This window comes from Dorea sp. AM58-8 (assembly GCF_003464045.1).
In the GTDB taxonomy this organism is placed as follows: Bacteria; Bacillota; Clostridia; order Lachnospirales; family Lachnospiraceae; genus Claveliimonas; species Claveliimonas ammoniilytica.
In genome coordinates, this window is record NZ_QSDM01000009.1 from 1 (window position 1) to 57,671 (window position 57,671).

The 57,671-nt window shown below is 44.0% G+C and carries 46 protein-coding genes and 6 pseudogenes (1 of these 52 running past the window's edge); 46 read left to right on the top strand and 6 right to left on the bottom strand.

Annotation, left to right across the window (positions count from 1 at the left end):
- Together rseP and DXA18_RS08050 are read left to right on the top strand one after the other, a co-directional pair.
- Positions 1-885, top strand: a pseudogene (gene rseP / locus DXA18_RS08045) (RIP metalloprotease RseP); the annotation flags it as partial.
- A 291-nt stretch (positions 886-1,176) separates the two neighbouring features.
- Complete coding sequence (locus tag DXA18_RS08050) at positions 1,177-1,701, top strand: nuclear transport factor 2 family protein (RefSeq protein WP_118383467.1); 525 nt, start codon at positions 1,177-1,179, stop codon at positions 1,699-1,701.
- A gap of 67 nt (positions 1,702-1,768) precedes the next feature.
- Here DXA18_RS08050 and DXA18_RS08055 read toward each other — a convergent pair.
- Positions 1,769-3,048 (bottom strand): annotated as a pseudogene (locus tag DXA18_RS08055) (peptidoglycan-binding protein).
- A 205-nt stretch (positions 3,049-3,253) separates the two neighbouring features.
- On the opposite strand from DXA18_RS08055, the gene DXA18_RS08060 reads away from it, so the two are divergent.
- The 6 genes and pseudogenes from DXA18_RS08060 (at position 3,254) to DXA18_RS08085 (ending at position 10,897) form a co-directional block, all read left to right on the top strand.
- Positions 3,254-4,330 carry a carbamoyl phosphate synthase small subunit gene (locus DXA18_RS08060; RefSeq protein ID WP_118383468.1) on the top strand — a complete coding sequence of 359 codons (1,077 nt, stop codon included), beginning with the start codon at positions 3,254-3,256 and terminating at the stop codon, positions 4,328-4,330.
- Between the two features lies 1 nt (position 4,331).
- Positions 4,332-7,528: pseudogene (carB, locus tag DXA18_RS08065) on the top strand (carbamoyl-phosphate synthase large subunit).
- 179 nt (positions 7,529-7,707) lie between these two features.
- Complete coding sequence (locus DXA18_RS08070) at positions 7,708-8,283, top strand: cell wall hydrolase (protein ID WP_118383469.1); 576 nt, start codon at positions 7,708-7,710, stop codon at positions 8,281-8,283.
- 119 nt (positions 8,284-8,402) lie between these two features.
- Positions 8,403-8,762 carry a cupin domain-containing protein gene (locus DXA18_RS08075; protein WP_118383470.1) on the top strand — a complete coding sequence of 120 codons (360 nt, stop codon included), beginning with the start codon at positions 8,403-8,405 and terminating at the stop codon, positions 8,760-8,762.
- A gap of 91 nt (positions 8,763-8,853) precedes the next feature.
- The gene (locus DXA18_RS08080) at positions 8,854-10,236 is read left to right on the top strand and encodes a TrkH family potassium uptake protein (RefSeq protein WP_118383471.1); all 1,383 of its coding nucleotides are present in this window, start codon (positions 8,854-8,856) and stop codon (positions 10,234-10,236) included.
- Between the two features lie 16 nt (positions 10,237-10,252).
- The gene (locus tag DXA18_RS08085; RefSeq protein WP_118383472.1) at positions 10,253-10,897 is read left to right on the top strand and encodes a potassium channel family protein; all 645 of its coding nucleotides are present in this window, start codon (positions 10,253-10,255) and stop codon (positions 10,895-10,897) included.
- Positions 10,898-10,955: 58 nt separating this feature from the next.
- On the opposite strand, the gene DXA18_RS08090 is transcribed toward DXA18_RS08085, so the two are convergent.
- Positions 10,956-12,068 carry a pyridoxal phosphate-dependent aminotransferase gene (locus DXA18_RS08090; protein WP_118383473.1) on the bottom strand — a complete coding sequence of 371 codons (1,113 nt, stop codon included), beginning with the start codon at positions 12,066-12,068 and terminating at the stop codon, positions 10,956-10,958.
- Positions 12,069-12,253: 185 nt separating this feature from the next.
- Here DXA18_RS08090 and DXA18_RS08095 point away from each other — a divergent pair, with 185 nt between their 5' ends.
- The 11 genes and pseudogenes from DXA18_RS08095 to DXA18_RS08135 all read left to right on the top strand — a co-directional run bounded on the left by DXA18_RS08095 (position 12,254) and on the right by DXA18_RS08135 (position 25,681).
- Positions 12,254-15,205: a DUF5717 family protein gene (locus DXA18_RS08095; protein WP_334294375.1), complete on the top strand. Its 2,952-nt coding sequence runs from the start codon at positions 12,254-12,256 to the stop codon at positions 15,203-15,205.
- Complete coding sequence (locus DXA18_RS16345) at positions 15,205-15,480, top strand: DUF5717 family protein (RefSeq protein WP_278337067.1); 276 nt, start codon at positions 15,205-15,207, stop codon at positions 15,478-15,480. Before DXA18_RS08095 ends, DXA18_RS16345 begins: the two co-directional genes overlap by 1 nt.
- A gap of 3 nt (positions 15,481-15,483) precedes the next feature.
- Positions 15,484-16,766: pseudogene (locus tag DXA18_RS17400) on the top strand (DUF5716 family protein).
- The gene (locus DXA18_RS08105; RefSeq protein WP_330424483.1) at positions 16,741-17,289 is read left to right on the top strand and encodes a hypothetical protein; all 549 of its coding nucleotides are present in this window, start codon (positions 16,741-16,743) and stop codon (positions 17,287-17,289) included. The pseudogene DXA18_RS17400 and the gene DXA18_RS08105 overlap by 26 nt, the downstream one beginning before the upstream one ends.
- On the top strand, positions 17,265-17,507 hold the full coding sequence (locus DXA18_RS16860) for a hypothetical protein (protein WP_330424484.1): 243 nt from the start codon (positions 17,265-17,267) through the stop codon (positions 17,505-17,507). The genes DXA18_RS08105 and DXA18_RS16860 overlap by 25 nt, the downstream gene beginning before the upstream one ends.
- A gap of 92 nt (positions 17,508-17,599) precedes the next feature.
- On the top strand, positions 17,600-19,027 hold the full coding sequence (gene purF / locus DXA18_RS08110; protein WP_118383474.1) for an amidophosphoribosyltransferase: 1,428 nt from the start codon (positions 17,600-17,602) through the stop codon (positions 19,025-19,027).
- A gap of 15 nt (positions 19,028-19,042) precedes the next feature.
- Positions 19,043-20,476 carry an adenylosuccinate lyase gene (gene purB, locus DXA18_RS08115; protein ID WP_118383475.1) on the top strand — a complete coding sequence of 478 codons (1,434 nt, stop codon included), beginning with the start codon at positions 19,043-19,045 and terminating at the stop codon, positions 20,474-20,476.
- A gap of 22 nt (positions 20,477-20,498) precedes the next feature.
- A pseudogene (gene trxB, locus DXA18_RS08120) lies at positions 20,499-21,433 on the top strand (thioredoxin-disulfide reductase).
- Between the two features lie 118 nt (positions 21,434-21,551).
- Positions 21,552-22,292, top strand: a complete 741-nt coding sequence (locus tag DXA18_RS08125; protein WP_118383477.1) for a hypothetical protein — start codon at positions 21,552-21,554, stop codon at positions 22,290-22,292.
- Between the two features lie 83 nt (positions 22,293-22,375).
- Complete coding sequence (gltX, locus tag DXA18_RS08130; protein WP_118383478.1) at positions 22,376-23,836, top strand: glutamate--tRNA ligase; 1,461 nt, start codon at positions 22,376-22,378, stop codon at positions 23,834-23,836.
- A gap of 3 nt (positions 23,837-23,839) precedes the next feature.
- Entirely contained in the window at positions 23,840-25,681 is a 1,842-nt protein-coding gene (locus DXA18_RS08135; protein WP_118383479.1) for an ATP-dependent helicase, read from the top strand.
- On the opposite strand, the gene DXA18_RS08140 is transcribed toward DXA18_RS08135, so the two are convergent.
- Positions 25,664-25,969 (bottom strand): DUF1292 domain-containing protein, encoded by a 306-nt coding sequence (locus tag DXA18_RS08140; protein WP_118383480.1) that lies wholly within the window; start codon positions 25,967-25,969, stop codon positions 25,664-25,666. The genes DXA18_RS08135 and DXA18_RS08140 overlap by 18 nt on opposite strands.
- 197 nt (positions 25,970-26,166) lie before the next feature.
- On the opposite strand from DXA18_RS08140, the gene DXA18_RS08145 reads away from it, so the two are divergent.
- From DXA18_RS08145 to DXA18_RS08160, 4 genes are read left to right on the top strand one after another with little or no spacing between them, the layout of a single operon-like run.
- Entirely contained in the window at positions 26,167-27,192 is a 1,026-nt protein-coding gene (locus tag DXA18_RS08145) for a sugar ABC transporter substrate-binding protein (protein ID WP_118383481.1), read from the top strand.
- A 48-nt stretch (positions 27,193-27,240) separates the two neighbouring features.
- Positions 27,241-28,911, top strand: a complete 1,671-nt coding sequence (locus DXA18_RS08150; protein WP_118383482.1) for an alpha-amylase family glycosyl hydrolase — start codon at positions 27,241-27,243, stop codon at positions 28,909-28,911.
- 2 nt (positions 28,912-28,913) lie between these two features.
- Positions 28,914-29,615, top strand: a complete 702-nt coding sequence (locus DXA18_RS08155) for a TraX family protein (protein ID WP_118383483.1) — start codon at positions 28,914-28,916, stop codon at positions 29,613-29,615.
- A gap of 24 nt (positions 29,616-29,639) precedes the next feature.
- Complete coding sequence (locus tag DXA18_RS08160) at positions 29,640-30,230, top strand: DUF5662 family protein (protein ID WP_118383484.1); 591 nt, start codon at positions 29,640-29,642, stop codon at positions 30,228-30,230.
- A gap of 52 nt (positions 30,231-30,282) precedes the next feature.
- On the opposite strand, the gene DXA18_RS08165 is transcribed toward DXA18_RS08160, so the two are convergent.
- Entirely contained in the window at positions 30,283-30,762 is a 480-nt protein-coding gene (locus DXA18_RS08165; RefSeq protein ID WP_118383485.1) for an S-ribosylhomocysteine lyase, read from the bottom strand.
- A 123-nt stretch (positions 30,763-30,885) separates the two neighbouring features.
- Between DXA18_RS08165 and DXA18_RS08170 the strand changes: the two genes are divergently transcribed.
- Complete coding sequence (locus DXA18_RS08170) at positions 30,886-31,500, top strand: histidine phosphatase family protein (RefSeq protein ID WP_118383486.1); 615 nt, start codon at positions 30,886-30,888, stop codon at positions 31,498-31,500.
- Positions 31,501-31,525: 25 nt separating this feature from the next.
- On the opposite strand, the gene DXA18_RS08175 is transcribed toward DXA18_RS08170, so the two are convergent.
- Complete coding sequence (locus DXA18_RS08175) at positions 31,526-32,743, bottom strand: nucleotidyltransferase (RefSeq protein ID WP_330424486.1); 1,218 nt, start codon at positions 32,741-32,743, stop codon at positions 31,526-31,528.
- A 229-nt stretch (positions 32,744-32,972) separates the two neighbouring features.
- On the opposite strand from DXA18_RS08175, the pseudogene mgtE reads away from it, so the two are divergent.
- The 21 genes and pseudogenes from mgtE (at position 32,973) to DXA18_RS08280 (ending at position 56,432) form a co-directional block, all read left to right on the top strand.
- A pseudogene (mgtE, locus tag DXA18_RS08180) lies at positions 32,973-34,312 on the top strand (magnesium transporter).
- A 102-nt stretch (positions 34,313-34,414) separates the two neighbouring features.
- Positions 34,415-35,413 carry a phosphate acetyltransferase gene (pta, locus tag DXA18_RS08185; RefSeq protein WP_118383487.1) on the top strand — a complete coding sequence of 333 codons (999 nt, stop codon included), beginning with the start codon at positions 34,415-34,417 and terminating at the stop codon, positions 35,411-35,413.
- Positions 35,414-35,436: 23 nt separating this feature from the next.
- Entirely contained in the window at positions 35,437-36,624 is a 1,188-nt protein-coding gene (locus tag DXA18_RS08190) for an acetate/propionate family kinase (RefSeq protein WP_118383488.1), read from the top strand.
- A gap of 66 nt (positions 36,625-36,690) precedes the next feature.
- Complete coding sequence (locus DXA18_RS08195) at positions 36,691-37,218, top strand: YceD family protein (RefSeq protein WP_118383489.1); 528 nt, start codon at positions 36,691-36,693, stop codon at positions 37,216-37,218.
- Positions 37,219-37,221: 3 nt separating this feature from the next.
- Complete coding sequence (rpmF, locus tag DXA18_RS08200) at positions 37,222-37,401, top strand: 50S ribosomal protein L32 (RefSeq protein WP_118383490.1); 180 nt, start codon at positions 37,222-37,224, stop codon at positions 37,399-37,401.
- Between the two features lie 269 nt (positions 37,402-37,670).
- The gene (yqeC, locus tag DXA18_RS08205; protein WP_118383491.1) at positions 37,671-38,309 is read left to right on the top strand and encodes a selenium cofactor biosynthesis protein YqeC; all 639 of its coding nucleotides are present in this window, start codon (positions 37,671-37,673) and stop codon (positions 38,307-38,309) included.
- Positions 38,299-39,165 (top strand): selenium-dependent molybdenum cofactor biosynthesis protein YqeB, encoded by an 867-nt coding sequence (yqeB, locus tag DXA18_RS08210; protein WP_118383492.1) that lies wholly within the window; start codon positions 38,299-38,301, stop codon positions 39,163-39,165. Before yqeC ends, yqeB begins: the two co-directional genes overlap by 11 nt.
- Complete coding sequence (locus DXA18_RS08215; protein ID WP_118383493.1) at positions 39,155-39,739, top strand: nucleotidyltransferase family protein; 585 nt, start codon at positions 39,155-39,157, stop codon at positions 39,737-39,739. Before yqeB ends, DXA18_RS08215 begins: the two co-directional genes overlap by 11 nt.
- Before the next feature lie 109 nt (positions 39,740-39,848).
- A complete protein-coding gene (locus tag DXA18_RS08220; RefSeq protein ID WP_118383494.1) occupies positions 39,849-41,240 on the top strand; it encodes a uracil-xanthine permease family protein in 1,392 nt (463 codons plus the stop codon).
- A 139-nt stretch (positions 41,241-41,379) separates the two neighbouring features.
- Entirely contained in the window at positions 41,380-42,174 is a 795-nt protein-coding gene (locus tag DXA18_RS08225; RefSeq protein WP_118383495.1) for an FAD binding domain-containing protein, read from the top strand.
- Positions 42,174-42,635 carry a (2Fe-2S)-binding protein gene (locus DXA18_RS08230; protein ID WP_118383562.1) on the top strand — a complete coding sequence of 154 codons (462 nt, stop codon included), beginning with the start codon at positions 42,174-42,176 and terminating at the stop codon, positions 42,633-42,635. The genes DXA18_RS08225 and DXA18_RS08230 overlap by 1 nt, the downstream gene beginning before the upstream one ends.
- Position 42,636: 1 nt before the next feature.
- Positions 42,637-44,928, top strand: coding sequence for a xanthine dehydrogenase family protein molybdopterin-binding subunit (locus DXA18_RS08235; protein ID WP_118383496.1), 2,292 nt, complete (start codon positions 42,637-42,639; stop codon positions 44,926-44,928).
- Between the two features lie 52 nt (positions 44,929-44,980).
- Entirely contained in the window at positions 44,981-46,003 is a 1,023-nt protein-coding gene (gene plsX, locus DXA18_RS08240) for a phosphate acyltransferase PlsX (protein ID WP_118383497.1), read from the top strand.
- Positions 46,004-46,032: 29 nt separating this feature from the next.
- On the top strand, positions 46,033-46,263 hold the full coding sequence (gene acpP, locus DXA18_RS08245; RefSeq protein ID WP_118383498.1) for an acyl carrier protein: 231 nt from the start codon (positions 46,033-46,035) through the stop codon (positions 46,261-46,263).
- 51 nt (positions 46,264-46,314) lie between these two features.
- Positions 46,315-47,010: a ribonuclease III gene (rnc, locus tag DXA18_RS08250; RefSeq protein ID WP_118383499.1), complete on the top strand. Its 696-nt coding sequence runs from the start codon at positions 46,315-46,317 to the stop codon at positions 47,008-47,010.
- A 7-nt stretch (positions 47,011-47,017) separates the two neighbouring features.
- Complete coding sequence (smc, locus tag DXA18_RS08255) at positions 47,018-50,578, top strand: chromosome segregation protein SMC (RefSeq protein WP_118383500.1); 3,561 nt, start codon at positions 47,018-47,020, stop codon at positions 50,576-50,578.
- Between the two features lie 16 nt (positions 50,579-50,594).
- Entirely contained in the window at positions 50,595-51,542 is a 948-nt protein-coding gene (ftsY, locus tag DXA18_RS08260) for a signal recognition particle-docking protein FtsY (protein WP_118383501.1), read from the top strand.
- A gap of 62 nt (positions 51,543-51,604) precedes the next feature.
- Positions 51,605-52,816, top strand: coding sequence for a threonine ammonia-lyase (gene ilvA / locus DXA18_RS08265; protein WP_118383502.1), 1,212 nt, complete (start codon positions 51,605-51,607; stop codon positions 52,814-52,816).
- 327 nt (positions 52,817-53,143) lie between these two features.
- Positions 53,144-54,535: a 2-isopropylmalate synthase gene (locus tag DXA18_RS08270; RefSeq protein WP_118383503.1), complete on the top strand. Its 1,392-nt coding sequence runs from the start codon at positions 53,144-53,146 to the stop codon at positions 54,533-54,535.
- An 18-nt stretch (positions 54,536-54,553) separates the two neighbouring features.
- Positions 54,554-55,207 (top strand): GntR family transcriptional regulator, encoded by a 654-nt coding sequence (locus tag DXA18_RS08275; RefSeq protein ID WP_118383563.1) that lies wholly within the window; start codon positions 54,554-54,556, stop codon positions 55,205-55,207.
- 28 nt (positions 55,208-55,235) lie between these two features.
- Positions 55,236-56,432, top strand: coding sequence for an NADP-dependent isocitrate dehydrogenase (locus DXA18_RS08280; protein WP_118383504.1), 1,197 nt, complete (start codon positions 55,236-55,238; stop codon positions 56,430-56,432).
- 90 nt (positions 56,433-56,522) lie between these two features.
- Here the strand turns inward: DXA18_RS08280 and truA are convergent, their stop codons facing one another.
- Entirely contained in the window at positions 56,523-57,257 is a 735-nt protein-coding gene (gene truA, locus DXA18_RS08285; RefSeq protein WP_118383505.1) for a tRNA pseudouridine(38-40) synthase TruA, read from the bottom strand.
- 134 nt (positions 57,258-57,391) lie between these two features.
- On the opposite strand from truA, the gene DXA18_RS08290 reads away from it, so the two are divergent.
- Positions 57,392-57,671 carry the start of a dipeptidase gene (locus tag DXA18_RS08290; RefSeq protein ID WP_118383506.1) on the top strand. 683 nt of this gene lie beyond the right edge of the window, so 280 of the gene's 963 nt are visible here — the first part of the coding sequence; it begins with the start codon at positions 57,392-57,394; its stop codon lies beyond the right edge, outside the window.

Consider the following 57,671-nt stretch of genomic DNA (forward strand, 5'->3'; position numbering starts at 1 on the left):
GAACGAGATACTGCCTGAGACTGGCTGCCGATTGGCGGTGCCTGTATGATGGGTGAGGATGACGAGGCAACCGGTTCGGAAGGCAATTTCCACAGCAAATCCGTGTGGGCGAGAATCGCAGTGATTGCGGGAGGTCCGGTGTTTAATTTTATTCTGGCATTTATCTTGTCAGTGATTCTGATCGCTATGGTAGGTTATGACCAGCCGGTAGCAGAACAGGTGGAGAATGGCTATCCGGCTGCGGAAGCAGGAATCCAGCCTGGAGACAGGATTGTCAGGATCGGGAATAAGAAGATCAATATCTTTCGCGAGATTTCGACTTATAATCAGTTCCATCAGGGGGAGACGGTTGACGTCACCTATGAGCACGATGGAGAGAAGCATACGGTTACATTGACGCCAAAATATGATGAAGAGAATCAGTATTACCGTCTGGGAATTTCGAGAGGAGCGAATGAAAAAGCAGGATTTTTCAAGTCGCTTCAGTATGGTACGTATGAGGTGAAATACTGGATCTGTACTACAGTATCCAGTCTGAAGATGTTAATTATGAGACAGGTGGGCATAGATCAGATGTCAGGCCCTGTCGGAATCGTCGGTGTGGTGGATGAAACGTATCAGGCATCGTCTCAGTATGGCGTGTTGACTGTGATCGCCAGTATGCTGAACATTGCCATTCTGCTGTCGGCGAACTTGGGTGTAATGAATCTGCTTCCGATTCCGGCACTGGATGGAGGCCGCCTGGTATTTCTATTTGTAGAGGCAATCCGCAGAAAGAAGATACCGCCTGAGAAAGAAGGCTATGTGCATCTGATCGGATTTGCACTGCTGATGGCACTTATGGTAGTTGTAATGTTTAACGATATTCGAAAATTAATTATGTGATAAGGAGGATGTATCTGTGGCATGTCTGAAGAACATGCTGTGGATACATCTTTTTTGTATCGCGATGAGTTGAAGTTCTAGTTAAAGTGATATAGGCGAATAAGGGAATTAAATTTGCAGATTGAGCTTAAACTTGTGTGCGCAAAATATTTAAAAACTGAAAATGTTAATAAAACTTTAGAAAGTGTCTACCAAAAAACTGATAATAGCTACTAAAAAAATAACAAAGTGCTATACTGTAATCATATGATTTAAGTTCTGTAATAAATAATAAAAAAGGAGACAAAAGACATGGAGAACAAAGACATCGAAACATTATTAGCAAAAGAGGCAATTCGCGATCAGATCTATACATATTGCCGTGCTCTGGATCGAATCGACAATGAATTGGGTTACAGTGTGTTTGCTGAAGACAGTAAGGTAAACTATGGACCAACATTCCCGAAGGGAACCGGAAGACAGTTTATTGATAATATGTTGAACCAGCATCGCCACATGATATCTACCCATCATATGATGACAAATATTTTGATTAAGGTAGATGGCAATAAGGCAGCAAGTGAGACTTATATGTACGCTGCCTGCAAATTCCCGAAGAAGCAGAAAAATGGTAAGAAATCTACATTTACCGTAGAAGCAAGATGTCGTGATATTGATAAATGGGAATGCAGAGATGGTAAATGGTTGATTGTAGAAAGAGTAGTTGCCGGAGATAATACGATGATCGTTGTTCCTGGCCAGGATCTTGAGAATTACAATACAGAACGTAATAATAAGAAAGATCCATCTTACAAATTCTTTGCAGATTTTGAGTAATATATATAGTAAAAGAATGTATGATTTAACAGGGCTCCGGGCAAATATTCCCAGAGCCTTTTGCTTTTTAGGATAATTCTGCGATCCGTGATACGCCGACATAGATTTCTGAAATTTTATACCAGGTGGAGTAATCGGTCACACCGGTTTGCGGAAGCCCAAATACGGACTGGAATACGCGAACGGCTTCGGCTGTAGCAGGACCATAGATGCCGTCTGCGTTGATTTTTGGAATTGCCGGATAAGCACCGGCGATCACATTTAACTGCTCCTGCATCTGGCGGACTTTATTGCCGGAAGAACCGATTTCAAGGTCATAGCCGGGCCATGAGGATGGAATGCCGGAAATGGCTTCAGCGGTGTTGATGTACATGTTATCGCCGTAATAGTAGCGCAGGATTTCAATCGGTGTGTAGCCTGATCGCCAAGGGACTTGGAACCCCACTGTGTCATCCAGCCGTTGCTGGTGCACTGTACCTGTCGGCCGTCGCAGTACTGGGTGAGGATTGGCTGGCGGACATTCGGACGGGACAGATAGTCGGCAAATAGTTCGTCTACAATGACAGAGATGGTGTCGAAGATGTTGCGCTCCGGGATCCATTTGTGGTCGAAGGCTGTAGAAGATGTGATCGTAAAGTCATATCCCTGATTGCGATAGAATTCCGTGTACACGCGGTTCAGTGTAAAGGACATGATCGCAAGCACATTTGCACGGATGGTATTCTCCGGCCAAGTGGCGTAAATCTCGCTGGAAGCTACATTTTTAATATAGTCTTTGTAGCGGACATAGTAATTCTTTGCGGTACTGTCCCTTGGACTGCCGTCGTGAACGACAATGTATTCCGGAACAACCACACGGCTGAGCACGATTTCGCCGCTTTCGGGAATGGGCTTGATCTCAGCTTCTGGAATTTTGGCAGGATAATTGCCGTAAAGGGTATGTGCCGGAATAACGAAAATCTCTTCCTGAGAGGCGTCTTCAGAAGCAGGTGCGGTGACAGGATTCAGAGCGATATTCTGCAGGGCAGTTACGTCTGCCAGAATCTCTGCACCGGCAATGGTGACTGGCTCATAGCCTTCTGCGGTAACTTGAAATGTATATTCGGAATAGGGCTGTACTTCATTTTCGGGATTCGTACTATATTCGACAGGCGGAGCCGGGAGATCGATGGTTTCGGTCTGTCCGGACGAGTTGGTTGTGAGTTGTTCCAGCGTGCTTTCTGGAACTCCGGTATAAGAGATGTTTATAGATGCGTCTGCGATAGGATAAGCGGTGATAGAAGAGGTAAGGCTGATCTGCAGACGACCGATATCTGGGTGGTCAGGAGAACTGATAACTTGAGCCATGATAATTGTATAACCTCGCAAATTCTGTTACAATAATATATGTGTATGAGAAGCGTATGTGAATAAAGAAAAAAGCTATCGTTTCATGCATGCATTTGATTATGCACAATCTAAGGGTTGAAAAATGTTAAAACTTGTTGTATAATTACGACAATTTGGACATTTATAGTTTACAAGACAAAATTGGAAGGGAATAGGTGGACATATGAAAGCATTTCTTATCTTGGAAGATGGGACAGTTTTTACCGGAACCAGCATAGGTTCGACAAAGGATGTAATCAGCGAGATTGTTTTCAATACTTCGATGACGGGGTATCTGGAGGTGCTGACAGATCCTTCTTATGCAGGACAGGCCGTGGTAATGACATACCCATTGATCGGCAATTACGGCATTACACCAGACATGGAGTCAAAAAAGGCATGGCCGGATGGTTATATTGTAAGGGAGCTGTCAAGAATACCTAGTAACTTCCGCTCGGAAGGCACGATTCAGGATTTCCTGAAGGAGCAGGATATTCCGGGTATTGCAGGAATTGATACAAGAGCATTGACAAAGATACTCCGTGAAAAAGGAACCATGAACGGTATGATCACTACGAATGAGAATTATAACGTAGATGAGATTGTTCCGAAGCTGAAAGAGTATAGAGTGGGAGATGTAGTTACTGTGACTACATGCTCAGAAAAAGAAGTTCTTCCTGGCGATGGCCCGAAGGTTGCGCTGATGGACTTTGGTGCTAAGAATAATATTGCCAGATCTTTGAATAACAGAGGCTGTGAAGTGACAATCTATCCGGCACATACATCTGCGGAAGAGATTATCGAAAGGCATCCGGACGGCATCATGTTATCCAATGGCCCTGGGGATCCGGAGACCAATGTATCTATTATCAAAGAGATCAAGAAATTGTCCGAAACAGACATTCCAATATTTGCTATTTGTCTGGGACATCAGCTGATGGCCCTTGCTCATGGCGCTAAAACATACAAGTTAAAATATGGTCACAGAGGAGGCAATCATCCGGTAAAAGACCTGAGTAATAACCGTGTATACATTTCTTCACAGAACCATGGATATGCGGTAGATGCATCAACTGTAGATGCGGATGTGGCGAAAGAAGCATTTGTAAATGTTAACGATGGAACCAATGAAGGACTTGCATACATTGGTAAGAATATTTTTACTGTACAGTTCCATCCGGAGGCTTGCCCTGGACCACAGGATTCCGGATATCTGTTTGACCGCTTTATTGACATGATGAACAACAGGGAGGAGAAGTAAGATGCCTAGGATAAAAGATATTAAAAAAGTACTTGTAATCGGATCGGGACCAATTGTAATCGGTCAGGCAGCAGAATTTGATTATGCAGGAACACAGGCATGTCGTTCTCTGAAAGAAGAGGGAGTAGAGGTTGTCTTACTGAACTCTAACCCTGCAACTATTATGACTGATAAGGACATTGCAGACCGTGTATATATCGAGCCGCTGACCGTAGAAGTAGTAGAGCAGCTGATAAAGAAAGAAAAGCCGGACAGCGTACTTCCTACACTGGGCGGACAGGCTGCGCTTAACCTTGCTATGGAGCTTGAGGAAGCTGGTTTCTTAAAAGAGAATAACGTACGTCTGATCGGTACTACATCTGAGACGATCAAGAAAGCCGAAGACCGTCTGGAATTCAAGAAGACCATGGAGAAGATCGGTGAGCCATGTGCAGCTTCACTGGTCGTTGAAAATGTGGAAGACGGCGTCCAGTTCGCTGAGAGCATCGGGTATCCGGTTGTGTTAAGACCTGCTTATACACTGGGCGGAAGCGGTGGCGGTATCGCTCACGACAGAGTACAGTTGGTGGAAATTCTGGAAAACGGACTTCGCCTGTCTCGTGTTGGTCAGGTACTGGTAGAGCGATGCATCGCAGGATGGAAAGAGATCGAGTACGAGGTAATGCGTGACAGCAACGGTAACTGCATTACCGTATGTAATATGGAAAACATTGACCCGGTTGGTGTACATACCGGAGACAGTATCGTAGTAGCACCTTCTCAGACACTGGGTGATAAAGAGTATCAGATGCTGCGTACATCTGCACTGAATATCATCAGTGAGCTGAATATTACCGGTGGATGTAATGTGCAGTATGCGCTGCATCCGGATACATTCGAATACTGTGTAATCGAGGTTAATCCTCGTGTGAGCCGTTCTTCTGCGCTGGCATCTAAGGCAACAGGATATCCGATTGCTAAGGTTGCTGCTAAAATTGCACTCGGTTACACACTTGATGAGATCAAGAACGCAGTTACTAAGAAGACTTATGCAAGTTTTGAGCCGATGCTGGACTACTGTGTAGTTAAGATCCCGCGTCTGCCATTTGATAAATTTATCAGTGCCAAGAGAACACTGACAACTCAGATGAAAGCTACCGGAGAGGTTATGAGTATCTGTGATAACTTTGAAGGAGCGCTGATGAAAGCTATTCGTTCTCTGGAGCAGCATGTGGACAGTCTGATGTCTTATGATTATTCTTATCTGACAGGAGAGGAACTTCTGGAAGTATTGAAGGTTGTAGATGACAGACGTATCTGGAAGATCGCAGAAGCAATTCGTCAGGGTATCAGCTATGATGAGATTCACAGAGTGACCAAGATTGATAAATGGTTTATCGACAAGATTGCACATCTGGTAGAGGTAGAGCTTCAGATGAAGCGCAGCGCACTGGATGAGGATCTGCTTCGTGAAGCGAAACGTATGGAGTTCCCGGATAATGTGATTGCTGAGATTACAGGACACACTGAGCGTGAGATTCATGACATGCGTCATCAGTATGGTATTACTGCAGCATATAAGATGGTAGATACCTGTGCGGCAGAGTTCGCAGCAGAGACTCCATATTACTATTCTGTATATGGCAGTGAAAATGAAGTGACAGAGACGAATGACCGTAAGAAGGTTCTGGTACTTGGTTCTGGTCCGATCCGTATCGGTCAGGGTATTGAATTTGACTTCTGTTCTGTACACTGTACCTGGGCATTTGCAAAAGAAGGCTATGAAACAATTATCGTAAATAATAACCCGGAGACGGTAAGTACAGACTTTGATATTGCAGACAAGCTGTATTTTGAGCCTTTGACACCGGAAGATGTAGAAAGCATTGTAGATCTTGAAAAACCGGACGGAGCAGTAGTACAGTTTGGCGGACAGACAGCGATCAAGCTGACAGAGTCTCTGATGAAGATGGGCGTGCCGATCCTTGGTACATCTGCTGAGAACGTAGATGCAGCAGAGGATAGAGAGCTCTTCGATGAGATCCTTGAGAAGTGTGAAATTCCAAGACCGACCGGCGGTACTGTATTTACAGCGGAGGAAGCAAAAGAAGTTGCGAACCGTCTGGGATATCCGGTTCTGGTAAGACCGTCTTACGTACTTGGCGGACAGGGTATGCAGATTGCAATTGATGATCACGATGTGGATGAATTTATTGGTATTATTAACCGTATCGCACAGGATCATCCAATCCTGGTAGATAAATATCTGCAGGGCAAGGAAATTGAGGTCGATGCCGTATGCGATGGCGAAGATATCCTGATTCCTGGTATCATGGAACATATAGAGAGAGCAGGTATCCATTCCGGAGACAGTATTTCTGTATATCCTGCAAAGAGTATTACAGAGAAGACAAAGAAGACGATTGAAGAGTACACAAAGAGACTCGCACAGTCTCTGCACGTAATTGGTCTGATTAACATCCAGTTCATTGTATGTGGAGAAGATGTGTATGTAATTGAGGTGAACCCGAGATCCAGCCGTACCGTACCGTATATCAGTAAGGTACCGGTATTCCGATTGTTCCGCTTGCATCAAAAGTTATTATGGGACATAAGATCAAAGATCTTGGATATACACCGGGATTGCAGCCGGAAGCAGATTACTTTGCAGTGAAGATGCCTGTATTCTCCTTTGAGAAGATTCGTGATGCAGATATCAGCCTTGGACCAGAGATGAAGTCTACCGGAGAGTGCCTGGGTATTGCAAAGACATTTGATGAGGCATTGTACAAGGCATTCCTTGGTGCAGGAATCAAGCTTCCGAAGTTTAAGAATATGATCATGACAGTAAAGGATGAAGATAAAGAAGAAGCTGTTGAGATCGGACGCAGATTTGCTGATATCGGATATAAAATCTTTGCTACGGCAGGAACAGCAGAGACTCTGAAGAATGCCGGAGTAAAGGCAATCGCTGTCAATAAGATCGAACAGGAATCTCCGAACCTGATGGATCTGATCCTTGGACACAAGATCGATCTGGTTATCGATACACCGCCACAGGGAGTAGAGCACTCTAAGGATGGCTTTGTGATTCGCAGAAGCGCAATTGAGACAGGAGTCAATGTACTGACTGCGATTGATACAGCCAAGGCGTTGATCACCAGTCTGGAGAACACAGATATTCAGAAACTGACATTGATTGATATTGCAAAATTATAGCAAGCCAGTCAATCCCTACCAGTTCTGGAATGCATCTGTAATTGAATTGAATAAGTAAAGATGTTATGATGCCCTCGTTATCACATGTAACAATTTTGTAATAAATGTAATAAACTCGAAAAAAATGAGTATACTTTATTAACAAAATAAAATATGTAACAGGAGGGCATCATTTTATTATGTTTAAATTAAATAACTGCAGATGGCGTATGGCGTTAGCAGCAATCGTGGCACTAAGCATAGGATTTAGCAGTCAGGCGGCAGAGATTGACCAAATAGGTACACCGGAGAGCACAGCAATTCTAACTGTCGGACATGTTGTTAAAAGTGCGCCTGGAATAGAGTGTATTAAGAAAAATAAAATGCAGACCGGGTTACAGACAAAGCTTACATCAAAGATAGAAGATACACTAAAAAAAGAGGAAGAGAGAGCTGAGGAACTTCTGGCTTCCATTATTTTCTGTGAAGCCGGTAACCAGTCTTTTACCGGACAGGTGGCAGTGGGGGCTGTGGTGTTGAATCGTATGGCGAATGAAGCATATCCAGATACCATGGAGGAAGTGATTTATCAGCCGGGACAGTTCTGTCCGGCAGGAAGCGGATGGTTGGACAGAGTGCGTAGTACGGATGGATATACGGAATCGGCTATGCAGGCGGCAGAAGCAGCACTTGCCGGGGAGAATCCGATCGGTGACTGCCTGTATTTTGACCAGGGAGGATATGGCTATCAGATTGGTGCACATTATTTTCATTAAGGTTATGCAGAGAGCTGATGGCATATGATTTTCGGAATAGTTTGACAGACAGGCTTCTAAGTTGAATTACAGAATGGATTCGTGTATAATCAAAAGTACACGAGAGGAGGAAGAGCACAATGGAGAAGATGCTTAAAACAACAGCTAAGGACAGAGTAACAAAGACAGCAGAGCATGTAAATGGCGGTGCGGGATTTATTATGAAAGAAGAGTTGATTACGCCTGAACAGCGTGGTGAACATTGCGGTTTGCTGAACCGGATCACTTTGAAGCCAAACTGTGAGATCGGTCATCACGAGCATCACGGTGAAGCTGAGATGTATTACATTCTTGAGGGAACCGGAATGTACGAAGAAGATGGTGAAGCGGTGGCAGTGGAAGCAGGTGATGTGACTTACTGTGAGGACGGACATGGCCATGGTCTGAAGAACAATGGTAAGGAAGAACTCGTCATGGTGGCTGTGATCCTGAAAAAATAGTCCTATCTATATAGAATAAGCTGAAAATATCCTATACAGTCTCTGGCTCAATCAGAAATTGTATAGGATATTATTGTGAAGGGGAAAATGAATGAGACAAGAGAAAAAGAAAAATCTCAGGTGGAATACGATGAAAATACTGGCAGTTGGGTTCCTGGGGGTAATTCTTATTGGTGCTGTGCTTTTGTGGCTTCCAATCTGTAACGAGAAGCCGATCAGCTTCTTAGATGCGTTGTTTACATCTACGACATCTGTTTGTGTGACAGGGCTTATCACAATTGTCCCGAAGTATCAGTTTACGATTGTTGGAAAAGTGGTGCTTCTTTTACTGATTCAGATTGGTGGATTGGGAATTGTAGCATGTGTAGCTGCATTTTTTATGATTATGCGTCGCAAGATCACTCTGAAAGAACGTATTGTGATTCAGGAGACTTACAACATGGATTCGCTTGGCGGATTGGTGGGAATGGTCAGGAGGATACTTCTTGGAACACTGGCTGTCGAGGGCGCAGGAGCGGTATTGTATGCAATTCAGTTTGTGCCGGACTTTGGACTGCTAAAAGGAATCTGGTATGGTGTGTTTCATTCTGTTTCAGCATTCTGTAATGCCGGAATTGATATTCTTGGAGAAGACAGTCTTGCAAAATATGTGACGAATCCATTGATTAATATTACTACTATGCTTCTGATTACGCTTGGAGGAATTGGCTTTACCGTATGGTATGATGTGGTTGACAATTGTAAGAGAATCCGGCGACATGAAGTACCGCGGAAATGGTGGTTTACAAGACTGAGACTTCATACAAAGATAGTATTGGTCACCTCACTGGTGCTTTTCTTATTGGGAACGATCCTGACATTTATATTGGAATATAATAATCCGGATACGATTGGCAGCTTAAGTATCAGACAGAAGTTTATGGCTTCTGCATTTCAGTCGGTAACGACAAGAACTGCAGGCTTCTTTACGTTTTCGCAGGTGGGAATGCATGAAGAAACAGGATTTCTCAGTACGATCCTGATGTTTATCGGGGCTTCTCCGGGCGGAACCGCAGGTGGATTAAAAACAACGACATTTGCCATGCTTTTTTTAGCATTTCTTACGATGCTGCGAGGTGGTCATGATATTGAATGCTTTGGAAGAAAGATTGACGAGGACAATTTTCGAGTGGGATTTGTAGCGATCATGCTGGCACTTGGAGTATATATTATTGGAACTACGGCGATTGCAGTGATTGAGCCTGATAATATAGGGTTTCAACGGATTATGTATGAGACGGCATCCGCATTTGCGACAGTTGGACTGACAGCAGATCTTACGACGAAATTACATACGGGCAGTAAGATTGTTCTGATGATCCTGATGTACATTGGAAGAGTTGGTCCTATGACAATTGCACTTTTATTTGCGGGAAAAGTAAATCTGAAGGAAAAGTTGAGAACGCTGCCGTCAGAGAGGATAATGATCGGATAATACGTGGAGGATAATGATGAACAAACAATTTGCAGTATTTGGAGTAGGAAAGTTTGGCGAAAGTGTGGCTGTTGAATTGCAGAGACTTGGCTGTGAAGTAATAGCAGTGGATAAGGATATGGAGCGGGTAGAGCACATTGCGGATTCCGTATCTTATGCTATGCAGGCAGATTTTGGTGATCCGGATTTTATCCATTCACTCGGAACCCGTAATCTGGACGGTGTGGTCATTGCGGAATCGGTTAATCTGGAAGCAAGTATTATGGCAACTGTTATCTGTAAGGAAATTGGTGTTCCGTATGTTGTAGTCAAGACAAAGAACGAAAGGCATGCTGAGATACTTAAGAAGATTGGAGCAGATGCTGTGATCTCCCCGGAAAAGGAAATAGGCATCAAGCTTGCAAGAAATCTAATGAAGGCAAGCTTTGCAGACTGGATTGCACTGTCGCCAGATTACAGTATTGCGGAATCAGAAGTTCCGAAAGCATGGATCGGCAAGAGCCTGAAAGAGTTGGATATACGTAAAAAATATGGAGTGATTGTGGTTGGAATTAAGTGGAATAGTCAGGTGGAGGTGAATCCTGATCCGGATGAAAAACTGAAGAAAGATATGATCCTGATATTAGTGGGAGCTAATCATGATCTTCGTAAGATTGGATAAAATAGCAGCCGTTTCGAGAAGTAAATGCGAAACGGCTGCTATTGACATTTTATAATCGCTATGCCAGTGATTCAGCAAGACAGTGAAGCAGTCTTGTGTTATCTTCCGGAAGCATGATGCAGAAACGGATGTATTCACCCGGCAGTCCTTCAAATGATGAACAGTCGCGGATCATCATGCCCTGGCGGATTGCCCGGTCAAAGATATCAAAAGATGTCAGGTCATCCCGGAGTATCTTAACCAGAATGAAATTGGCGTATGCCGGATATGCTTTGGCATAACGGAAAGAATTCAGTTCATTGAGGATACGTTCCCGCTCAGAAAGGATCAGGGAACGCGTTTTCTGAATAAAATCTTTATCCTGCAACATGCGCACGCCTGCATAAGCGCCCAGACTGTTCAGACTCCATGGGTTCTGGTGCTCTTTCAGTGTATCCAGGAAAGCCTGGTTACTTGTGACACCGTAGCCCAGACGGAGTCCCGGAGCTGCATAGAACTTGGATACACCGCGCAGAATCATCAGATTATCGTAAGTAGCTGCTAACGGCATGGCGGTAATCTCGGACACATCTGGAGCAAATTCTACATAGGTCTCATCGATCATTACGAAAATATCTCTTGAATTACAGAGCTCAAGAAGAGAGCGAAGCTCGTCTTTTTTCATGGCTGAGGAAGTAGGATTATTAGGATTACACAGAATCACAAAATCTACGTCATCAGGCAGAGCTTTGGCAAAATCATCAATATCCAGATGAAAGTCATGTTCTTCAGAAAGATTGTATTCGGAAATGCGTCCACCTGTGAGTGAAAGCTCCCGCTCATATTCAGAATAGGTTGGTCCGATGACCATAGCATGTCTGGCATTTCGTTCACTGATCAGCAGAGAGATCAGTTCGGTGGAACCATTGCCGGTTACAACGTGTTCCATCTTGACACCACAGTAATCCGCAATCGCAGAACGGAGTTCTTTGTAATCGCGGTCCGGATAACTGGTGATCACATCCAGATGTTCAGCCAGGTCTTTCTTTAATGTAGCAGAAAGTCCTAATGGGTTCACATTAGCACCAAATTTGATAATACTTTCTGCAGGAATCTTATAATATTGTTCGATTTGTTCGATATCACTTCCGTGAAAAGCAGGACGATCCTGTTGGATATTCTTCTCAGACATAATAATCTCCTATATTTTGTGGTTGGTATTGCCTTTAAACATGAAATAATGCTATACTTCATTATAGTATGTTTAAAGAAAAAAGCAATGCAAGAAGAGGTGGATGGCTTGAAAAATAAAATTAAAAAGTTTCAAAAGGAGATTTTCAACTGGCGCAGCCGCAGGTTGTCTTTCCGGATACAAGCCTGATTCTCACCATTGGTGAAGGGGAAGTTTATAAGGGATATTTCATGATCAAGAATCGAGGGGAAGGCTCTATCAGAGGGCTGGTATACTCGTCTTCTTTTCGTATGCGTTGTCTGGAACAGGGATTTGAAGGGAATCCGGTAAGAGTAGAATTTGAATATGATGGCAGAGGACTGCTGCCGGGACATGTGGAGCAGGGCACATTTACCGTTGTGTGTACCGGAGGAGAATATACGATTCCGTTTACAGCATTGATAGAGAAACCTTATGTAATGACGAATTACGGTAAGGTGCAGAATACGGATGATTTCCGAAGACTGGCGGTTAAGGATTATACAGAAGCATTGAAGTTATTCCGTTCCCGTGAATTTTATGAAGTGTTAAAATACGAGGATAAGCGTATCTTTTATTTATATGATAATATGCGCAAATGGTCTCTGGATGAAGCTGCTATGGAAGAGTTTCTGGTAGGTATTAAACAGAAAGAATGCATTTTCCTGACACTTCCGGGGGAAGGTATGCTGTTTCAGGACGTGAAGGAGATTACCAAGCAGACGCTGACAGTGATCAAGAATACCTGGGGATATATGCCGGTTCAGATCCAGACAGAGGGCGAATTCTTAAGCGTCAGCCGCAACCGTTTTACGACAGACGATTTTGTGGGCAATGTATACCAGGTAGATTTTCTTGTGAAGCCGGACGGCCTGCATGCCGGACGTAACTTTGGTAAGATCCATCTGATCACTCCGTATGAGATTCTGAGTTATGATGTGGAGGTTATGCAGAATGGCTCCTATGATGAGAATCATCGAGAGATCGAATTTTTGATGGCACAAGTAGTAAAGGAACATGTTTCCTGTGTGGCAGGCCGCATGACGTTGGATAAATGGACAGAGAGTGCTGTGGATAAGGTGAAGAAGATGCGTCAGATCGATCCGCTGGATGAGTATCTTCAGTTATTTCAGGCACATGTATATATTCATGGCAATCAGATCGAAGATGCCAAGTGGATTCTGGAGAATTATAATTATAACCGGTTTGCGATCGGTAAGAATCCGAAGGTGAATGCTTACTATCTGTATCTGACGGCATTAGTGCGTGGACATGGAAGTCATATGGATCGTGTGATAGATGAGGTTGGTAAGATTTATCTCAGACAGCAGGATTCGACCATGCTTCTGTTGATGCTTCTGGATATTGATCCACAGTATCGGGACAAGGGCAGACGTCTGGCGGCACTGGAACAGCATTATCAGAATTATCGGACCAATGGAGTCTTATTTCTGTTAGAAGCATTTCAGTGTTATGAAGAGAAGAGCCTGCTTTTGAAGAAGCTTGGACAGTTCGAGATGATGGTATTGAATTTTGCATCAAAATATCGCCTGATTTCCAGAGAAATGGCCATGTATGTGGCTAATCTTGCCAGCCAGCAGAAAAATTACAGTGAATTTCTGTTTCATATTCTGGAACGGTTATATAAGCTTTATGCAGAACCGATGATCCTGAATGCAATCTGTACGCTGCTCATCAAGGGCAATAAGCTGGATAACCGTTATTTTGTATGGTATCAGAGAGCGGTTAATGAAGGATTTAAGATTGCACAGCTTTATGAGTATTATATGTCTACGATTGAAGAAGATGATGTGAGAGAAGCATTGCCGAAGTCTATCTTCCTGTATTTTATGCATGGTAACACACTGAATTATAAAAAAGCAGCACTGCTTTATGCGAATCTGATCACTTATGAAGAGAATGCCAGTGATCTGTATATCAGCTACCGGGAGCAGATGGTGGCGTTTGCATGGGAACAGCTTATGAAGCGTCATATTACGGAATCGCTGAAGGTGATTTATAAGAAGTTCTGTACAGAGGAAGAGATGACCGGAGAACGTCTGGAAGCTATGCGTGATATCTGCCATGCATATCTGGTGAAGACTAAGGTGCATAATCTGAAATGTGCCCTGGTCATTGAAAAGGATGGTACAGTAAAGCAGAGAATTCCGTACAGACCGGATGGTATGATCGTTTATCTGTACGATAAGGAAGCAAGGATTATCTGGCAGACCATGGATGGAGGATATCATACGGATTCCATTGCATTTGAGACGAAGCGTCTGTTCTATGAACCACGTTATCTGGAAATGTGCAAGAAATACATGTCCAGAATTTCCAACTGGGGTGCAGAGAATAATAAACTGGAAGTGAATTTTGAAAATATCCGGAAGAATGGTATCAGGGCTTTTGATGAAAAAGAGGTATTTCGCCTGTGCAGTAAGACGATCCGTGAAGAGGATTATGATGAAGACGAATTTATGCTGTATCTGAGCTATGAGCTTTTTAAGAGACAGCAGTATGATAAAATGACACTGACCTATCTTGCTGATTATTACTGTGGTTCTACACGGAATATGAAAGTGTTGTGGAAAGTGGCGAAAGATTACGGAATTGCTGTGACCAAGCTTGGTGAGCGTATTATTACGCAGATGCTGTTCTCGGAAGATATGTTTGCAGAAGAAGATATATTTATTGATTATTATCTGAATGGCAATCCGTATTTCCGCCTGAAACAGGCATATCTTGCTTATGTGAGCAGGGAATATGTAGTGTATGGAAGAAACGTAGGTGCCTCCATCTTTGATATCATTATGAATGAAGAGAAAAATGATGAGGATCTGGCAGATATCTGTAAAGTGGCTCTGCTGAAACGTTTTGCCGGAAAAGAGTACGGCGAGGAAGAGGGAGAGATCCTGCATCGTTTTCTGCGGGAAATGTGTGAGCGTCAGCTGGTATTTCCATTCTATATGGAATACGAGGAGTCGTGGCTCAGAGAGGCACAGATTTACGATAAAACTATGGTGAGTTTCCAGGCATCCCATGGAGGCAGAGTGCGTATTACGTATAAGATGCGCCGCGGTGATGTGGAAGATCTTGCTATCAGACAGAGAGTCTGATGCCGGTATATGAGAATATCTACGTGAAAAGCTTCGTGTTATTCCAGGATGAACAGGTTCGCTATTCATTCTGTGAGACAAGTGGCAAGAAGTCCTATACGGATCCGGAAGAGGTGCTGAAACAGGAACGGAAGGTGCCAGAGATTGGTAAATATGGCAAGTTGAATGCTATGGCGGGTATGGCGCCTGCAAGAAAGAAACAGGCAATGATCGAGTATGAACAGGAAGCATATCTGGCTGAACGGATCTTCGGCAAGACAGGCAGCAGGAGGTAACAGGTGAGAGCAGATAAAATACTTGGAATAGAACTGAATGAGAAATTTTGCCAGATCAGTTATTACGAACCGGAAAAGCATGAGCCGGAGACACTGGAAGTGTCAGTGGATAATTTTCAGATTCCGATGATCCTTGGTAAATTACAGGATGAATGGGTATATGGAAAGGATGCTGTACAGCTTGCATCGGTGGAAGAAAAGTGCACGGTATCAGATCTTTATACCAAAGCAGTCAAACAGGAAAAAGTTAAGATAGACGGACAGGTAAAGGATGGAGTGTGGCTTCTGGCCAAGTATCTCCAGCTTGCTCTGGAACGGTTTGAAAATATAGAACGGATTACATTCTCCGTTCCAAAGACAGATATTGATATCAGTAAGATGTTGAAAGGCATGGGAAGATTTCTGGGGATTCCAAAGGAGAATATAGCAGTTCAGGACTTTAAAGAGAGTTTCTGCCATTATATGTTTTATCAGCCAAGGAACTCTGGCAGTATGAGGCCGCACTGTTTTACTGTGACCGCAATGAGATCCGTGCTTATATGCTACGGAAGTTAAAGACGGTCAGCGGAAGAGGCGCAGATATGTTTGTGACCGTAGATCAGGTGGCAAATGCACAAATGAAAGAGCTGGCGGCGGTTTACCCGGTACTGAATGTGGATAAGGCAAAGGATGCCGATGAACGGTTCCGTGCATTTATCCAGAGTGTATTTGAGAAAAAAGTCGTGTCTTCTGTATTCCTGACAGGGGAAGGCTTTGAGAATAACTGGTATCCGTTATCCCTGAAGGTATTGTGTAACGGACGGCGTGCATTTATCGGTAATAATTTATATAGTAAAGGTGCCTGCTATCATGCGTGGCATCAGACCAGAGAAGAGGATGAAATCCCGGTTTATCTGGATGACAGCAAGATGATGGAACAGGTGTGTCTGCGTATGCGGGTACACGGTAAGGAGGGCTGGTATCCGATCGTGCAGTGGGGAAGCCACTGGTATGAATCCGACGGACAGTGGGAGGTACTTCTGGAAGATACTTCGGATATTGAGATTCATATTGAATCGTTGGCAACCGGAGAATTAGAGGCGGAGACTGTCTCGTTGGAAGGGCTTAAAAGCAGGAGAGATTATGCGCTCCGGCTTCAGATTGAGACCATCTTTTTGGACGAACGTACCTGCAAGATCATTTTTAAGGATATCGGATTCGGAGAATTTTATCCGGCATCGGATTTTCAGGTAGAGAAGATCATACATTTAGGAGGAAGTCATGGGCAGTTTAATTCTTTGTCATAGAAAAAAAGCAAAGCATCCATATGAAATCACCAGAATTCATATGCATATCTATACCATAGAAGAACTCTGCTATTATTTCTGCAATAATCTGTATCTGATTGATTATACGATCATCAATAAAAAATTGTGTGACTGGCTGGAAGAGGAACTGGAATTAGACGATCTGGCTGCAGAACTCAGGGTATTGTTAGATCAGAACTGCACGACGGAACAGTTCCTGCTGACGGTGTTGAGTCATGCTGCGATTTATTCTGCAGCGGAGATCACCAAGATTCACAATGTACTGGAACATTTGAAGAATCAGAACGAAGTAGAACGCGAGAAGTACAAAGCAGATAATCTGTTGAATTCCGGTGAGACTGCATCTGCGATTCTTGTGTATCAGTCTATTGTGAACAAGGACTGGGATGAGTCCATTGGCAAAGAGTTCTACAGTAAGGTATACAGTTGCTTGGTGCGGCATATGGCAAGATGTTTCTGTATGAAGAAGCGGCACATATGTATGAGAGAGCTTATGAGGTGAATCCGGATGCTTCTATTTTAAAGCCGTATCTTTATTGTTGTTACAAATATCTGCCGGAGGATGCTTATGGGAAAATGCTGTCCAAAGAGCAGACATACCTGAATCTGAACAGTGAATTGAAAGAAGATATGAAAGAAGCCTTGCAGCAGGCAGATCTGGATATTGAAGCGCAGGTTTTGGAAAAGTGGAAGCGTGAGTATCGGAGAACTGATAATTGATAATTGATTTTCCGAATACGCTATATTATAATCATGTATGTCATTGAGTGTTGAACTATGAATATTAATATGACATAAGGAGACGAACATTCATGAATAAATTTGAGAAGATTACAACAGGTCTTGGAGAAGAGTGCGGTGTATTTGGAGCCTATGATATGAGTGGAGGCGATGTTGCCCCCACAATATATTATGGGCTTTTTGCGTTGCAGCACAGAGGACAGGAGAGCTGTGGTATCGCGGTAACGGATACAAACGGAGAACGGAAGGTACACTTCAAGAAGGGATTGGGGCTCGTGAATGAAGTGTTCGACAGTGAATCTCTGCATGCGTTAAATGGTAATCTGGGGGTTGGTCATGTGCGGTATTCAACAGCAGGAGCATCAAAGGCGGAAAATGCGATGCCTCTGGTTATCAATTATGTGAAAGGTGTACTGGCGATTGCACATAATGGTAATCTGACCAATGCGATTGAGCTGCGTCATGAACTGGAGCGCACAGGAGCGATCTTTCAGACGACCATTGATTCAGAAGTCATCGCATACCATATTGCCAGAGAACGTCTGAAAGCAGGAACTGCAGAAGCAGCAGTCCGCAATGCGATGGGGAAGATCGAAGGTGCCTATGCACTGGTGGTTACATCGCCACGTAAGATGATCGGTGCCAGAGATCCGTTTGGATTGAAACCGCTCTGCATCGGGAAAAGAGACAATACATATTTTCTTGCATCCGAGAGCTGTGCGATCGCTGCAGTTGGCGGCGAATTTGTGCGGGATGTAGAACCTGGTGAGATTGTTACATTTACGAAGGACGGTATCCAATCGGATATGAGTATGGCAATCGATCCGGCTAAGCATGCCAGATGTATATTTGAATATATTTATTTTGCAAGAACAGACAGCACCATTGATCAGGTGAATGTTTATCATTCACGGATCATTGCCGGCAAGGCACTGGCACAGTCCTATCCGGTAGAGGCTGATCTGGTAGTAGGCGTTCCGGACTCCGGTCTGGTGGCAGCCAAGGGATATTCGGAGGCTTCCGGTATTCCGTACGGTATGGCATTTCACAAGAACAGTTACGTAGGACGTACATTTATCAAGCCGACGCAGAATGAGCGTGAGTCCAGCGTAAAGATCAAGCTGAATGTCATAGAGGAAGTCGTAAAGGATAAAAGGATCGTTATGGTAGACGATTCTATTGTGCGAGGTACGACCTGTGCCAATATTATCCGGATGTTAAAGAAAGCCGGAGCAAAGGAGGTACATGTAAGGATAAGCTCACCGCCGTTCCTTTACCCATGCTATTTCGGAACTGATGTACCGTCCAATGAACAGTTAATAGCGCATTCTCATACAACCGAGCAGATCAGAGAGATGATTGGCGCAGATTCGCTTGGTTATATGGAAGTAGATAAATTAAAAGAAATGGTGGGAGACCTGGGATATTGTGATGCCTGCTTCACCGGTAATTATCCGATGGAAGTACCGGATGAGGATATCTCACACGCATTTGATTAACGAGGAGGAAATATGATGAGTAACGACAGATACCGCAGCCCATTATCAGAGCGATATGCAAGCAAGGAGATGCAGTATATTTTTTCACCGGATATGAAGTTCCGTACCTGGAGAAGATTATGGATTGCATTGGCAGAGACCGAGAAAGAATTGGGACTGGATATTACGGATGAGCAGATAGCAGAACTGAAGGAGCATGCAGAGGATATCAATTACGAAGTGGCAAAAGAGAGAGAAAAGAAGGTACGTCATGACGTAATGTCACATGTATATGCATATGGGCAGCAGTGCCCGAAGGCAAAGGGAATCATTCACCTGGGAGCAACTTCCTGTTATGTAGGGGATAATACCGATATTATTGTGATGCATGAAGCACTGCAGCTGGTACGTACCAAGCTGGTGAATGTGATTGCAGAGCTGGCAGATTTTGCAGATAAGTATAAAGATCAGCCAACATTGGCGTTTACTCATTTCCAGCCGGCACAGCCGACAACAGTTGGTAAGAGAGCAACTCTCTGGATTCAGGAATTTTCTATGGATCTGGAAGATCTGGACTATGTGTTGAGTACGTTGAAGCTGCTTGGCTCTAAGGGAACGACAGGTACACAGGCAAGCTTCCTGGAACTTTTTGATGGAGATCAGGAGACAATTGATAAGATCGATCCGATGATCGCTGAGAAGATGGGATTCAAACAGTGCTATCCGGTATCCGGCCAGACCTATTCCCGTAAGGTAGATACTCGTGTATTGAATGTACTGGCAGGAATTGCTGCAAGCGCACATAAATTTTCTAATGATATCCGCCTTCTGCAGCATTTGAAGGAAGTAGAAGAGCCATTTGAAAAGAGCCAGATCGGTTCCTCGGCAATGGCATATAAGAGAAATCCAATGCGTAGCGAGAGAATTGCATCTCTGTCAAGATATGTGATGATTGATGCATTGAATCCGGCGATCACATCTGCTACACAGTGGTTTGAGCGTACACTGGATGACTCTGCAAATAAGAGACTGAGCGTGCCGGAAGGGTTCCTTGCGATTGACGGTATTCTGGATCTGTGCCTGAATGTTGTAGACGGACTGGTAGTATATCCAAAGGTTATCGAGAAACGCCTGATGGCTGAGCTTCCATTCATGGCTACAGAGAATATAATGATGGATGCTGTTAAGGCCGGCGGAGACAGACAGGAGCTGCATGAGCGTATCCGTGAGCTGTCTATGGAGGCAGGACGTAATGTCAAGGTAGAAGGAAAGGATAATAACCTTCTGGAATTGATCGCTGCAGATCCTGCATTTAATCTGACACTGGATGAACTGAAGAAAACCATGGATCCGGCTAAATATACAGGACGTGCATCTGTTCAGGTAGATCAGTATCTGACCAAAGTGATTCGACCATTACTGGAAGAGAACAAAGGTATTCTTGGCGTAAAAGCAGAGATTAACGTATAAAAATAAATAACAGGGACACAATATGAATATGATATATGATGTAATGATTATGGGGGCAGGTCCTGCCGGGTTGTCAGCAGCTTTGTATGCCGGCAGAAGCGGGCTGTCAGTACTGTTAATTGAAAAAGGAGCCGATGGCGGGCAGATTGCAGTCACGGATGAGATTGAGAATTATCCGGGACAGATGCCGGAAGGCGAGAGCGGAGCTTCGTTGATCAAGCGGATGTCAGCGCAGGCAGAACGTTTTGGCTCAGTGCGAGTGAGAGATCAGATCCAGTCGGTTGATTTTAATGGCGAGGTAAAAAAACTTCGGGGTGAAAAAGAGATTTATCAGGGACGATATGTGATCATAGCAGCCGGAGCCCATGCACGCCCAATCGGATGTGAAGGTGAGGACAAGTACCGGGGAAGCGGTATTTCATATTGTGCAACCTGCGATGCTAATTTTTTCCGAGATCTTGAAGTATATGTGGCCGGAGGCGGAGATGCAGCGGTGGAAGAAGCAATTTACCTGACGCGATTTGCGAGAAAGGTGACGATCATCCACCGAAGAGATGAACTTCGTGCAGTGAAGTCTATACAGGAGAGAGCATTTTCCAATCCTAAGATAGATTTTCTGTGGGACAGCGTGGTAGAAGAGGTTCATGGCGCAGGAATCCTGCAGGGACTGACTGTTCGCAATGTTAAGACCGGAGAGAAGAAGCAGATTGAAGCTGATCCGAAAGATGGTATGATCGGTCTGTTCGGTTTTGTAGGAAATATTCCTAATTCAGCTCTCTTTCAGGGAATACTTGATATGGATGAGAATGGATATATCCGTGCAGATGAAGAGATGCAGACAAGCGTGGATGGTGTATATGTGGCCGGTGATATCCGTGTAAAGAGTGTGCGGCAGGTGGTTACCGCTGCAGCGATGGTGCGATTGCAGCTGTACACATATCTGGAAAATGTAATTAAATATCAGATAGTTATAATTTCATGAATTTCGATTGTTTGGAGGTGTCATTTTGACACCTCCAAAACTGTTGTCGGTAAACGGCAACCATAATATAATAAAAACATGGTAGAATATAATTTGACAAAAGATGACACTGTAAAAGAAAATATTTTGCAGAAGAAAAGCATCAGAGAGGGAGCCACGGTACTGTTAACGGTTGCACTTCTGATGGGATCTGCAGAAAAGATCCATACGCTCAGTATGATGGAACATGGTGAATACAGAACCGCAAAAGCGTGGACTGTGCCAGCTGCAACCACATATGATCTGCACATGTATGCATGGAATAAGATAAATGTGGATACAGCACGATATTCATGCAGTATACCTGGGGAAGGGATGAAGAATTTCAAGGAGAAGATGGGTACTGCAGCGCAGGAGGTTGCAATGCCGATGCAGAGCAATGTGTCTGAAAGACCATCGGATGTGACAGCTGTCATAGTACCAGATACGCCGAAAGGTGATGTTACATATGACAGGACAGAGGGATCGATTACAGAAGAACCTGATGAAAATGCAGGTACTGTGACCAGTATCAATGGTTTTCTATGTGATGTTGATGGAAGAATAGTAGGATATGACGGGATTACAGTTACAGATGGAGTACTGAATATTCCGGCTGACAGCAGATGTACAGCTATTGCAGGCGGGGCATTTACCAGTCTGGGTAGTGAGGTCTTTGAAGTGTATATACCTGCAAATATCGTAGATATCAGCGATTCGGCATTTGATGGTCTCTCTGAACTGTTTTACATTGAGGTACATCCGGATAATCCGGTGTATGGCAGTTCTAATGGTGAATTGTACAGAAAACCTTGAATGAACCGGCTATCTCTGTTACAATGAAAGCTGGTTTACAGATAAGATAATAAAGTAATAATAAAAGAAACGGAGATAGAGAAATGAGTAGAGTGAGAACAAGATTTGCCCCAAGTCCGACAGGAAGAATGCATGTGGGTAATTTGAGAACAGCATTGTATGCATATCTGATCGCTAAGCATGAGGATGGAGATTTTATTCTTCGTATCGAAGATACAGATCAGGAGCGCTTTGTAGAAGGAGCACTTGAGATTATTTATCGTACACTGGCTAAGACAGGTCTGGTTCATGATGAAGGACCGGACAAGGATGGCGGTGTAGGTCCGTATGTACAGAGTGAGCGTAATGAATCAGGTCTGTACCTCAAATATGCCAAGCAGTTGATCGAGCAGGGAGATGCTTATTACTGCTTCTGTGACAAAGAGAGACTGGAATCGCTGAAGAGTACCGTATCAGAATCCGGTACAGAGATTGTGGTATATGACAAGCATTGTCTTCACCTTTCTAAGGAAGAGATTGAAGCAAACCTTGCAGCAGGCAAGCCATATGTTATCCGTATTAATATGCCGACAGAAGGCACGACAACCTTCCATGATGAGATCTATGGAGATATAACCGTGCCGAATGCAGAACTGGATGATATGATCCTTATTAAGTCAGATGGATATCCGACTTATAACTTTGCCAATGTTATTGATGACCATCTGATGGGAATTACACATGTAGTAAGAGGTAATGAGTATCTTTCTTCTGCACCGAAGTATAACCGTCTTTATGAAGCGTTTGGATGGGATGTGCCGGTATATGTACACTGTCCGCTGATCACAGATGAGAATCATAAGAAGCTTAGTAAGCGCTGCGGACATTCTTCTTACGAAGATCTCCTGGATCAGGGCTTTGTATCAGAAGCTATTGTGAACTATGTTGCACTGCTTGGATGGTGCCCGACAGATAATCAGGAGATATTCTCACTGGAAGATCTGGTGAAAGTATTTGATTATCGCCATATGAGTAAGTCCCCGGCAGTATTTGACATTGTGAAGCTGCGTTGGATGAATGGTGAATATCTGAAGGCTATGGATTTTGAAAAATATTTCGAACTGGCTAAGCCATATATCGAAGAGGTGATCACAGGAGATTATGATCTGCGTAAGATTGCTGCTCTGGTGAAGACTCGTATCGAGATTTTACCGGATATCAAAGATCAGATTGATTTCTTCCAGGCTGTTCCGGAGTATGACACAGCAATGTACTGTCATAAGAAGATGAAGACGAACGAAGAGAATTCTCTGGAACTTCTGAAATCCGTACTTCCGGTATTGGAAGCGCAGGAAGATTTCAGCAACGATGCATTGTTTGAGACGCTGAAAGCATTTGCCGGAGAGATCGAGAAGAAAGTTGGCTATGTAATGTGGCCGATCCGTACTGCTATTTCCGGTAAGCAGAATACACCGGGAGGAGCAACGGAGATTATGGATGTACTTGGCAAAGAGGAGTCCATTGCACGAATCAAGAAAGCTATTGAGAAGTTAGAAACGAGGTAATACATGGGGCCGAATGAGGCACAGGAACGGGCAATAAAGCATGGTGACGGACCATGCATGGTGCTGGCAGGACCTGGATCTGGCAAAACATATACGATTGCCAGACGAACACAGTATTTAATAGAGCATTACAAAGTAAGACCAGAAGAAATTCTGGTCATTACTTTTACCAGGGCAGCTTCCAGAGAGATGAAAGAGCGGTTTCAGGGTTATACCAAAGGGAAGAACTATCCGGTTACGTTTGGAACCTTTCACGGAGTGTATTTTGGTATTCTGAAATGGGCATACCGTCTGACATCAGATAATATCCTGACAGAGGAAGAAAAGTATCAGTTGATCCGCCAGATTCTTGCTATACCGGAGATCGGATTTGAGCCGGAATTATCCGATGAAAAAGAAGAAATACGAGATTTGATCACAGAGATTGGTAATGTAAAGAACCGCGGGATCAGTATTGAAAAATATGAGTCTATCCGTTACGGCGTAGTATTTACCAGAATTTACAAGACCTATGAGAAACAGAGAAAGCTGATGCGGAAGATTGATTTTGATGATATGCTGCTTCTATGTTATGATCTGTTCCGCAGAAGGCCGGATATTCTGGAACAGTGGCAGAAGAGGTTTCGCTATATTTTGATTGATGAGTTTCAAGATGTGAACCGGATTCAGTATGAAGTGGTGCGGATGCTTGCCATGCCGGAGAATAATTTATTTGTGGTGGGAGATGATGATCAGTCAATTTATCATTTCAGGGGAGCAAGTCCGGAGATCATGCTTGGTTTTGGTGAGGATTATCCGGAGACAGAGACGATATTGCTGGATGTGAATTACAGATCCAGCAGAAATATTGTGAATGGAGCTCTTCGGGTTATTTCCAATAACAGCAGACGCTATAAGAAGAAGTTGGTTACGTCCGGTGATAAGGGTGCCTGTATCCATGTACAGGAAGTAAAGGATGCAAAAGAAGAGAGTAAGTATCTGATCGATAAGATTCGAGAGGCAGAAAAGGAAGGCATTCCGCATTCTGATATGGCGGTTCTTTACCGGACAGCGAATGATGCAAGAGTGATGATGGAGACTTTGCTGGAATATCAGATTCCATTCCAGGCGAAAGAATCCATTCAGAATATTTACGATCATTTTATTGCAAGAAATCTGATAAGCTATGTCAGGTTGGCATTGGGAGAACGTGATCGGAGATTATTTTTGGATGTCATGAATGCTCCGGTTCGGTATATCAGCAGAGACAGTCTGGAGAATGCAGTGGTATCATTTGAGGATATCCGTTGCTTTTATATGGATAAGAGTTGGATGTTAGACCGGATCGATCAGTTTGAATGGGATCTCAGTATGATGGAAGGACAGACACCATATGCGGCGATCCAGTACATACGCAAGCATATCGGGTATGATGATTATCTGAAAGAATATGCCAGAGAACGAAGAATCAGTGAAGAAGATCTGTTCACTGTGCTGACAGAGATTCAGGAAAAAGCGAAAGATTATTCAGATATGCAGGAATGGCTAGATTATATTGAACGGTATTCGGCCGCACTTCTGGGACAGAAGAACAGACAGTCTGGAAGAAATGACGGTGTATGGCTGATGACTATGCATGGCGCAAAAGGCTTGGAGTTTGATACCGTATTTATGATCCAGTGTAACGAGGGCGTGATTCCGTATAAGAAAGCAAAGCTAGATGCAGAGCTGGAAGAGGAACGACGTATGTTTTACGTGGCGATGACAAGAGCAAAACGGAAACTTATCATAAGCTATGCAAAAATGAAAAACGGAAAGGATCTGGATCCTTCCCGCTTTGTCGATGAATTACTCCACAGTCGGTAATTCTTCGAATTCCAGGTTATCTAACCATTCGTCAAACCCATCAGACGCAATTTCATATTCTTCATCGCTTTCGATCGTTATGAGCTCCGGCTCTTCTTCGCCATCATGTTCGATGTAGCGATAAAGATATACGATGCCGTCGAACTCATCACCCTGCGGTGCCAGTGCGACATATTCATTGTCACCGGCAGTGAAGAAAGTGATGATATCGCATTCCAGTTCTTCGTCATTATCCAGAGTCAGGGTGACAGTACCAAGATCATCTGGCTGATTGAAAAATTCATCCATACTGAATCTCCTTTTCGTATTATTATGATGATTTAACTTTAACAGAGAGCCTGCAAAAAAGCAAGCTGTGAGCGCTGTAATCTGTTTGCAATCTGTTAGACTGGTAGAAACGATGTTCTACTGGAAATGTAGAAAGAAATGTTGTAAAATAAAAAGGCATGTATATCTAAAGCGTTATACATTAGGAGGAAGAAAGAATGAAAAAAAGAACATGGAGCGTGATTATCGTACTGGCTGCGTGCCTGGTTGTTCTTGCAGCATGCAAAAAGTCAGTAGGTACACCGGAAGATAATGCAACAGCAAATGAGAATACAGAGACAGATGCAGAGGGAGAAGAGGATACATCTGAAGAGGAAGAAGTCAAATATAAGTTTGGCTTCAGTGGCATCGATATGCAGAATCCGTATTTTATCACTTTGGAAAGTGCTGTAAAAGAAGGACTTGGAGATGAAGATTATCGGATGATCACGAAGGATCCGGGAAGTGATCCTGATCTTCAGAACCAGCAGATTCAGGAGATGATTGATGAGGGCATTGATGCTATATTCCTGAGCCCGGTTGACTGGGAAAAAATCAGTACATCACTTCGGGCATTGAAGGATGCCGGTGTGAAGATTATTAATGTAGATACACAGGTAAAGGAAAGTGAATATGTAGATGCTTATGTAGGATCTGATAATCAGGCAGCCGGGTATCTGTGCGGGAAGGATCTGATCGAGAGATGTCCGGATGGAGGTAACGTTCTTATCCTTGAAAGCACGACGATGAATTCTGTCAATGACCGTATTACCGGATTTGAAAAAGCGCTCTCATCAGCAGAAGTAGGCTTTGAGATTGTGGACAGAGCGGATGCAGACGGACAGTTCCAGAAAGCACTTGATGAGACAAATGCGATGCTGGATGCTCATCCGGAGATTACCGCTATTATGTGTGGTAATGATCAGATTGCAGTAGGTGCGATCACAGCATTGAACCTGGCAGAACGAAAAGATATCATTGTCTATGGAATCGATGGATCGCCGGATATTAAGAAGGAACTGGTGAAAAAAGACAGTGTTGTGGCAGGAACAGTGGCACAGTCTCCGATTCACATGGGTAAGGATGCTGCGAAGGTTGCATTGGCAATTCTGAAAGATAATGAGTACGAACCAGAGACCTATGAAGAAGTATATATGATCAACAGTGATAATGTAGAAATGTACGGTGTTGATGGATGGCAGTAACGGCAGAAAGATACACCAGATAATCAGAGAAAACAGGGAGAAAAGATTATGAAGCATGTGCGGGGAGCTGCATTACCTCTTGGAGTGACAATTTCAGAAGAAAAGATTAATTTTTCAGTTGCGGCTGCCCCGGACAGTGTCTGCGAACTGTGCTTATATAAAAAAGGATATACCGAGCCATTTTCCGTCTGTGAACTGGAACAGGAACCATTGATTGGTAATGTGCGGTTTGTGGCAGTAGAAGGTCTGGGCGGAGACATAGAATATCTGTATCGAATAGATGGTGAAGAGTATCTGGATCCTTATGTCAGGGAAGTATCTGTGATGAAAGGCCAGAGACGAGGAGTGGTTGTTCAGGAGTCTTATGATTGGGAAAAGGATGCGCCGCTCATGCTTCCTCAGCATGAGGTGATCGCATATAGTCTGCATGTTAAAGGTTTTACCAGACAAAGTGCATCAGGAGTACGCCATAAGGGAACATTTGCAGGATTGGTTGAAAAAATACCATATCTGACAGGACTTGGGATTAATCAGATTCACTGTATGCCGGTGTATGAATTTGATAACGGTGGTAAGAATGGTGTGAACTACTGGGGATATGGTCCTGGGTACTTTTTTGCACCTAAAAGCAGTTATGCGGCAGGAGAGCATCCTGTAACCGAATTAAAAGATATGATCAAAGCCTGCCATAAAGCAGGAATTGAGGTGATTCTCGAAATGCCATTTGACGCATCAGCCGGCAGACAGCTGATGGAAGAGTGCCTGAGATATTATCGCATGGAGTACCATGTGGATGGCTTTATTGTGAATCCGGTATTCTTCTCTGCGGAAGAGATTGCGAAGGATCCAATCCTCAGTCGGACGAAGATTCTGATACATTCGAATGATTATCAGAATATCATGCGTCGTTTCCTGAAAGGAGACGAGGGTATGGTGAATGATGTAATGTATTGGGTCAATCATCATACGGAACACATTTATAACTATATTACTAACCAGAATGGTTTTACATTGAATGATCTGGTGTCTTATGACCGCAAGCATAATGAGGAGAATGGCGAGAATAATCAGGATGGTCCGGAATACAATTACAGCTGGAACTGTGGAGCTGAGGGTCCAAGCAGAAAGAAAGCGGTTATGGGGCTGAGAAAGAAGCAGATGACCAATGCATTCCTGCTGCTGTTCTCGGCACAGGGAACGCCATGTATTCTTGCAGGTGATGAATTTGCAAACAGCCAGAAGGGCAATAATAATGTCTATTGCCAGGATAATGTAACCGGATGGGTGAATTGGAGTCGTGCGAAACAATATGGCTGGCTTACAGAACTTATAAAAGACCTGATCAGCTTCAGAAAGGCACAGCCGGTACTTACTCAGGCAGAACCATTGATGGGGGCTGATCTGGCAAAATGTGGAATCCCGGACATCTCTTTTCATGGTGAGCATGCATGGAGGATTCCGAACGAAGTGAGCAGCAGGCAGCTTGGAGTATATTATTCCGGACAGGCGCAAGGTACGTCAGATTGTTTTGTGATCTATAATATGCACTGGGTAGAGCACATCTTTGCATTACCGACTTTGACATCAAAAAGGAAATGGTATCTGGCAGCATCGACAAAAGAAGGTGTGCTTAAGGAACCGTTGCTGCTTGATAATCAACATGATATCCAGGTGGAAGATCGTACTGTTATGCTTCTGATAAGCCGACAGGTGGAATGAACATGAAGGTTGCAGAACAAAGAACAACAGAATGGCAAGACATACAGCAAAAAATCGGTCTGAGTTCTTTTGCTTTAAAGATGATCGCAATCCTTACAATGACCATAGATCATATGGGATTTATCCTGTTTCCACAGGCACTTTGGATGCGTGGGATTGGCAGGCTGGCGTTTCCTATTTTCTGTTTTACCCTGACGGAAGGATTCAGTCATACCCATGATCTGAAGCGATATATACAACGGATGTTGGTTGTCGGACTGTTGTCAGAGATTCCCTTTAACCTTGCAGAGTCCGGACAGATTTTTTCAATTGAACATCAGAATGTGTTTTTTACATTGTTGATCGGTCTGATTATGCTTCATTATTGCGAAAAGGCATCGGGGAACGCGATGAAAGCAGAAGTAGTTATTGTAGCGATGTTTGCTGCAGAATTTCTGCATACAGATTACGGAGCATGGGGGGTACTTCTGATCGCGATTTTCTGGTTTACCAGAGAATATAAATGGTATCAGGCAGTTCTTGTCGGCGGATGGAATTTTCTGTTTGGAATTCCAATCCAGTATGCGGGAATATTTGCGATTCTTCCAATTGCATTGTATAATGGGAAAAAGGGACGGAGCACAGGATACTTCTTTTACTTATACTATCCTGTACATCTGTTGATATTATATGGGATATCACAAATGATCGTCATCGGTCGGTAACATATCGAAAAAGAGGGATGTGCTATGAAAGCTATTGAGCATTTGCGTACGATTAATCATCACAAATTACTGGTTATGAAAGGGTGTTTTAAAGTTGGACTGTACCGTCAGGGACTGATGCACGACCTGTCCAAATATACACCTTCGGAATTTTTGGTGGGATGCAAGTATTATCAGGGCAACCGTAGTCCGAATAATGCAGAACGGGAAGCAACCGGAGTATCTTCGGCGTGGCTTCATCACAAGGGACGCAATAAGCATCATTACGAATATTGGATTGATTACAGTCTGAATAAAGAAGAAGGAATTGTGGGTATGCGCATGCCGACACGTTATGTGGTAGAGATGTTTGTAGACCGTGTATCGGCATCTAAGACTTATCAGAAAGATGCTTATGAAGACTGGAATCCGTTAGAATATTATGACCGTGGAGCGGCAAAGCTTGGCAATATGATTCATCCGGAGACGGCGGCATTATTACGGCATCTGTTGGAAATGCTTGCTGAAGAAGGAGAAGATGCGACCTGTGCGTATATACGCAGAACCGTACTTCGCAATGAAAATTCGTTAACAGAGAGAATGATACGGTTATTCCGTAAATTAATAAAGAAATAGAAAAATCATCGGAAGTGTAAAAGGCACATTCCGATGATTTTTTCTATATGATTTATGCAGGATAATTAAGTTGCGCATCAGTAATATGCAGCAGTACCTCGTCCAGATATTTATTTGCAAGGTATTTTGCCATGCCGAGGTTCATATCCAGATAGTTACCGCAGTCCTTTGGAGCGGCACCAGGTACTTCGCCTTCAAAGTCGCGGATGAATGTAAACATCTCAATCATCAAAGGTACGATATCCTTGGATGTATATTCTCCGGCTAACAGCAGATAGAATCCGGTGCGGCATCCCATAGGCCCGAAATACAGAGTCTTGTCTTTGTATTCTTCATGGTTGCGGAGAAATGTAGCAGCAAGATGTTCGATTGTATGCATTTCAGCTGTATTCATAACCGGTTCGTCGTTCGGTGCGGTCATTCTCAGATCAAATGTAGTGACCGGATGTCCTGCTACAGCATCGACTCTGGATACATATACGCCTGGTACCAGACGAATGTGGTCTATTGTAAAGCTTGTGATTTTTTTCATGACGGGTCTACTCCTTTGTGTAAATATTCTTTATTTATTCTAGTTTAAAATGTTCCGGTATGCAAGTAGTGTTTCGACATGCTATAATTAATTCTAATGGAGAAAATACAGGAGGAACAGAACATGAAGCTTTATCTGATCCGTCATGGAGAGACCGATTATAATAAAATGAAACGCAATCAGGGACAGATCGATATTCCGTTGAATGAATACGGAAGAGAACTGGCAGAAAAGACGAGAGAGGGACTTGCGGAGGTGCCGTTTGATCTGTGTCTGTGCAGTCCGCTGTCCAGAGCCAGAGAGACAGCAGAGATTATCCTGGAAGGAAGAGATATACCGATCATTACTGACAAACGTCTGATTGAAATATCTTTTGGCAGATACGAGGGACGTTGCTGGAATCCGGATACTTGGGATGAGGAGATGCCTAGAGATTTTCAGTGCTTTTTCACAGAGCCTGGCAGATATGAGGCTCCGGATGACGGAGAGACATTAGAACATCTGGAAGAGAGGACAGGAGAGTTTCTTCAGGAAATTTGCCATAAAAAGGAATATCAGAACCATACAATTCTGGTGTCTACACATGGTGGAGCACTTGCATCTATGATTGCAAATATAAAAAAACTCCCCAAAGAAAATTTCTGGGGAGATGGATGCAGTCATAACTGTGGTGTGACAATCCTTGATGTAAGAAACGGAGTGCCGGTCATTCTGGCAGAAGACAGAATTTATTATTAATCTCAGATTTTTATGATCTGTTTGGTCAATTCATTATGAAGGGTGTTCCATACAGATCGGTGATCACAGACTCATACAGATTGGATGCGTAGATATCAAGTTCCAGCATCTGGTATGCTGTATCTGCAAGCACAGCTCTTGCAGGACTTGTGATCAGTGGAATGTCAGAAGTCCGCTTTAAGATTCCCAAGAGATCTGCGTGATCCCTACGGAATCCCAGAATTCTCGCATAAGGGGCTGGTGCTTTCATGGCAGTTAACCAGTCATTTGTGATTCCGAGTAATACATGTATGAAAGAACGGCTGATCCGGCTTCGGGTCAGCTCTTTTGTTTTTAACAGGTCACAAAACTGCTCGAAGCTGAGATAATCATTACGGAGCCGCAGGATACGGTTGGCAAGTTCCGGACTCATGTCCAGATAATGACTGAGACTGCCCGCCGTTTCGGATAATAGTTTTGCCTTTAAAAGTAATGAAAAATCATCAGCCTTTACCGGATAACGTGTCTGATAGTTTTTCTTCATCAATTCATGACAGGAAGAAGGTACTTGTGTTTGAATATGAGTCAGGGGAAGGCTTTCGGATGAAGAATTTACATCAGCAAGCTGGTAAATATCAGAACGGATGGCAGTGGCAGAGCTGAACTGCCCGTCGATATCCATATCATGATAACCGGCACCAATCCGCTTTATGGTAAACGGTTCCATTTTGCTGTGAATTTTTGCCAATGCTTTTAAATATTCGATACCCAGGATATTGTTTGGCGAGGCAAGAATCTCAGAGTACTTATCGGAATAAATATTAAGTGCCTCCTGTCTTGCTGCCGGGAAGGACGCGCCTTCTTTTAAAGCCTGTTTTAAAGCAGTCTGATATTCTATAGGTTCGTCAGCAAGGATCTGCGCGATTTCTTTTAACAGATGGAGGTCGCCACATTCGCTGCCGAAACAGATGGAATCTATGCATCCCAGCTGGTTAAGCAGAGAGATGGAACCCTGTGCAAAATATTCAGCGCTCCCAGTAGCAAAACATACCGGAAGCTCTATGATGAGAGAGGCGCCGGATAGAAGCGCACTTTTGGCGCGAAGGTGTTTGGGCATGACGGCAGGAGCACCACGTTGTACGAAGTCGCCGCTCATAACGACAATCACACGGTCGGCACCGGTCAGCATTTTTGCTTTTTCGATATGATAGGCATGTCCGTTGTGAAATGGATTGTATTCTGTGATTAATCCGACGGTTTTCATAAGATTCTCCTCTTGTATAATCGTTTAAAATTGATTATACTATAATGAGTATAAAAGTGCAAATATCGGTAATCGTTGGAAAATTTCAGAACATGATAAAATAGAGTAACCGTAAAGGAGTGGGAACATGGGAGAGAGACACAATCCGGAGCAGTTAAATGCGGAGGACTGGGGACATGCTGTCGCGACAAGTGAATTTGATCATGACGTTCCAGAAGAGAGAGAAGAACTGACGATCGAGCGAATTGAAGAAATGATCAATGAGCATCAGTTCAAAGAATTAAAAGAAGAATTAAAGAACAACATGTATCCCGTAGACCTTGCTGAGATTTTGCGGGAAGTAGATGAAAAGTGGCTGGTGCTGATTTTTCGCCTGCTGGAGAAGGAAGAGGCGGCTGAGACATTTTCCTATATGGACAGTGACCAGAGAGAGATACTGATCAATGCTCTGACAGATTCGGAGCTTGAGGAAGTTATGGAAGAGATGTATCTGGACGATACAGTAGATGTGCTGGAAGAGATGCCTGCCAATGTGGTTGACCGACTCCTCATGGCTACGGACGAAGAAAAGCGGAAGCAGATTAATCAGCTTTTGCAGTATCCGGAAGACAGTGCAGGAAGTATCATGAATGTAGACTATATTGCACTATCACAGGATATGACGGTAGAAGATGCGATCCTAAAAATCCGTCAGGTGGGACTGAACCGCGAGACGATCTATACCTGTTATGTAACAGAAAAGAGAAAGTTGATCGGCGTGGTGGATATCAAGGATCTTCTGACTACCGGAGAAGCCAGACTGATCGAGGAAATCATGGACACGAATATGCTGTATGCAAGAACAACAGATGATCAGGAGGATGTGGCAAGAACGATCACTAAGTACGGATTGATCGCATTGCCGATCGTGGATCACGAGATGTGTATGGTCGGTATTGTTACGGTAGATGATGCCATGCTGGTATTGCAGGATGAGGAAACGGAAGACATCAGCAGGATGGCCGGTATTAATCCGGATGATGATTCTTATTTTGGGATGACAATTTTTGAGCATGTGAAGAGTCGTATCCCATGGCTGTTGTTTCTGATGCTTTCTGCAACAGTGACGCAAATGATCATGAACAGTTATGAAGCTGCCCTTGCTATGATGCCTCAGATCGCAGGTTTTGTGCCGATGTTAACCGGTACAGGTGGTAACTGTGGTTCTCAGAGTTCGACGCTGGTGATACGTGGTCTGGCAGTGGGAGAGATCGAATTTCGGGATCTGTTTAAAGTAATCTGGAAAGAAGTGCGGGTGGCGGTATGCATCAGTCTGATACTTGCTACGGTCAATGGCATCCGTATCATGATCATGGGACAGGGGGATGCGCTGATGGCACTTACCATCGGACTTACCATGCATGTACGGTTATCATCGCAAAAGTGGTTGGATGTACGCTGCCGCTGGTAGCAAAAAAAGTAGGACTTGATCCTGCGATCATGGCGACGCCACTGATCTCTACCCTGGTTGATATCAGTACGATCAGTGTATATTTTGCTATTGTCAGCTATGTGTTTGGATTAAATTAAGTACAATTGTTATTAATATAACTTGGAAAGAGACCTTGTGGACAAGGTCTCTTTGCGTTATAATGGAACTATATGAGAAAAATGGAAAGGAGTCTTTAAATCATGGGATTTATTGATGAAATCAAAGCAAAAGCAAAAGCAAATGTACAGACAATCGTTCTTCCGGAAACAGAAGACGCAAGAACCTATGAAGCAGCAGAGAAAGTTCTGAAAGAGGGAACTGCTAAGCTGATCCTGATCGGAAGCGAAGAAGAGATCGCTAAGAATAAAGGTTCATTCGATATTTCTGGAGCAACTATCGTAGATCCGGCAACAAGCGATAAGACAGAGGCATACATTGCCAAGTTGGTAGAACTTCGTGAGAAGAAAGGTATGACTGAGGAAAAAGCAAGAGAACTTCTTCTCAGCAGCTATACATATTATGGCGTTATGATGGTTAAAATGGGCGATGCAGACGGTATGGTATCCGGAGCATGCCACTCTACAGCAGATACACTGAGACCATGTCTGCAGATCCTGAAGACAAAGCCAGGTACAAAGTTAGTATCTTCTTTCTTTGTAATGGTAGTGCCGGATTGCGATATGGGAGAGAACGGAACATTTGTATTCTCTGACTGTGGTCTGGAGCAGAATCCAGATTCTGAGAAGCTTGCAGCAATCGCTCTTTCAGCAGCAGAGTCATTCAAGCTTCTGGTTGGTGACGAGCCGAGAGTAGCACTGCTTTCGCATTCATCAAAGGGAAGTGCTAAGCATGCTGATGTAGATAAAGTAGTAGAGGCTGTTAAGATCGCTCAGGCAAATGCACCGGAAGGTGTTATGGTTGATGGAGAACTGCAGCTTGATGCAGCAATCGTTCCATCTGTAGGAGCCTCTAAGGCACCAGGAAGCCCGGTAGCTGGTAAGGCTAATGTACTTGTATTCCCAGACCTGGATGCAGGTAATATCGGATATAAACTGGTTCAGAGACTTGCTAAGGCAGAAGCATACGGACCGATGACACAGGGAATCGCAGCACCGGTTAATGACCTTTCAAGAGGATGCAGTGCTGAGGATATCGAAGGTGTAATTGCTATCACAGCAGTGCAGTGTCAGAACCAGTAAGAATTAAGAGGAGAAAAAGTAGAATGAAAGTATTAGTTATCAACTGTGGAAGTTCATCTTTAAAATATCAGCTGATCGATATGGAGAACGAAAGCGTTCTTGCAAAAGGTATCTGTGAGAGAATCGGAGCAGAAGGTTCTGTCCTGACCCACAAGCCTGCAGGAAAAGACAAATTTGTGACAGAGCAGCCAATGCCGGATCACAGCGTAGCTGTCAAACTGGTAATCGATGCACTGCAGGATCCGGAGCATGGTGTGATCGAGAGCGCAGATGAGATTACAGCAATCGGACATCGTGTACTGCATGCAGGTACTGTATACAGTGATGCTACACTGGTTACAGAGGATGTGAAGAAAGTCGTACGTGACTGCTTTGACCTTGGACCACTCCATAACCCGGCTAACCTGATCGGTATTGAGGCTTGTGAGAAGGCTATGCCTGGCAAGCCGAACGTAGCAGTATTCGATACAGCATTTGGTATGAATATGCCACAGAAAGCTGCTATGTATGCAATCCCATATGAGTATTATGAGAAATACAGCATCAGAAGATATGGTTTCCACGGAACAAGTCATATGTTTGTGTCTGGTGAGACTGTTAAACTGCTTGGCAAGGACGATGCTAAGGTTATTGTATGCCATATCGGTAATGGAGCAAGTATTTCAGCATCCATCGGTGGTAAATGTGTAGATACAAGTATGGGACTGACACCTTTGGAAGGCTTGATCATGGGAACACGAAGCGGAGATGTAGATCCGGCTGTTCTTCAGTTTATCTGCAACCATGAGCACATCAGCGTAGATGAAATGCTGAATATTCTGAATAAGAAGTCAGGTCTGCTCGGATTGAGTGGAGTATCTTCGGATTTGCGTGATGTAGTTAAAGCTGCTGGTGAAGAGAATGAAAGAGCTAAGCTTGCACTTGAAGCATATGTATATCGTATTGTTAAATATATCGGTGCTTACGCAGCTGCAATGAACGGTGTGGACGCGATCGTATTTACAGCAGGCGTTGGTGAGAATTCTGTACCGATCAGAGAGAATGTTTGTAAATCACTTGGATATCTTGGTGTTGAACTTGATAAAAAGAAAAATGAGAATGTATCAGGTGATACTGCAATAATTTCTTCTGATGATTCAAAAGTTAAGGTTATTGTACTTCCGACCAACGAAGAGCTTGCAATTGCCCGCGAAACAGTTAAATTAGTATAAAATTTTCTGTTGACAAAATTTATTTGCATGATATAATAGTCTAGTGTGTGAATAGGAGAAGATACTATGATATTAAACCTATCCGACGTTCTGTCTGAACAACATAAAGCAATCAGAGAGTCCGTTCCGATTGAGATAACTTCATTTAAGTCGGAGATGGGGACGTATAACATTACAGACACGACACCGCTTGAGTTATCTGTAGAGTATGCAGGTGAGCGTAAGCTGTGGATACGAGGCAAAGGCGAGATTACCGCAGTTGCTCCGTGTGACAGATGTCTGGATGATGTGGAAGTAAAGGTTAAGCTTGAATTTGAGCATAAGATTACGACCGACACTGAGGCAGAAGATCAGTCAGAAGAATTAGACGAGAATAACTATATTGACGGATACAGCTTAGATGTGGAACAATTGGTCTACAATGAGTTATTGACAGGGTGGCCGACAAAGATTCTGTGCAGCGATGACTGTAAAGGCATCTGCAATGTATGTGGTCAAAATCTTAATCGAGGCACTTGCAATTGCGAGGATACAAGCCTTGATCCGAGAATGTCAGTTATCCGCGACGTATTTAAGAATTTTAAGGAGGTGTAACCTATGTCAATTTGTCCAAAGAATAAATCTTCAAAGGCAAGAAGAGATAAGAGAAGAGCAAACTGGAAAATGAGCGCACCGAATCTTGTTAAGTGCAGCAAGTGCGGCGAGTTAATGATGCCTCACAGAGTTTGCAAGAACTGTGGCTCTTACAACAAAAAAGAAATCATTGCAATGGATTAATTTGCAGACAAGTTAAGGAGTTGAGCATTATGCTTGACTCCTTTTTATATAATATGATGTTGGGGTCAAAAGCCCCAACTATGATGCCTGCGGATTGTTCCGTGCTATGCACTCCCACAATCCTCCCAATTATTCGCATATCGTGGGATTAACATCCCACTTTTAGGCTCATATTGGGGCGGGTCCCAAGGTCTTTCATCCACTTATGAGCGAGCTCATGTGGATTTAGACCTTTTGACCCTGGCATCATAGTATATAGGAATAAGATTATGCATAAGGAAATAATATCCATCATTGGTGCCGGAGGTAAGACAACGCTGATTCACCGATTGGCTGATGAATACAGAAAACAGAATAATAAAGTACTGATCTGTACAACAACCCACATGTTCCGGGAGCCGGAGACGGATATATCCTGTAATGCAGAGCAGATTATCGCAAAAATGGAACAACAGGGAAGCTGTATGGCTGGGAAGCTGGACGGGGAGAACTCAGATAAGATTACCACTCTCTCGGAAGATGTGCTGAGACGTGCGATGGATCATGCAGATGTTACACTGATAGAAGCAGATGGTTCGAAACATCTGCCGGTAAAATATCCCGGAGCTCATGAGCCGGTAATATATCCATACTCTACAAAGATTATCCTTGTAATGGGACTGTGGACCCTAGGAGAGCCAATAAAAAAGACAGTATTTCGTTATGAAGAACTGATAAAAAGATTCGGATGGAGGGAAGAGGATGGCTTGACATTTGAAATGTTGAATGTGATAATCCGAGATGGATATATGAAGAAACTTCTGACAGAAGAGAATTCTATAGAAATGCAGATATTATTTACAGAGAAAGTAAATGGAGAATTACATTATATCGGATATGAAGAAGCAGGGGAAAAGTATGGATTATAATAGAATTGTCGTGTGCAGAGGCGGAGGAGATCTTGCAACAGGGATCATTCATCGTCTGGCGAAGGCAGGACTTCAGGTAGTGTGTCTGGAATCGGAGCGGCCAAGTTCCATTCGTAGACAGGTGTGTTTCAGCGAAGCAGTCTATGATGGTGAGATGTATGTGGATGGCATGAAGGCTGTTCGTGTGAAGAATATGGAGGATATTCTCACTGCGTGGCAGAAAAGAGAAGTTCCGGTTCTTATAGATCCGAAGGGAGAATGGATTGAAGAATTGAAGCCGGTTGCAGTTGTAGACGCGATTATTGCTAAGAAGAATCTGGGAACATATAAAGATATGGCTCCGCTCACGATTGGAGTGGGACCTGGATTTACTGCAGGTTCAGATGTAGATGTAGTCATTGAATCTATGCGCGGACACAATCTCGGACGTGTGATTACGAAAGGGGCAGCGATTGCTAATACCGGGATTCCGGGAAAGGTCGGCGGCTATGATAAAGAACGGGTGATTCATGCATCTGGTGCAGGATATATGAAGAATATCAGTAAGATTGGTGACCTGGTTGAAAAGGGGCAGATTATAGCTGAAATTTATGAAGATTTGTCAATGACAGGGGAAGGAGTTCCGGTTAAGGCTACCCTGAATGGTATCCTGCGTGGATTGATCCGCACTGGTTATCATGTATCAAAGGGATTTAAGATCGCAGACATCGATCCACGTAAAGAAGAACTGGAGAATTGCTTTACGATCTCTGATAAGGCCAGATGTATTGCCGGAAGTGTACTGGAAGTGATCTGCGGTAAGCTTATGGAAGAAAACAGTTCCCTGTTTTTGGGGAGGAATCCCGATGAAGCATAGGAAAGTACACATGATCTATATGGCTGCAGGCAACAGCAGACGTTTTCAGGGGAATAAGCTTTTATATACTATTAATGGAAAGGCGTTGTATCGTTATGGACTGGAGACATTAATAGAAGTACAGAAAAACTATCCGGATACAACACTTACTGTAGTTGTGCAGGAATGGGCAATTTATGACAGATTGTGGAAAGAAAATATTCATGTTGTATATAATCCGGACAGTAAAAATGGAGCCTCCTATACCATCAAAGCAGGTATTCTGGCATTGGAATATGTGGAACCTGAGGATTTTGTGATGTTTGTAGTGGCAGATCAGCCAGGGCTTACTGCGGATACAGTAAAAAAGCTGATAAATGCAGGATGTGATACGGGAGAGTGCGCGTCAGTAAAGTGTGAAAACCGTATGGGCAATCCGGTGATGTTTTCGGCAACACTGCTTCCAGAGTTGATGGAACTGCGAGGAGACGAGGGCGGAAGGAAAGTTCTACGAAGACATAAATGTGTCTATGTGGAAGCAGGTAATGAGCGAGAGTTAGAGGATATTGATTGTAGAGAGGATTTGAAGTTATAAGTATTAATAAGTATATCTTATTAATATTTAGAACTTTTACTAAATTTACTAAAATTTTATAATTTGATATAATAACCCAAGATTTATCACACGAAGGAGAAAGAGTAATATGAGTAAAAAATTCGAATTAGCTCCGGAGGCATTTCAGTTTGAGGGCAAGATGTCCCTGAAAGAAGCAATACCTCTGGGAATGCAGCATGTACTGGCAATGTTTGTCGGCAACCTGACTCCGCTCCTGATCATTACAGGCGCCTGTGGCTTATCCGGTGGTGAGTTTGCAGACTTACAGGTATCATTGCTTCAGAATGCGATGCTGATCGCAGGTATCGTTACTCTGATTCAGTTGTTTAGTATAGGACCGATCGGTGGAAAAGTACCGATCATCATGGGTACATCTTCCGGATTCATCGGGGTGTTTAATGCAGTAGCTTCCAGCATGGGAGGCGGCGTGATCGCTTATGGCGCGATCATGGGTGCGTCAATTCTGGGTGGTCTGTTTGAGACCGTTCTTGGATTTTTCCTGAAACCATTAAGAAGATTTTTCCCATCTGTTGTAACAGGTACAGTTGTACTTTCTATCGGACTGAGTCTGATCGGGGTAGGTGTGAATTCTTTTGGTGGCGGCAGTACTGCGAATGACTTTGGATCTGCGGAGAACTTATTCCTGGCAATTCTGGTACTGGTAGTTATTCTGATCTTTAAACATACGGGAAAAGGGCTGCTCAGTTCTTCTTCCATCCTGATCGGTATCATCGTGGGATATATAGCAGCATTTATCATGGGATTTGTTCTTCCGACGACAGGTGTGACAGCAGACGGCGTGGAATTTACTAAGGCATGGGTACTGAACTGGGATAAAGTAGCATCTGCTAACTGGTTTGAGATTCCAAAACTGATGCCGGTGAAGCCAGTATTTGACATGCGTGCTATTGCTCCGGTTATGATCATGTTTATTGTAACAGCAGTAGAGACTGTCGGAGATATTTCCGGTGTAATCATGGGTGGTATGGACCGTGAGGCAACAGAAGAAGAGCTGTCCGGAGGTGTCATGTGTGATGGACTTGGCTCCACAATTGCTGCATTGTTCGGTGTACTTCCGAATACTTCGTTCAGCCAGAATGTAGGACTGGTATCTATGACCAAGGTTGTGAACCGCTTTGCATTATCTACAGGAGCAGTATTCCTGATTCTGTGCGGACTGATTCCGAAGCTTGGTGCAATCGTGTCTATTATGCCACAGGCTGTACTTGGCGGCGCAGCAGTTATGATGTTCTCATCTATTGTCATCAGTGGTATTCAGCTGATTACGAAAGAACCATTGACTGGAAGAAACTTAAGTATTGTATCCGTTGCGCTTGGCGTAGGATACGGTATCGGAAGTAACTCAGCGATTCTTGCAAATGCGCCACAGATGATTTCGTTGATCTTTGGCGGATCTGGTATCGTTCCAGCGGCGGTTGTGGCAATTGTATTGAATATCCTGCTGCCGAAGGATAAATAAATATTGGAAACAGATAGGAAGTAGAAGTGTCCCAGACAGGAATTTTGACTGTCTGGGATTTTTTTTCTGGTCAATATGAGGTTCAGTTGCTATAATAAATTAAGTTATTATGCTTGGATAAAAATAAGGAGGAATCACCGTGATAAATATTCAGAAATACGTACGGGCACAAAGCCTTGAAGAAGCATATACATTAAATCAGAAAAAGAAGAATCGAATCCTGGCAGGTATGCTCTGGACGAGAATGGAGTCTGGCAATGTTCCGGTTGCTATTGATCTGTGTGACCTGGGACTTGACAAGATAGAAGAAAATGAAGAGGAATTCTCTATCGGCGCAATGGTAACACTGCGGCAGCTTCAGATGCATGAGAGTTTTGAGAATTATTGTGATGGCATTGTTGCAAAAGCGGTCAAAGATATTATCGGTGTACAATTTCGTAATCTTGCTACTGTAGGAGGAAGTATCTGGGGACGATTCGGGTTCTCCGATGTACTGACTGCATTTATGGCATTGGATACCTATGTAGAATTATATAAGGGCGGTGTGATTCCGCTGGAGCAATTTGCCAGGATGCAGTATGACAGAGATCTGCTGGTGCGGGTCATCGTAAAAAAGAAACCCGGAGTATTCAGTTATCAGGCAATGCGTGTGCAGAAGACAGATTTCCCGATTCTTACCTGCGGAGTATCACGTATGGACGGAGTTTGTAAGGCAGTAATCGGAGCAAGACCTGGTAAGGCAGTATGTATTCATGATGACAGACATCTGCTGGATGGTGAAGTGACAGAAAAAAAAGCAGAAGCATTTGCGGAATACGTAGCAGAACAGGTGACGACAGGAAGTAACATGAGAGGGAGTGCCGAATACCGGACGCACCTCGTGAAAATACTGACCGGACGTGGTGTTATGGAACTTGGGGGTGTGAGAGCATGATGGATATTACGATTATATTGAATGGAAAGAAAATACAGGATCAGATCGAACCGGATATGGCACTGTTAGATTTTGTGAGAGAGCATGGCTGCTACAGTGTGAAGCGGGGATGTGAATCCTCTAACTGCGGCCTGTGTACGGTATTAATGGATGAAGTTCCGGTACTTTCCTGTTCCGTACTTGCAGCAAGAGCAGATGGACATCGTGTGGACACACTGGAGGGGCTGCAGGAAGAAGCAGAAGAATTTGTAGGATTTATTGCAGATCAGGGCGCAGATCAGTGTGGATTCTGTAATCCGGGATTCGTGATGAATACGATCGCGCTGTTGCGTGAGAATCCGGATCCGACGGATGATGAGATCCGCGCATTTCTGGCAGGTAATCTGTGCCGCTGTTCCGGATATGAAGGACAACTCAGAGGAATCAGAAGTTTCTTGAACAGCCGTAAGGAGGAAAAATAGGATGGAACACAGAGAATATAAGTCGATTAACAAGTCTGTCCGTAAAAAGGACTCCATGCAGCTTTTGCTTGGTAAGCCAGTCTACACAGATGATCTGGTGAATAATCATCCGCTGGTTGTCAAGATCTTAAGAAGTCCGCATCCCAATGCAATTGTGGAAGAGATTAATACTGCCATTGCAAAAAAAGTGCCTGGGGTTGTAGATATTTATACCTGGGAGGATGTGCCGGATCAGAGGTTTACGAATGCAGGACAGACCTATCCAGAGGCATCACCGTATGACAGACTGATTCTTGACCGTCATGTCAGATTCAGCGGAGACGCGGTAGCGATCATTGCAGCGGAGACAGAAAAAGCTGCATTGAAAGCAATGAAATTAATTAAGGTAAAATATCAGATACTGGAAGCGGTGCTTGATTATCATACAGCAAAAGACAGCGAGATTCTGGTGCATCCGGAGGAAGAATGGGTGCAGTATGGCCCATGGGGTGGAGACCATAAGCGGAATCTGGTTGCCACAGAAAGAGATTCTAAGGGTGATGTGGATGCCGTGATGGCTGATTGTGACGTGGTCATTGATCATGTATATCACACGAAAGCCTTCAATCAGGCAATGATGGAGACATTCCGAAGTTATGCAGAAATCGACCGCTATGGAAGACTTCATATGATTTCATCTACGCAGATCGTGTTCCACACCAGACGAATTATCGCACGCGCACTTGGCATTTCCAAGAGCAAAGTCCGGGTTGAGAAACCTCGTATTGGTGGTGGCTTCGGAGCGAAGCAGACGTCGGTATGTGATGTCTATCCTGCATTTGTTACCTGGAAGACAGGGCGTCCGTCCGAGATCATCTATACAAGAGAAGAATCACAGATCGCAGGATCGCCGCGACACGAGATGGAGATCAAGCTTCGTCTGGGCGCAGATAAGAATGGTAAGATTCGTGCGATTGATATTTATACATTGTCTAATTCCGGTGCCTATGGAGAACATGGACCGACGACGGTTGGATTGTCCGGACATAAATCAATCCCGATGTATACCGGCTCACTGGAAGCGTACCGTTTCGATTATGATGTTGTATATACGAATCTTCAGGCGGCGGGTGCATACCGGGGTTATGGGGCAACGCAGGGAATTTTTGCGCTGGAATCTGCAGTGAATGAACTGGCAGAAAAACTGCACATGGATCCGACCGTACTTCGTGATCAGAACATGGTAAAAGAAGGCATGTTTATGCCTGCATATTTTGGAGAGACGGCGAATGCCTGTGCATTGGATCGCTGTATGGACCGCTGTAGACAGATTTTTAACTGGGAAGAGAAGTATCCGGTAAGGGATATGGGGAATGGGAAAGTCCGTACAGCTGGTGTGGCAATGGCAATGCAGGGTTCCTGTATCTCGAACCTGGATGTGGGTTCAGCTACAATCCGACTCAGTGATGACGGAACTTATAATCTGATGATCGGTGCGGCGGATATGGGAACAGGCTGTGATACGATACTGGCGCAGATGGCGGCAGAGTGTCTGGACTGTTCTGTAGATGAGATTGCAGTATTTGGAGCAGATACGGATGCATCCCCATATGATTCTGGTTCCTATGCTTCTTCGACAACATATATTACAGGCGGTGCTGTTGTAAAAGCCTGTGAGAAATTAATCGATAAGATGGAACTGATCGCTGCCGGATTGATGAATTGTTCGAAAGAAGAAGTACAGTTTGAAGGAAATGTGGTAAAACGGCTTGGAACAGATCAGTCAGTCAGCGTTGAAGAAATTGCAACCAAATCGCAGCTCTTTAATGATGAAAGTGCAGAAGTTACAGCCATGCATACATCACCGGTATCACCACCGCCGTACATGGTCGGTATGGTTGAGATCGAGTTGGACAAACTGACCGGCAGAGTGGATATTCTGGATTACAAGGCGGTTGTGGACTGTGGTATCCCAATCAATCCTGCGCTTGCAAGAATCCAGACTGAAGGTGGACTGGTACAGGGAATCGGTCATACCTTAATGGAAAATGTGACCTATAACCGGATCGGCAGACCAATGGAGTGCAATTTTGCCCAGTATAAGCTCCCGACCAGACTGGATATGGGAAAACTGCAGGTAGAATTTGAACACAGCTATGAACCAACCGGACCATTCGGCGCCAAGTCCATCGGTGAGATTGTAATCAACACACCGGCACCTGCTATTGCGCATGCTATTTATCGCGCAACAGGAGTATGGCACAGAGAACTGCCAATCACTCCGGAACAGATTGCACTTGGTAAAAATGATTGATTTTTTACCTGATGTTTAGTAGAATTAATCCTAGCACAGGGAGGTAAGAAAAGTGGCAGAAATGACGAGAGTAGCCCTGGATGCCATGGGAGGAGACAATGCTCCTGTAGAAATGGTAAAAGGTGCTGTGGATGCAGTAAATAAAGAACAGAATGTTACCGTGCTCTTAGTTGGTATAGAAGAGATTGTCCGGGAAGAGCTTGGTAAGTATTCTTATGATAAAGAACGAATTCAGGTGGTTGGTGCAACCGAAGTTATCGAGACGGCAGAACCCCCGGTGAATGCAATCCGCAAGAAGAAAGATTCATCCATCGTAGTCGGAATGAAGCTGGTAAAGAAGGGCGAAGCAGATGCATTTGTATCAGCAGGAAGCTCCGGGGCGATACTGGTCGGAGGGCAGACGCTGGTAGGACGTATCAAAGGTATTGAACGTCCGCCGCTTGCACCGTTGATCCCAACCGCGAAGGGTGTATCCCTGCTGATTGACTGCGGAGCCAATGTAGATGCAAGACCGTCTCATTTGGTGCAGTTTGCCAAGATGGGTTCGATTTATATGGAACATGTGGTAGGTGTAGAGAACCCGAAGGTAGCGATTGTGAATATCGGTGCAGAAGAAGAAAAGGGCAATGCGTTAGTTAAAGAGACATTCCCGCTTCTCAAGGAACAGACCGATATTAATTTTACCGGAAGTATCGAAGCAAGAAATATCCCTTACGGGGATGCAGATGTGATCGTATCAGAAGCATTTGCCGGTAATATTATCCTGAAGCTTTACGAAGGACTGGGGGCAGTGCTTGTAAGTAAGATCAAGGACGGTATGATGACATCGACAAGAAGTAAACTCGGTGCCCTGCTCGTGAAGCCGGCACTGAAGGAGACGCTGAAGGCATTTGATGCGACAGAATACGGCGGAGCACCGCTTCTGGGACTTCGTGGTCTGGTGGTTAAGACACATGGAAGTGCAAAGGCGAAGGAAGTATGTAATTCCATTATTCAGTGTATTACATTTAAGGAACAAAAAATCAATGACAAGATTATGGAATGTATTCAAACGGAAAGCCGTTCCGATGAATAGATTAATTACAAGAAAGGAGTAAAAGAACTATGGAATTTGAAAAATTACGTGAAATTATTGCGGATGTAATGAACATTGATGAGAAGGAGATTAAAGAAGATTCTTCTTTTGAAAACGATCTGGGTGCGGACTCGCTGGATGTATTTCAGATTATCATGGGCATTGAAGACGCTTTTGATATTGAGATCGATAATGATGAAGCAGAGAAGATCGTTACAGTAGGCGATGCTGTAGAACAGATTAAGAATGCTACAAATTAGGGAAAGTCGGAAAAAGCCCATTTGCGGGCTTTTTCTGTTTGGAGTGAGATTATGAGAAAAAAACTTGGATTATTGGAGGAACGTATTGGGTATCATTTTGATGAGTTTCATTTGTTAAAGAATGCCATGACACACAGTTCCTATGTAAATGAAAAACATCTGCCAAAATATGAATGTAATGAACGTCTGGAATTTTTAGGAGATGCTGTATTAGAGATCGTATCCAGCGATTTCTTATTTCACGAGCATACAGAGATGCCGGAGGGGCAATTAACGAAGCTCCGTGCAGCTATGGTGTGCGAAAAGAGCCTGGCGTATTGTGCGAAACAGATCGATCTGGGAGAGTATCTGTTACTTGGCAAGGGCGAGGATGCAACCGGAGGAAGAAAGAGAGATTCTGTAACATCCGATGCATTGGAAGCATTGATCGGGGCAGTGTACCTCGATGGTGGTTTTGCTAATGCAAAAGAGTTCATCCACAAATTTGTGCTTAACGACATGGAGAATAAAAAGCTCTTTTATGATAGCAAGACTATCCTGCAGGAGATTGTACAGGCAAAGTATTCGGAAAGTATGACGTATCATCTGTTAGGTGAGGAAGGACCGGATCACAATAAGTCCTTCAAAGTATCTGTATTTATCGGCAAGAAAGAATACGGAATCGGTTGCGGCCGTACAAAGAAAGCGGCAGAGCAGGATGCGGCATACAAGACAATTCTGATGCTGCGTGAAATGGATAAAGAGTAGGTGTTGTATGTATTTAAAAAGCATTGAAGTACAGGGCTTCAAATCGTTTGCAAATAAAATCGTATTTGATTTTCATAACGGTATTACAGGCATCGTAGGTCCGAATGGAAGTGGTAAGAGTAATGTTGCCGATGCCGTGCGATGGGTTCTTGGCGAACAGAGAGTTAAGCAGCTTCGAGGCGGCAGCATGCAGGACGTTATCTTTTCCGGAACAGAGAACCGCAAGCCGTTAAGTTACGCTTATGTGGCAATCACGTTGGATAATTCTGATCATCAGCTCGCGGTCGATTACGAGGAAGTGACTGTAGCGAGAAAGTTGTATCGTTCCGGTGAGAGCGAATATCTGATCAACGGTCATTCCTGCCGTTTGAAGGATGTGAATGAGCTTTTTTATGATACCGGTATCGGTAAAGAGGGATATTCGATCATCGGCCAGGGACAGATCGACCGTATCTTAAGCGGTAAGCCGGAAGAACGAAGAGAACTCTTTGATGAAGCAGCGGGTATTGTGAAGTTCAAACGCCGTAAGAATATGTCATTGAAGAAGCTGGAAGATGAGAGGCAGAATCTGGTCCGGGTCAATGATATTCTGAGTGAGCTTGAGAAGCAGTGGGAACCCCTGAAAAAACAGTCAGAGACAGCGAGAGAATATCTGAAAAAGAAGGAGTCTTTGAAGACCTTTGATATCAATATGTTCCTTCTGGAAAGCGAACGCCTGAAAGAGCAGATTCGTGATATGGAGAATAAGATTCAGACTGCTAAGGGTGAACTTGAGAAGGATACTGCGGACTATGACAATATGAAGACCGAATATGAGGCTGTTGAGGAAGAGATGGAACAGATCGATGAGTCCATTGAAAGTTATAAGTCCAAGAAGAATGAGACAAGCCTTTTGAAACAGAATCTGGAGAATCAGATCGCTTTGTTAAAGGAGCAGATCAACAGTGCACAGATGAGCGATGAACATTTTGCTCAGCGTTCTAATGCAATCCGCGAGGAGATAGAGAGCAGACAGGCTCAGAAACAGGATCTGCAGGAAGAGGAAAGAGGACTGCAGGAACAGTTATCTGAGCAGCAGAAAAAGGAAACGGAATCGAAAGTAAAGCTTGCCGCATTACAGAGCCAGATTGGTAAGCTTGGTGATGATATTGAAACCTGGAAAAATGATATGATCGAGCTGCTCAACAACCGTGCTTCTACACAGGCGAAGGGGCAGCGCTATGATACGATGCTGGAGCAGATTCAGGTGCGTAAGGCAGAGATCCAGAGCAGACTGCTGACTTCTCAGAGCGAGGCAGGCTCTGTACAGGAGAATCTGCAGTCTTATGAGCGGGAGCTGAAAGAGATTTCCGATAAGATCATTGAACTGACAGAATCCAATCAGGCGAATGAAGATGAGATCGCAGAGATCCAGAAGGAAATGCAGGGTAAATCCGAAGAACTGCGTAATAGCCAGACTTCATATCACAGGGACAGATCCAGACTGGAATCTCTGCGCAATATCACAGAACGCTATGACGGATATGGCAATAGTATCCGTAAGGTTATGGAGTGCCGTAACAGAGAACCGGGTCTTCTTGGCGTTGTGGCGGATATCGTAAAGGTGGAAAAGGCTTACGAAGCGGCGATCGAGACAGCACTTGGCGGAAGTATCCAGAATATTGTTACAGATAATGAAGACACGGCTAAACGAATGATCGGATTTCTGAAAAAGAATAAATATGGACGTGCGACATTTCTGCCATTGACCAGCGTGTCAGCAAGAGGCGGTCTGAACCGTCCGGAGATATTAAAAGAAACTGGTGTCATCGGACTTGCAGATACGTTGGTAAAGGTAGATCCAAAGTACCGGGAGCTTGCAGCAAGCCTTCTTGGAAGAACAGTGGTTGTAGACAATATTGACCGTGGGATTGCGATTGCAAGAAAGTATAAGCAGTCCCTGCGTCTGGTCACACTGGAAGGAGATCTGTTGAATCCGGGCGGATCTATGACTGGTGGAGCATTTCGTAATTCCAGTAACCTGCTAAGCCGCAGGCGTGAGATTGAAGATCTTGAGAAACGTGTAGCACACTGGAAAGAAGGCATGGAGCTGCTGGAACTGGAGACGGAAGCACTCCGCGCCAGAAGAACTGCCTGTTATACGGCTATGGATGAAGTACAGAAAGAATTGCAGGAAGCTTATGTTGTTCAGAATACAGCTAAGATGAATGTGGATCAGGCATCCAAACGGATCTCGGCGGCATTGCAGGCAGCTAAGCAGGCAAAGGATGAGACGGCTGAACTGAATCAGCAGATTGCAGATATCGGAGATAATCAGGGAGCTATTGCACAGGAGTTACAAGATTCTGAACAGATGGAGCAGGAGATTAACCGCAAGGCTTCTGAGGGGCAGAAAGCACTGGAAGAACTTCGCAAACAGGAGAGCAGCAAACAGAAGGAGACAGAGAGTCTTCATATTGCCACTGCCGGTCTGGAACAGCAGTTAGCCTTTATCAGAGAGAATACTGCACGTATAGAAGAAGAACTGGTCAAATTTAAGGAAGAACAGGAAAGTCTGGTGAATAATCAAGATCATGCATCACAGGAGATACGTGAGAAAGAGAAAAAGATTCAGGATATCAGACTCACCATTGAAGATTCCAAAGATCTTTTCGCTGAGATTGAAGCAGAGATTGAGAAATCAGTTCATGAACGCGAAGAATTGAACAGACGTCACAAGTCTTTTCTAAAGAAACGCGAGGATCTGTCCGGACGTATGTCAGATCTGGATAAAGAAATTTTCCGTCTGGAAAGCCGTAAGGAAAGTTATGAAGAGGCTGCTGACAAGCAGATCAATTATATGTGGGAAGAGTATGAGCTGACTTATAGCCATGCTCTGGAACTGCGCAACGAGAATCTGACAGATCTGGCGATGATGAAGAAAGAGATTCAGACACTGAAAAGTGAGATCAAAGCACTGGGACCGGTGAATGTCAATGCTATTGAAGATTTCAAGAATCTGTCCGAACGATATGATTTTTTGAAAGGTCAGCATGATGATCTGGTGGAAGCAGAAGCAACACTGGTGAAGATTATTGATGAATTGGATGAGGCGATGCGCAGACAGTTTACCGAGCAGTTTGCACGGATTGCCAAGGAGTTTGATCTTGTATTTAAAGAACTTTTTGGCGGCGGCAAGGGCACGCTGGAACTGATGGAGGATGAGGATATTCTGGAAGCGGGTATCCGTATCATTGCGCAGCCACCGGGCAAGAAACTGCAGAATATGATGCAGCTTTCCGGTGGGGAAAAGGCACTGACGGCAATTTCGTTGTTATTTGCTATTCAGAACCTGAAACCATCACCGTTCTGTCTGTTGGATGAGATTGAGGCTGCGCTGGATGATTCTAATGTCACCAGATACGCCCGGTATCTCCATAAGCTGACAGAGCATACACAGTTTATTGTAATTACCCACAGACGAGGTACGATGACAGCGGCAGACCGTCTGTATGGAATCACCATGCAGGAAAAAGGTGTGTCCACACTGGTATCCGTAAGTCTGCTGGAGGATGAATTAGATAAGTAATTGACAGGAGGAAAGTATGTCAGAAGAAAAAGGTTTTTTTGGACGTCTGGTAGAAGGACTTAATAAGACCAGAGATAATATCGTATCCGGAATGGACAGCGTATTTGGCGGGTTCTCTTCCATTGACGATGATTTTTATGAAGAGTTGGAAGAGGTTATGATCATGGGAGACCTTGGTGTGACAGCGACCTATGATATTCTGGATGACCTGAAGGAAAAGGTCAAACAACGTCATATCAAGAATCCGGCAGACTGCCGTGAACTGCTGATCGAAAGCATCAGAGATCAGATGAGCGTAGGCGCGGTAGAATATGAATTTGAGGAAATGAATCCGGTAATTATGGTAGTCGGAGTTAACGGTGTCGGTAAGACGACTACGATCGGTAAGTTGGCAGGACAGTATCATGCACAGGGTAAGCGTGTTATCGTGGCTGCTGCAGATACTTTTCGTGCTGCTGCAGGTGAGCAGTTAAAGGAATGGGCAGACCGCGCACATGCAGAACTGATCGGAGGACAGGAAGGCTCTGATCCGGCTGCAGTTGTATATGATGCGGTAGCGGCAGCCAAAGCGAGACATGCGGATATCCTGCTGTGCGATACTGCCGGAAGACTGCACAATAAAAAGAATCTGATGGAAGAGCTGCGTAAGATGAACCGTATCATCGACCGTGAATATCCGGAAGCATGCCGCGAGACGCTGGTTGTACTGGATGCGACGACTGGTCAGAATGCGTTGCAGCAGGCAAAAGAATTTAAAGAAGTTGCAGACATTACTGGTATCATTCTTACCAAGATGGACGGAACAGCTAAGGGAGGTATTGCTGTAGCGGTACAGGCTGAGCTTGGTATTCCGGTCAAATATATCGGTGTAGGCGAGAAGATGGAAGATCTGCAGAGATTTGACCCGGATCAGTTTGTAAAAGCATTGTTTACCCCGGAAGAGGAAGATGGTGGAGAGGAATAGACATTTAAAATAATAAGATACAGAACAGATGGCGGAACAGACATATGAACGAGGAGGAAACTATGCTGACATTAGAGAAGTTTGAAGAGGCCAGTGAGGTGGTCAAAAAGGTAACCAATCCTACCAAGCTGTTATACAGTGAATATCTGAGTGAACAGACCGGAGGCAAGATTTATCTGAAGCCGGAAAATATGCAGTTTACAGGTGCATACAAGGTGCGTGGTGCTTACTATAAGATCAGTACCCTGACAGAAGAAGAGAGAAACCGCGGACTGATCACGGCATCTGCAGGAAACCATGCGCAGGGCGTGGCATATGCAGCACAGAAATTCGGCTGCAAGGCAATCGTGGTAATGCCGACAGTCACACCACTGATCAAGGTTAACCGTACCAAGAGCTATGGCGCAGAGGTTATTTTGCATGGAGATGTATACGATGATGCGTGTGCATATGCTATGAAGCTTGCCGAAGAAGAAGGATACACCTTTGTACATCCATTTAATGATCTGGATGTGGCTACCGGACAGGGATCCATTACCATGGAGATTATTCAGGAACTTCCGACTGTTGATTATATTCTGGCACCAATCGGTGGTGGCGGTCTGATCACAGGTGTATCTACGCTTGCTAAGATGCTGAATCCGAAGATTAAGGTGATTGGTGTGGAGCCTGCAAATGCAGCCAGCATGACAGCAGCGTTAAAAGCCGGAGAACCTGTAGAACTTGACAGTGCAGACACTATTGCAGACGGTACTGCTGTTAAGAAAGTTGGCGATAAGAATCTGCCGTATGTACAGGAGAATGTAGATGATATTCTGTTGGTGGAAGATCATGAACTGGTAACCGCTTTCCTTGATATGGTAGAAAACCATAAGATGGTTGTAGAGAACTCCGGACTCTTAAGTGTGGCAGCGTTGAAACAGTTAGATCTGAAGGGTAAGAAAGCAGTTGCGATCCTCAGTGGTGGTAATATGGATGTGATCACAATGTCCTCTATCGTACAGCTTGGACTGATCCAGAGAGACCGTATCTTCTCTGTAGCAGTACAGCTTCCGGATAAGCCAGGTGAGCTTGCCAGGGTAGCATCTATCATTGCAGCAGCAAAAGGTAATGTAATCAAGCTGGAGCATAATCAGTTCGTATCTACCAACCGCCATGCGGCAGTAGAGCTTCGGATTACGATGGAAGCATTTGGAACCGGGCACAAGAAAGAAATACTTGCGGCATTGGAAAAAGAAGGCCTGAAACCGCACGAGATTGATGCGACATTATAGGATAACAACTTAACATATCTGTATCAGTGAATATAGTATGGTAAAAGTGGCAGTACAGAGAATAATCTGTGCTGCCGTTTTGTTTATCTCAGTGGGAGTCTAATCTCCGACTGAGATAAACGCTCCGCGAGGATGCGCAGTGATTCTGATAAGAATATGTCAGCTTCGCTGACCAGAATCACGCGCCAAGTCTCACAGACGTTCGACTTGAATAGGGCAAAGTGCTAAATTGTTCGTTAAACGACCTTGACAGAACATGTATTAATGTATACAATGATACAAGATTGTTTCATACAAAGGTGAATGCTTAATGAGGAGTGAAGACACATGGAGAACAGAAAAGTATATTTAAATAAACATTCTAATCTGCTGCAGCTAGAGGAGCATATGTATCCATTGGTAGATGTGGATACACCAAACGTGTTCAGGAATCTGTTTCATTATGATGAAATTCCGAAGATTGCGTTTAATGACAGAATTGTACCACACTGTATGCCGGATGAGATCTGGATTACAGATACTACGTTCCGCGATGGACAGCAGTCAAGAGCACCTTACAGTACTCAGCAGATCGTAGACATTTATGATTATTTTCATAAACTTGGAGGTCCGAATGGTAAGATTCGTCAGAGCGAGTTCTTCCTGTACAGTAAGAAGGACCGTGACGCTGTGTACAAATGTATGGAGCGCGGATATAAATTTCCAGAAGTAACAAGCTGGATCAGAGCTAGCAAAAAAGACTTTGAACTGGTAAAGGATCTTGGTATGCCGGAGACAGGTATTCTGGTAAGCTGTTCTGATTATCATATTTTCTATAAAATGAAAATGACCAGAAGAGAATGTATGAATCATTATCTGTCCGTGATCAGAGAATGTCTGGAGACCGGAGTAAGTCCAAGATGTCATTTGGAGGATATTACCAGATCAGACATTTACGGGTTTGTGATTCCGTTCTGTCTGGAATTGATGAAGTTGATGGAAGAGTATCAGATTCCGGTGAAGATCCGTGTCTGTGATACGATGGGTTATGGTGTAAACTATCCGGGAGCTGTGATCCCGAGATCTATCCCTGGTATTGTCTATGGTCTTCGTGTACATGCGGGTGTGCCGAGTGAACTGATCGAGTTCCATGGTCACAATGATTTCTATAAAGCAGTTAGCAATTCAACGACAGCATGGCTCTACGGAGCAAGTGGCGTGAACTGTTCGCTTTTCGGTATCGGAGAGCGTACCGGTAATACACCGCTGGAAGCAATGGTATTCGAGTATGCACAGCTTCGGGGAACACTGGATGGCATGGATACAACCGTAATCACAGAACTGGCTGATTATTATGAAAAAGAGATTGGTTACCGTGTTCCGTCCAGAACACCGTTCGTTGGTAAGAACTTTAATGTAACAAGAGCAGGTATTCATGCAGATGGTCTGCTGAAGAATGAAGAGATTTACAACATCTTCGATACAGAGAAGTTCCTGAACAGAGCACCACTGGTAGCAGTGTCTAATACATCTGGGTTGGCAGGAATTGCTCACTGGATCAACAGCTATTTCCATTTGCCGGAGGAAAAACAGGTAGATAAGAATACAGAACTGGTAGCTATGGTAAAGAGCTGGGTAGATGAACAGTACGAGGGCGGACGTGTTACGGTACTGACCGATGAAGAACTGCTGGAAGTTATTGACGAAGCGTGCGACCAGTTAGGCGTTTCGATTATATAGTTATGGAGAGATGTAATGATGGAAGAATATCAGGATCAGTCCCTGCGGGGAAAGGTATTTCAAAAAATCAGAGAAGAAATTTTATCGGGGGTCTATCAGGATGGTGAAGAGCTACGAGAAGTCACATTGGGAGAGAAGCTTGGCGTAAGCCGGACGCCGGTGCGAGAGGCACTCAGACAGTTGGAGCTGGAAGGTCTGGTAACGATCGTTCCGAATAAAGGCGCGTATGTGACGTCCATTTCCAGAAAAGATGTAGAAGATATTTATAAGATTCGGTCACTACTGGAAGGCCTCTGTGCCAGATGGGCAACCAAGAATATTACGGAACAGCAGATTTTAGATATGGAAGAGACGTTACTTTTATCTGAATTTCATCTGAAGCGTAATGGTAAGGTAAAGACTATTCAGGTATCAGAACTTGACAGCAAGTTCCACAAAGTACTGTATGAGGCATCCAACAGCCGTATTCTGGAACATCTGCTGACGGACTTTCATAAATATGTCAAGATGACCAGACAGATGTCTGTTGGAGCACCAGACCGTGCAGAGCAGTCTATCGAAGAACACCGTGCGATTCTGGATGCGATCAAAGCAAAGGATGCTGATCTTGCAGAAAAATTGGCGGACGAACATGTTATGAAGGTAATGGAGAATCTTCACATCGAAGGATAACATCGAAGGACAGAAAAGGAGAATCATAATGGCAAAGATTAAGATGACAACCCCTCTCGTAGAGATGGATGGTGACGAAATGACAAGAATCCTCTGGAAGCTGATTAAGGAGAATCTTCTGGAGCCATATATTGATCTGAATACAGAGTACTATGATCTGGGGCTGGAATACCGTAATGAGACGAATGACCAGGTGACCGTTGACGCAGCTAATGCGACTAAGAAATACGGTGTTGCAGTGAAATGTGCTACGATCACACCAAATGCAGCCCGCATGACGGAGTATGACCTGAAAGAAATGTGGAAGAGCCCGAATGGAACGATACGTGCGATTTTGGACGGAACCGTATTTCGTGCTCCAATCAAGGTAAAAGGTATCGAACCGTATGTCCGCACCTGGAAGAAGCCGATTACTATTGCGAGACATGCATATGGGGATGTATACCGCGCGAGCGAAATGAAGATACCGGGACCAGGAAAAGCAGAATTGGTATATACAGCAGAAGACGGTACGGAGACGAGAGAATTGATCCATAATTTTACAGGAGAAGGCATCCTTCAGGGAATGCATAATATCAACGCATCAATTGAGAGCTTTGCAAGAAGTTGCTTTAACTATGCATTAGATACGAAGCAGGATCTGTGGTTTGCAAGCAAGGATACGATCTCCAAGAAGTATGACCATACATTCAAAGACATTTTCCAGGAACTGTTCGATACAGAGTACAAAGACAAATTCGAGCAGGCAGGAATCACGTATTTTTACACACTGATCGATGATGCAGTGGCAAGAGTGATGAAATCTGAAGGAGGATACATCTGGGCATGTAAGAATTATGACGGAGACGTGATGAGCGATATGGTATCTTCTGCATTTGGCTCCCTGGCAATGATGACTTCTGTACTGGTATCTCCGGATGGTTATTATGAATATGAGGCAGCGCATGGTACGGTACAGAGACATTATTACAAGCATTTGAAAGGGGAAGAGACTTCGACCAACTCTGTAGCAACAATCTTCGCATGGACAGGTGCACTCAGAAAACGCGGTGAGTTGGATGATAATGCAGAACTCATGGCATTTGCAGATAAACTGGAAAAGGCTACAATTGATACGATTGAGGCAGGTGAAATGACAAAAGACCTGGCACTGATCACCTCACTTGAGAATCCGACAGTATTGAACAGTGAAGACTTTATTAAGGCGATTGCAAAAAGATTGTAATATACCATGAACATGATATCGAGTAAGAAAGGCAGGACGTTAAGGTATCCTGCCTTTTGCTGTGCGTATGAAATTATGTATGATGTTTTTTTAGTATTGAATCTCCTGCAGATACATACCCTTTGGATCACAAGGAAGTGACGCAGATTCTTCGCCGCGAAAGATTGCGCGGATATCATTGACTGGGCGTTTCTCCAGACCGATATCGATCAGTGTACCTATGATCAGTCTCTGCATATTGTGGAGAAAATCATTGGCCTCAATGGTAATCTGCATTTCTTCAGGGTCTGCATAGATTTCGATATTATAAATCTCTTTTACAGTGGATTTGGACTTACCGGCAGAGGTAAAATTGCGGAAGTCGTGTTTGCCGATCAGAAGGTCAGCTGCCTCATCCATCAGTTCTTTATCTGGATGACGGAAACAGTGGTATGCATACTTGCGGTCAAATACGCTTGGTACAGCGCCAGTGATCATGCGATACACATAGACCTTACGCTTGGCATTAAGTTGCGCATGAAAGCGTTCCGGCACTTCCTCAATATCAGTAATAGCAATATCCATCGGAAGATAACGGTTCAGATACCGCTGCATCTCTGTAAGATCCATTCGGGATGATGTCTTGAAATTTGCTACCTGTCCGTAGGCGTGGACGCCAACTTCGGTACGCATGCCGCAGAAAAGCTCCACATCTTCACCGGACATCTTCTTGATTACATCCAGAATCTTGTTGGAAATGGTATTGGTGGATTCATTTTTACCCAGACGTGACCAACCCTGATAACGGCTGCCGTCGTATTCTATAGTTAAACGTATATTTCGCATAATTGACACCTCTATTATAAAATGTGATAATTAACAATATTGAAAACACATACAGTATAGCAGAAAAAGCGTTCTTATGTCCAGCGAGAGACAGGAATTTCATATGTGGTTTGAAATGGGAAAGGAGTGGAACTATGAATTTGATTGATATGCATTGTGATACCCTGTGGAAAATGATGCAGCAGAAAGAGTATGATCTGATGGAGAATCCGTGGAGCGTCAGTATTCCTGCGATGAAAGAAGCCGGGACACTGGCACAGTTTTTTGCATGTTTTACCTGCCTGGAAGAGCAGAATATGGATTATGAGAAATGCTACGAGCAGGCACTGGCTATGATAGAGCTGTTAAAGAAAAACTGCGAGAAATATTCCGAAGAAATGTGCATGGCAGGAAATTATGAGGACATACTGAAAA

Excerpts from the sequence above, each read along its gene's own strand:
- DXA18_RS08050 (WP_118383467.1), top strand. The coding sequence starts at position 1,177 with ATGGAGAACAAAGACATCGAAACATTATTAGCAAAAGAGGCAATTCGC.
- DXA18_RS08060 (WP_118383468.1), top strand. The coding sequence starts at position 3,254 with ATGAAAGCATTTCTTATCTTGGAAGATGGGACAGTTTTTACCGGAACC.
- DXA18_RS08070 (WP_118383469.1), top strand. The coding sequence starts at position 7,708 with ATGTTTAAATTAAATAACTGCAGATGGCGTATGGCGTTAGCAGCAATC.
- DXA18_RS08075 (WP_118383470.1), top strand. The coding sequence starts at position 8,403 with ATGGAGAAGATGCTTAAAACAACAGCTAAGGACAGAGTAACAAAGACA.
- DXA18_RS08080 (WP_118383471.1), top strand. The coding sequence starts at position 8,854 with ATGAGACAAGAGAAAAAGAAAAATCTCAGGTGGAATACGATGAAAATA.
- DXA18_RS08085 (WP_118383472.1), top strand. The coding sequence starts at position 10,253 with ATGAACAAACAATTTGCAGTATTTGGAGTAGGAAAGTTTGGCGAAAGT.
- DXA18_RS08090 (WP_118383473.1), bottom strand. The coding sequence starts at position 12,068 with ATGTCTGAGAAGAATATCCAACAGGATCGTCCTGCTTTTCACGGAAGT.
- DXA18_RS16345 (WP_278337067.1), top strand. The coding sequence starts at position 15,205 with ATGCCGGTATATGAGAATATCTACGTGAAAAGCTTCGTGTTATTCCAG.
- DXA18_RS08105 (WP_330424483.1), top strand. The coding sequence starts at position 16,741 with ATGGGCAGTTTAATTCTTTGTCATAGAAAAAAAGCAAAGCATCCATAT.
- DXA18_RS16860 (WP_330424484.1), top strand. The coding sequence starts at position 17,265 with ATGTATGAGAGAGCTTATGAGGTGAATCCGGATGCTTCTATTTTAAAG.
- purF (WP_118383474.1), top strand. The coding sequence starts at position 17,600 with ATGAATAAATTTGAGAAGATTACAACAGGTCTTGGAGAAGAGTGCGGT.
- purB (WP_118383475.1), top strand. The coding sequence starts at position 19,043 with ATGAGTAACGACAGATACCGCAGCCCATTATCAGAGCGATATGCAAGC.
- gltX (WP_118383478.1), top strand. The coding sequence starts at position 22,376 with ATGAGTAGAGTGAGAACAAGATTTGCCCCAAGTCCGACAGGAAGAATG.
- DXA18_RS08135 (WP_118383479.1), top strand. The coding sequence starts at position 23,840 with ATGGGGCCGAATGAGGCACAGGAACGGGCAATAAAGCATGGTGACGGA.
- DXA18_RS08140 (WP_118383480.1), bottom strand. The coding sequence starts at position 25,969 with ATGGATGAATTTTTCAATCAGCCAGATGATCTTGGTACTGTCACCCTG.
- DXA18_RS08145 (WP_118383481.1), top strand. The coding sequence starts at position 26,167 with ATGAAAAAAAGAACATGGAGCGTGATTATCGTACTGGCTGCGTGCCTG.
- DXA18_RS08150 (WP_118383482.1), top strand. The coding sequence starts at position 27,241 with ATGAAGCATGTGCGGGGAGCTGCATTACCTCTTGGAGTGACAATTTCA.
- DXA18_RS08155 (WP_118383483.1), top strand. The coding sequence starts at position 28,914 with ATGAAGGTTGCAGAACAAAGAACAACAGAATGGCAAGACATACAGCAA.
- DXA18_RS08160 (WP_118383484.1), top strand. The coding sequence starts at position 29,640 with ATGAAAGCTATTGAGCATTTGCGTACGATTAATCATCACAAATTACTG.
- DXA18_RS08165 (WP_118383485.1), bottom strand. The coding sequence starts at position 30,762 with ATGAAAAAAATCACAAGCTTTACAATAGACCACATTCGTCTGGTACCA.
- DXA18_RS08170 (WP_118383486.1), top strand. The coding sequence starts at position 30,886 with ATGAAGCTTTATCTGATCCGTCATGGAGAGACCGATTATAATAAAATG.
- DXA18_RS08175 (WP_330424486.1), bottom strand. The coding sequence starts at position 32,743 with ATGAAAACCGTCGGATTAATCACAGAATACAATCCATTTCACAACGGA.
- pta (WP_118383487.1), top strand. The coding sequence starts at position 34,415 with ATGGGATTTATTGATGAAATCAAAGCAAAAGCAAAAGCAAATGTACAG.
- DXA18_RS08190 (WP_118383488.1), top strand. The coding sequence starts at position 35,437 with ATGAAAGTATTAGTTATCAACTGTGGAAGTTCATCTTTAAAATATCAG.
- DXA18_RS08195 (WP_118383489.1), top strand. The coding sequence starts at position 36,691 with ATGATATTAAACCTATCCGACGTTCTGTCTGAACAACATAAAGCAATC.
- rpmF (WP_118383490.1), top strand. The coding sequence starts at position 37,222 with ATGTCAATTTGTCCAAAGAATAAATCTTCAAAGGCAAGAAGAGATAAG.
- yqeC (WP_118383491.1), top strand. The coding sequence starts at position 37,671 with ATGCATAAGGAAATAATATCCATCATTGGTGCCGGAGGTAAGACAACG.
- yqeB (WP_118383492.1), top strand. The coding sequence starts at position 38,299 with ATGGATTATAATAGAATTGTCGTGTGCAGAGGCGGAGGAGATCTTGCA.
- DXA18_RS08215 (WP_118383493.1), top strand. The coding sequence starts at position 39,155 with ATGAAGCATAGGAAAGTACACATGATCTATATGGCTGCAGGCAACAGC.
- DXA18_RS08220 (WP_118383494.1), top strand. The coding sequence starts at position 39,849 with ATGAGTAAAAAATTCGAATTAGCTCCGGAGGCATTTCAGTTTGAGGGC.
- DXA18_RS08230 (WP_118383562.1), top strand. The coding sequence starts at position 42,174 with ATGGATATTACGATTATATTGAATGGAAAGAAAATACAGGATCAGATC.
- DXA18_RS08235 (WP_118383496.1), top strand. The coding sequence starts at position 42,637 with ATGGAACACAGAGAATATAAGTCGATTAACAAGTCTGTCCGTAAAAAG.
- acpP (WP_118383498.1), top strand. The coding sequence starts at position 46,033 with ATGGAATTTGAAAAATTACGTGAAATTATTGCGGATGTAATGAACATT.
- rnc (WP_118383499.1), top strand. The coding sequence starts at position 46,315 with ATGAGAAAAAAACTTGGATTATTGGAGGAACGTATTGGGTATCATTTT.
- smc (WP_118383500.1), top strand. The coding sequence starts at position 47,018 with ATGTATTTAAAAAGCATTGAAGTACAGGGCTTCAAATCGTTTGCAAAT.
- ftsY (WP_118383501.1), top strand. The coding sequence starts at position 50,595 with ATGTCAGAAGAAAAAGGTTTTTTTGGACGTCTGGTAGAAGGACTTAAT.
- ilvA (WP_118383502.1), top strand. The coding sequence starts at position 51,605 with ATGCTGACATTAGAGAAGTTTGAAGAGGCCAGTGAGGTGGTCAAAAAG.
- DXA18_RS08270 (WP_118383503.1), top strand. The coding sequence starts at position 53,144 with ATGGAGAACAGAAAAGTATATTTAAATAAACATTCTAATCTGCTGCAG.
- DXA18_RS08275 (WP_118383563.1), top strand. The coding sequence starts at position 54,554 with ATGGAAGAATATCAGGATCAGTCCCTGCGGGGAAAGGTATTTCAAAAA.
- DXA18_RS08280 (WP_118383504.1), top strand. The coding sequence starts at position 55,236 with ATGGCAAAGATTAAGATGACAACCCCTCTCGTAGAGATGGATGGTGAC.
- truA (WP_118383505.1), bottom strand. The coding sequence starts at position 57,257 with ATGCGAAATATACGTTTAACTATAGAATACGACGGCAGCCGTTATCAG.